The organism is Gracilibacillus sp. YIM 98692, from assembly GCF_010993965.1.
Taxonomy (GTDB): domain Bacteria; phylum Bacillota; class Bacilli; order Bacillales; family Amphibacillaceae; genus Gracilibacillus.
Genome location: NZ_WIXM01000021.1, coordinates 1 through 57,671, shown reverse-complemented (window position 1 = coordinate 57,671; position 57,671 = coordinate 1). Strand labels below are relative to the sequence as shown.

Below are 57,671 nucleotides of genomic sequence, written 5' to 3'. Positions count from 1 at the left end.
CTTGGCCAAGTCTTTATATACCTGGCTTCTTGGCTAATCAATCATGCTCACAGAGGCTTCGTGTCAAGTTGCAACATTCTCGATTTTCGGTTGCAATGTTCTAAGGTTTTACATTGCAAAATACAAACACCTTACATAACTTGTTATTCCGTTTTACTATACTGTGCTTTTACTATCATAAGTGATTGTTCAGAAGTAGATATATATAGTGTGTTATCTTGATTTGAAACTATAATCCCTTTAACAGTTTTAATATTCCCATTCCAAAAATAAGAAATTTCCTGATATTTATCTTCTTTAAAAACGACTGATTGAAAGTAGTCTCCACCTCTTATTAAAACATTTGGCAGAATCATTATAACAATTAATAATATAGACAAGAAAAACATTCCAGCTAACATGGGTTTTTGAATAAATAATGGAGTATAATCATGATTTTTATAATTTTCATCCGTTTTTTTAAATTTTTTTATACAAACCTTTATAAGTTTTTCAATTATATTATTTTCACTAACTACTATTAGTAGTGTCATTATAATTAATGATAATAACAAAATGAAAAATATATTGCTAGTAATCAATTGAATAAGAGCTGGAATTAAAGGTAATGTTGCACTTAAATACATAAAGAATTTAATCGCTATTTTAGTAATCGTATTTTTTACTTTTTTAAACATAATTATTGTTGGTAATCCAAAATATAATATTAATAGAAATAGTTCTGGAAAAAGAAATGGTTTTAACAAATCTAATGGATAATTTATGTAAAGCACATACATATTCATCATAAAAAGAAATATGTAAACTGAAAATTTTCTTGCATCGCCCGGATGTTTAATCCAGACATAAAAATAAGCGATTACTACTACTAACAAAAATGGTAGTTCCCATAACTTTAACATTTTTATAAAAAGAGTAAAACTAGTCTCCCCATAAAAAAATAAGGAAAGTGCCATGTTAGTTAATACAATTGAAAATACCATATAGAATAAGTTTAGAAATGAAAACCCTTCTACAAAAAATGATATTAAAAACAGCCCAATAATGCTGATAGTAATTAAATACATAATACCTATAAAAATAGCTATTGGTTTATTAATAGGGATGTAATTAATTACCATTGAAAATAATGAAAAATCTTCATTACCTCCAAAATAATACCCCCATAAAAATAAATATCCCATCATATATACTAATATTGAAGAAAATAGTAACGAAATTAACCTTTTCACCTTGCTACCTAGCCATTGATTTGGAATGATATTAGTAAGTGTATTTACAATTTTATTGACACTTTTCAGCATTAAACCCCTCCTTTCCATTAACCGAATTTCACCTTGAATAATTAATGTTTCCTCACTAAGAATAGATTCATTGATTATTGGTGGTGATGTATGTAAATTATTCAGAGATTAATTTTTCAATAACACTTTAAAATCTTGAAATCCCCATGGAAATCAATAAATCAGAAAGATAGGACATAAAACAAAACCTGCCACCTCCCAATTCATTCGGCAAAAATCCACTAATATTAAGGAAGTGACAGGCACTGGAAATAAGGAATCCAAACAGTCACAAGTTCAGTAAATTAGTACTATCTTCCATTAAATCCAGCTGGTGGTGTTTTTAATTCCCCATGAGAAATTGGCTTGGATTCTTTCTTGAATATAGTCGGGTCAATATCAAATAAACTAATTGCAATTTGTTGATTTCCATGAACGTGTGCTATAGTCCGCTGATGGTGGTCTCGAAAAGGAGCCTGAACTGATGACCCACCAAACTCTCCTGTATTTGCTAAAATCACTGGTTGATACATATGATAATGTAAATACGCAACCATATTGTCAAAAGTATTAATATCTTTATTCAAAGCCGCTACTACAAAGACATCTGTTATATCTTTTAAGTCAGCTGCAATCGCTAAGTCAGTAGCATCATAACATATGGATCCAGATAACCGAATTGGATCTTTATTTTTTCCCTGTAATTCTACAATAAGCTGGTATGGCCTGTGAGACTGAATCCCCATTGATGCTTCTTCTTTTGTCATATTATATTTTCCTTGTTTCACTTCAATAATATCTGTTCCAGCACTGTCTCTATCTCTTAAAAGCCATAGTGCCTGATTGACAGGTTTTGCAAAAGAAGTAGAATGTTGAAATGTTAATCCAGCAAAGATATGTGCATCCGTTATATTGGATAACCTTCTTAAAAGGAAAACATCATCGGGATGAATAGATAGCTCTGGAAACACAATAATATCCACACCTAATAGCTTATCGATATCCTTATCGTTACCCTTTTCTATAACCTTTCTAGCACTAGCTGTAGCCTGTACGTGTTTATAAATTAGGTGGCACATTGATGCTAAATGATCACGTTGTATTTTTCGATATTCTTCCGTCCAACTCGTTGGATCTTTCATATTAAAATCCTTCATTTGCGGTAGCATTGGTTGTACAATTGCAAATCGCAACTTCGATCTTTCATCTAGAGTATATTGTCTAATTGGTATTGAGTAAGTAGGGAGATCTGACATTTCCCCATACATTTTGGCCTGATGAGATATTCTCTTCTCAATGATATCGTTTAAATCTTCTGGTTTGGAAACCAAATGCCAGTCTTCAATTTCCTTTTCCCATTGATTAATACCGGGCCACTGCAATAAAGTATACAAAAATTCACTAAGCCATGGTGTAATTGGCATAGTTTCTCCTGTTATTCCTTTACCATGATTAATAAGGGAAAAAGACCTTGTATAAGAATTTGATTTAATCCCTTTGTATATTCCCATGTCTCCTCTATATAGGTAAGTGTGCGCAGTGAAATCAAATTCCCCTACAAAAGCTGCTCTTAAAATAGCTCCTAATTTATACATCCATTCATACTCTTCCTCGATCCAAGATGGTATTTCAAATGATTCATTCTTACCATCCATTTGCTTATTCCATTTAACTGTTAAGCCTTTATACGTTGGATTCTGTACCTTTTTCCAATCATTACATTCTATCTTAATATTTTCAATTTTGTATCTATTATCTTGAAGGTAGTTAATATTATCTTTATCTAATAACTTCGTAGCTAATAATAGTAACGCATTCTCCTGTTTAAATGGATTGTTTTTATTTTTTATAATATTTACAAATGAATACTTCATGTTATTAATTAAAGTATGATCCATATTAACTTCACATGATAGAGAGTCTATAAGTGCTCTTGGTACGAATTTGTACCACTTTTTATGTTTCACTCTGTTCATTCTTAAAATTTGCTGAAATAAATCAGGACGATTCATTCTTATTAGATCTATCAATTTTTGTTGTGTCTTATCTTTAACTTGATCTAGCATATCAATAAACCAAGTAGTATATTTTTCTCGATTAGCATTTAGCTGTTGTGCAATAAAAGAAGCAGTTAATCTTTCTGTTACTTTATTATTATATGTATGATACAATGCAGCATCGTACAATAAGCGATATGATTTTAACTCTTTGTCATTGCTTATTGTAAAACCATAATCTTTGTTAGTTAATAAATATAAGATAGATTGCTGTTTTACGTACCAAGGCAAATCACGATAATTATTCATTAGATTTTTTGCAAAAGAACCAAGTTCAGAACGAAAAGTAGAAATATCAACAGATTTAGGGTAATTATCTCTCGATTTAAAACCTATATATATTGCTGCAGATCTTAAAAGATATGATAGTACGAATTCCGCTGTTTTTCTCTGATCATAACTTGGACTTTCTAACTTTGATCTCAATGCTTCCAAAACAGGCCCTAGTAGTTTCTGATCCGGGTATAATTCAAATCCATTTTGTAATAGTAATATGAGTGATGGATCTTTAGACCATGCTGCAATTAATCGCCTTGCCCCAGATTCAAATTCTTGATCAAGAAACTCTTCAGCAGTAATCGATGTTTCAGCAATCTTATCTTCCACTACCTTTTTATCATGTACTAGTAAGCTTTTTCGTGATTGTAGAGTTTTTACTAGCCTTGTTGCGCTAAAACGTTTCATGGTGTCATCCCGAATATCTGTTTCAGGTAATGCAATACGTGAAAGATCTAAATCATTAGATTTTTTGCCATCACTTGTTTCTTCCAATGTATCAGCTAACCTTAATAAACCTGTCAACTCTGTGATAACCTGTTGTAGCTCCTCTTTATCTGGTGTTCCACTTATTCGATGTTGAATCGCTTCCATATTAGATGTAATACTACTATTAGTAGATAACTGGCGATACGGTATTACTTTTGTTTTTTCCTCATTTATTTCTATCTGTTTCGTCTTAGCGTTTATTTTTGTTAAATGTTTCTCTAAAAAATTTTGTATAACAGCAGATACTTCATCTTCAATATCTTCAACTCTCTTTTTACCAGAAACCTTTATCACTAAACGAAGATCATCTACGTACCTACAATAATCAAGAATTTGAATATTCTTTTTTGTTTCTTCCTCTTTAATTTGTTCACCAACTAAACGGTCAAACCTAATTAAATATGCATTTGCTAGAAATCCACTAGCTACAAGTCCTTGTGGTAATCCCAATGAAGTTATTTTATCATTTTGTGCTTGTTTCTTATCTTCCTCCGACCAATCCCAATCAAAAATTTGTTCCACCTTATTCCAAAACTCTTCGTTATCTTGTATATTATCCGATAAGTCAAAATCTCTTACGTATTCTTGGTATAAATGCTTAAGTTCATCTATTAATGCGGGTATTTCAATACTATTAAAGTATTTACTTAAATCTAAACATACGACAAACAATTCTTCACTGGATGAAAGAGTTGGTGCATAATAATCACATACTTTTTTTGGCCTGCTTAAAAAATAGCGGTAATCTTCAAAATATTTTCGATAACATTTGGAACTTCCCCAACTAAACTGAGCTTGCTTTTTCTTATTCTTATGAACAAGCCAATTACATTGCAAACGATTTCCGTAACTATACATTTCGTTTTTTTGTTCTTTTAAAAAGTTATTTTCATCGGGTTTTCCTTGAGCAGATTCTACGGCATTTGCTAAACATAACATTACTGCTGTTGATACAGTTTGATCTTTAATAGATATATGTGCGAGAGAACGTAATTCCTGAATGTTGTCCTTGTTTTTATCATGTTCTTCATTAACCACTGGTTTCCACTGATCTTTACCAACAAACTCCCACCTTTGAGATTTAGGGGCAAGTACCATTTTTATTGGATTGGTCTTATATCCATTACTAATTTCACTAGACCACTCTTTAAGCAGCTCTTTGATGTTAACAGCAGAGCTATCAAGGTCTAACATATCAAAATACCAATTATGACCTCTTATATAGGTATGTGATTTTTTCCATGCTTGTGCCAAGACAATTTGATCGTTTAAATAATCTATAGTTGGAGAGATAGATTGATATTTTTCAATTACAGTTTTCATATTCGTCACCTATTCTTTAGACCTAATTCTAATTTACTACTAAAAATTCAATAGTTATCATTATAATATAATTCGGCATTATTCTACCATATATACGCATTTATGGTTCTCAACTCCAATTATATTTGCCACAAATCTTTGTTCACTATTTCACATAATGTCACAAAAATTCCCCTATTAGAATAATATTTAATACAAAATAGGATGTAAAAAGAAAATCAAATAAAACAAAGAGGTGTGACTAACACCCCTTCTAAAACCTCTCCTGCACTCTCTCATAACTCTCCACCGTCCCAATATCATACCTCTGACCTTCAAACAAATAAGCATACACATCCTTATGCTGAATCAACCATGGAACAAAATGCCCCGGCGCATCCGGATTATTCCCTTCCTCTATGTATCGCTTAATCATCGGTAACGTCTCTTTCTGATAAATATAAAATGGCGGAACAGCTAAATTCGACTTCGGCTCCGCAGGCTTCTCTTCAAAAGAAGTCACAACCCCATCATCATCCACTTCCACAACACCAGTTCGCTTGATCTCCTCCGGATCATTCAATTCATGAACCGTAATACAATCCGCCCCAACCTTTGTAAAAAAGTCCGAGAAATCACTTAGTTCGAAATCAAATAAATTATCGCCAGCAAGTACCATCACATCATCCGTCATACCCGATTCTTCAATCACATACTGAATATCTGCAATAGCCCCTAAACGATTATCATTCGTAGTAGTATGATCGTTCACTACAGACACACTCTTACTTCCTTGATACTGCTCAGACCAGTCTACAAAACTTTGATAAAATTTATCATTCGTCACGATAAAGATTTCATCAATTGCTTTCACTTTCTCTACCTTGGTGACAATATGATCTAAAATGGTACGATCCGCTACTTTCAGTAAAGGTTTGGCTGTATTTTTCGTTAATGGATAAAGACGAGTTGCATAGCCTGCCGCTAAAATAATACATTTCATTGCTCCGATTCCTCCTTTACATTCTCCAAAATGGCCGCACCATCATTCGTCTTACAGAAGTTGATACGATAAGAATCTGCATAATCGGGATGCTGTACCGGATAGACATCTTCAATACGTTGCTGTATCTCCTTCTTAAACTTAGGATCAACTAGTCCAATACAACAGCCTCGATATCCTGCACCACTAAATCTCGCTCCATAAACACCTGGGCATTCCCGTAATATTTCAAAGATCGTAATCAACTCTGGACAACCAGACTCATATTGATGAATCGAGCTTTCCCCTGATTCAAACATCAACTGGCCAAACTGTGCGATATCACCATTCTCCCAAGCTTCCACACCTTGTTGCACTCGTTCTTGTTCTGTAAAGTAGTGATCCAGCCTTCTTTGAAAACGACCTGGCACTTGATCACGATATTCTAGATAACTAGCTCTCGGTATATCTCGTAATTGAACATCTTCCAATGCCGTTGTTTCTTGAGAAGTAAGATCTTGAAGCAGCCATCCTCCTACTTTACATTCATCTACACGATTATTATAATCCGTACCAATCAATGCTTTACTCACTCCAGAATAGACAACCAATACTTCAAAATCCGGCATCTGATCTGACTTTTTCACCAACTGATGCTCATTAGTCTGACAGTCCATCACCAACAGATGATTATCTTCACTCAAAATATTAGCGGATTGATCTAAAATCCCGTTCTTTAATCCGATAAAATCTGTTTCGACCCAATGGCTGTACTGGACAAGATCTTTTTTCGCAATCTCTAATCCATTCACATCACTTAATGCCATCAAATAGGCAGTAGTTACCGCAGCAGAAGAACTTAAACCACCAATCGGCAACTTGCCACTGATCACTGCTTTAAATCCTCGCTTCAGCTTTTGATCTTGCTGTAAAGATAAAACAGCCCCTCGAATATAATTACCCCAGAAACCTGGCAGCATTTCTGGGACGTTATCAATATGAAAATACTCAGTATCCGGAAAATCTAAGCTTTGAATCTGAATATAACCATCATCCGATGGAGCAAAGGCCATTTCCACACAGGAATCTAATGCCATCCCTGTCACCACTCCACCTTGATGATCAACATGAGCACCGAGCGGACAAATTCTTAAAGGAGATTGGACAACACGACAGTTATTCTCTTGATATAACTCATGAAACACTTGTACGATATCTCTCATATCTATTCCGTCCTTATCAAAAATTTGAAAAGCTACTCTTTCACCTTGTAATAATCTACATACCAATTGGCGAACTTCTGCAACCCTTCTTCTATCGATGTCTTCGGTTTAAACCCAACCGCTTCATACAACAAATCTGTTGACGCATAAGTAGCCGGCACATCACCTGGTTTAATCGGCTCAAACTCTTTCTTAAATTCCACTTGTTGGTTCAAAGCATGGCTTAACGCTTTTTCCAGTGCTCCGATAAATGTCATTAGCTTCTCCGGACTGTTGTTGCCAATGTTAAACACTTTGTGTGGTACTTCCCCCTTCGGGGCATGACTAATCAAGCGCTCAATGCCTTCCACAATATCATCAATATAGGTGAAATCACGGTACAAATCATTCTCAAAGTCACCATTGTTAAAAATTTTAATCGGCTCATCATTGAAATATTTGTTGGTAAATCCAAAGTAAGCCATACCTGGTCGCCCCATCGGTCCATACACCGTAAAGAAACGAAGCCCAGTTGCTGGAATCTTATACAAATGGCTATATGTATGTGCCATTAGCTCATTCGACTTTTTAGTCGATGCATATAGCGATACGGGATGATCCACAAAGTCTGTTTCCTCGAACGGTACTTTCTTATTCGCACCATATACAGAGCTGGAAGAGGCATAAATAAGATGATCAACCGGATGATGTCGGCAAGCTTCCAAAATATTAAAGAATCCAACCACATTGCTTTGAATATACGCATCTGGATTCTCAATTGAATAACGTACACCAGCTTGAGCTGCCAAATGAACGACAACATCAGGCTCGTACTGTCCAAAAACATCTTCCATCAGAGCCTTTTCGGAAATGTCACCTTGAACAAACGTAAACTTATCGTACGGTTTTAAAAGATCTAAACGACTGTGCTTAAGATTGACATCATAATAATCATTGATATTATCAATCCCAATAACCTGGCATCCAGCATTTAATAGTTTCTCCGATACATAATACCCGATAAAACCCGCAGCACCTGTAACCAAATACACTTTATTCTTATCAATTGTATAGTTCATGACTCCTTTACTCCCTGTCTTTTACTTGTAAATATTTCGACCATCATACACTAAACCAAACAAAAAAGCACCCATCCCTTCCCTAATCATTTTAAAAAATGCAGGAAGAGATGGGCAAAGCAAAACTAATCTCTATTAAATAAATCCCTTGTATATACTTTATCCTTAACATCTGTTATCTCATCTGTTAAACGATTAGCGACAATAACATTAGATATTTCCTTAAACTCTTCAAGACTATACACCACTCGAGAATTATAAAAACTCTCTTCTTTTAATGTTGGTTCATAGATTACTATTTTAATACCTTCTGCTTTGATTCTCTTCATGACTCCTTGAACAGCCGATTCTCTAAAGTTATCTGAATTAGTTTTCATTGTCAGGCGATAAATCCCAACTACTTTTGGTTCCCCAGCAATTATACTATCAGCTACATGATCTTTTCTCGTATTGTTCGCTTCCACAATAGCACCCACGATATTGTTCGGTACATCCTTATAATTAGCCAATAGTTGCTTAGTATCCTTTGGTAAACAATAGCCTCCATAACCAAATGAAGGGTTGTTATAGTGATTACCAATTCGAGGATCTAACCCAACACCTTCAATGATTTGCTTGGTATTCAGCCCTCGCACTTCTGCATATGTATCTAATTCATTGAAGAAAGCAACACGCATGGCTAAATATGTATTGGCAAATAGTTTAATAGCTTCTGCTTCTGCGGAATCTGTAAATAATACATCGATATCCTCTTTCAAAGCACCTTCCACTAAAAGGTTTGCAAACACCTCTGCACGTTCTGACCTTTCCCCTACTACAATTCGAGATGGGTATAAGTTATCATATAAAGCATGTCCTTCACGTAAAAATTCCGGTGAAAAGATAATATTGTTCGTATGATAATTTTCTCGGAGTTCTGATGTGAAACCTACTGGAACAGTGGATTTAATGATCATGATAGCACTGGAATTGAACTCTAAGACACTCTCTATTACTTCCTCCACGGTGCTCGTATCAAAATAATTTAAATCAGGATCATAATTGGTCGGAGTAGAAACAATAACATACTCTGCATCTCTTAATGCTTCCTCCATATCATTAGTCGCCTGGAGATTTAATGTCTTTTCAGTGAAATATTTTTCCATTTCACTATCCACAATAGGAGATTTTCTTTGATTGACACAACGAACCTTATCCTCAGAGATATCATAAGCTATAACCTCATGATGTTGTGACAATAAAACAGCATTAGATAAACCAACATAACCTGTACCAGCAACAGTTATCTTCAAGGGCCATCCCTCCACCGAACATTTATTAAATCTCTATTCTAAGATTAACCTATACTTCACTTATTAACTATACCTTAAGTTAGATATTTACATAAAATTTATAATTTGTTAAAAAGCAACATCAATTATAACGGTGCCATCCACCAAACCAAAAGCACCCATCCCTCCCCCCTCATTCAATAAATACCGGGAAGCAACAGTAGTCCGTACCCCTTACCATCAATCACTAACATCCAAATCCGATTCCCATTACATTGTCCCTTCTTAAATAATGAGCAACCTTTCATTCCTCATCATGAACATAAGCTCGTTCTAGAACCCCCCTCGAAATTTGTCGACCTAATGCGTGGTACACCACGTGTTAACTGCATTTCTTTTCTATGATAATGAAGTCAAAAGTCTAAAGGAGTAAGCTTTTGGCTCAAAAACGTACTATAGAAGGTATTATTTTAGGTTCATGTATTCGGGAAATTCGTGAACAATTAAAAGAAAAAGATTCTCAATGGACACAAGAATTTGTTGCTAAACAAATTGGAATGGATGAAAAACACTATGGAAAGTTAGAGCGAGGTTATTATCCTAAGCCTCAATTTCAAACCATAGCGAAATTAATGGATATACTAGATGCTTCCATAGATGAGTTTTGGAGAAATTATAAAGAAGAATTAAAGCGACAAAATATATCTTACGACTGTCCTAAAGAGAAATAATAAATATACAATGGATGTGTATGAATTGATAAGCTCCTATCAAATCACCCATCAAACGTTAGCCATATTACCAGCCTATGAGATGGAATTTCAGGCAAAAGTCATCGAATTTGATCAAGAAATACTTATTCAACAAACACCATTAGACATTATTAAACAAAACTGCAAAGATGGCGGGTCTACCTATGAAGGTCGTAAGCAGGCGGTATATCACCATTTGAACTTTAAACAAAAAACACCGATCCCCATCCATCCTATTCATTATATATATGCCTTCCCCACTAAGTCACCTACGGATCATGATTGTGTTTGGTTATTCTTTTACAATATTAAAAAAGTAACACCTGCATCACCAGAATCAAACGAACATGCACAAACTATGATTCTATTCCATAGTGGCCAACAACTAGCTTTAACAGAATCCCCGTACACCATCCAAAAACAATACGACAGAACCGGTATGTGTACTGTTGTATTTGGTTCCATGCACTAGCCGAAGCCTTGTCGATAAGTTTAATATATGGCATTATACGTTGTCTTGCTCAACACTTCACATAAGAAACCAAAAAGAACCCGCCTTCCCTTCATTCGACAAAATGCGGGAAGTGACAGGCACCCGAAACTAATTTTCCAGCCTCTATAGACAAAGAACTCAAAGTGGATTGTAAGCGATTTGACGTATGTTCGAGTTCAACAGAAATGGCATTATATCTGCGTTTTAGTAGATTTATATAACCGTGAAATCATTGCCTACAGCGCTGGACCTCATATGCTGAGTTAGTTAAAGGTGCCTTTGCATCCGTTAAATACAATCTTCATCGTCTTGAATTATTCCACACAGATAGAGGGAGTGAATTTAAGAACCAGCTTATTGACCATGCATTAGAAACCTTTGGCATCGAGCGTTCATTGAGTGAAAAAGGAACCCGTATGACAATGCTGTAGCTAAACGATTAAAACAGAATTCGTTCGTGGTACGGTTTTCACTAACCAACACGAACTTGACCTTGAACTTTTTATGTACACTAACATTTCATAAATTTATCTAGTTGTTGATAGTCTCCAATGAATTCATCAGTATAAATCTTATCCATATCAAAAATCTCTAATATTTCTTTTGCTTTTTTTATTTGATCTTTATTGATATTCTTTTTCCAACTCTGAATATTCGTAATTGAACTATCTTTTCTTACTGTATCTGAGGGAGTTGATAGGATTGAATATACTTTTTGATCATATTTTTTATCAATATATTTAAATAATCTACCCATTTCCTCTTCAGGATTTACAGCTAAATTTTCATAGAAAACCACATGAAACTCTTTATTTAAAGTCATTTGTTTTAAAGGTATATAATTTTCTATGCACCACATCATTACATGTTTTTCAAAAATACTACCATTTTCAAGCGTACCTTCTATATAGGCTTTAAATTCATTTAAGAAATCTTTCATTACTTCCTCTTGTTTTAAGAGATCATCTAGATGATCTCTCCAATTAAGCTTAATCCTTGAATTTGTCACTGCACAAGGATGTCTCATCAAAAATACAATTGGAATCTCTGGAAATTTCCTACTGATATACTTTAAAAATAGATTACCTCTTATAACTTTTATCAACCTTTTATCACTTACAATTCTCTTATTTAGTCCATCAATCCACTTATTTTTTATACTACCTGTAAGGACACTTTCCATCCGTTTTAATAATACATCATCATTTGTATTCTCTCTAATATACTTATGGAATCCAAAATCCTTAAATTCTGCTACTTTATCAGGATGAAATGGCTCAAACATATATCTGTATTCATTATCATAATTAATAATATTTGACACCCAAGTTGTCCCACTTCGCCCCGAACCAGCAAGTAAAACTGAGTTTCTATAATTATTATTTTTATCTATAGTAAAAGTTCGATAAAACTGTCTATTTATTCTAGTACTCACATTTTTTAGTACCTTATTCATTATTAACACCCCTTATAATATAACTAACTATTAAAATTGCTTTTTAATAATACGTCTTTACAGTACTGTCGTTTCTCATTTTCATCACTAGAAATTTTTATAATTTACCTATAATTAAAAATTATTTAGTTCTCAATATTTGTTCATAATTCTCCTCAAATCTCCAAGCATCCCTACACATTGTGGCTATATCTCTTTTAGCTTGCCATCCTAATTCCTTTTTAGCTTTTGAAGCATCAGCATAACATGAAGCAATATCTCCAGGTCTGCGCTCTACTATTTCATAAGGAACTTTAACACCATTAGATTCTTCAAACGCTTTTACTAATTCTAGTACGCTAGTGCCTTGACCGGTTCCTAGGTTATAAACATGGGCTCCTTTTTTGAGTTTATCTAATGCAGCGACATGACCCTCAGCAAGATCGACTACATGAATATAATCTCTTACTCCTGTACCATCTATCGTCGGATAGTCGTTACCAAAGACCCTGAGTTTCTCTAACTTTCCTTTGGCCACCTGAGTAACATAAGGCATAAGGTTATTGGGAGTACCATTAGGTGCTTCACCAATTAAGCCACTCTCATGAGCACCTACTGGATTAAAATAACGAAGTAGAGAGACTGAAAAACATGGGTTTGCTTTTGCAATATCATTTAGAATTCGTTCACTCATGGCTTTCGTTTCACCATAAGGATTGGTAGTTGGTAATAGATCCATTGTCTCAATAAATGGTACTACGTTATCCCCATAAACTGTTGCTGATGAGCTAAAGACGAATTTTTCCACACCATACTTAAGACACGCTTTAGCAAGTATCATTGTACTAACGAGGTTATTATAATAATAAGCTTGGGGTTTCTCTACTGATTCACCCACCGCTTTAAGGCCAGCAAAATGAATAACACCACCTATTTTATGTTTAGAAAAGATGGTGTTTACTGCAGCTTCATCTGTAACATCAGCCTGATAGAACATAATTTCCTTTTTGGTTATTTGCTTTACTTTATCAATATTTTCAGGTTTACTATTTATGAAATTATCCACCATCACTACTTTGTATCCTGCCTCTAACAAAGCTACACATGTATGGGAGCCAATATATCCTGCACCACCAGTTACTAGTATTTCCATAAAATCATCCCCTAGATAAAATCCATTTTATATTTTCCTAACTATCTTTCTTAATATCTTTCTAAAAGGTTTTATTAATAATTCCTTTTCAAAACTATTCATTGCTAAAAACCATGCTATAACAAAGTAAATAATCATAAACAGGGTTATTTTAACACCTAGATTAGAAATATCTGGATAGAAATTAATCTTTTCTATGAAAAAGCCAATAAAAAATACAATTAACAAGGGAAGGGTTATATTTAGAATTTCTTTCCAAAACTTAACTACATCAATTTTTACTTTTTTAAAATAATATATATTCATTATTATTGCATTACCCACAAAATATGAAATCCCAGATGCTATAGCAGCCCCTATTCCTCCAAGAGCAATTGCTAAAGGTACTGTCATTACAATGTTTATAATTGCAATCACCAGAAATACTTTTGCCCTATACGCATACAAGTTTTTCGCTTTTAATATTATTAACCCCATATTCTGAATGAGGTCTATGGTAAAAGGGATCATAATAATTAAGGTTATATAGTATGAGGTATAAAATTCTTCTCCTACCCATAGATTAATAAATTGTTTCCCAAATAATATAAACCCCATTAGTACACATAATAATAAGAGGTACTGCAACCTTCCAATTTTTATAAATAAATTTGTTAACTCATTATCAGATGCATTTCTTTCTACCCTTTTAGTAACATTTGGTAGAAAAATTCCCGACATGGCAGTTGATAAATTAGTATAATTTAATACAATCTGCGAGGCTATAGCATAGATTGCAACTGAGGAAGTTCCAGCAACAATACCTAATATTATCTGGTCGGACCGCCAAAAAATTTGATCAGTAATAGCAGTAATAAATATAAAAAACGAAAACCCAAACATTTCTTTTAAAAGCGGTATATCTAAATAGTGCAATTTAACTTTAATCTTTATTTTTGAAAAACTGTAAAACACCATAATGATTATTATTAATAAGTTAAAAAAAGTTTGAGTCAATACTACATTGAATGCATTAGCTTCGAAGGAAAGTATCGCTATTATTGCAACAGGAGTCACTATACTTTTTACTAAAATTAATGTCCTCATAAATATAAACTTTTCATGTGAATTAATAATTGCTCTAAAGAATTGAGATCCAATAGATAGCCCTATGTTAATAATAACGATTATAAATATTTTTTTTGCAGATATTAACTCGCTAGGTGTTAAAGAATTTTTAAATATTGAATCTAAATACTGATAAATTATTATACTGATAATTATTGAAATTAATGTGATAGAGAAATATAAAACAGCGGCAATACCTAGTATATTCTCTTTATTCTTTTCGTTATCTTTAGCAATATATTTTGAATAATATCTAGTAATAGTACTAGATAATCCAAAATCAATTATTGCCATATAGGCAATAATTGAACCCATAAGTTGGTATAAACCATATTCATCTTGTCCCAAATAATGCAGTAAGATTGGTACAAATAATAATCCAATTATGAACTTTATTCCTACTTCAATGTATGATAATATAACACCCGCTTTTATTTGATTGACTTTCAAAGTACTTAGCCCCTATTCATCTGGTAAATTTATCGGATTATTTTCATAAATTAATACTTTAAAAAATAACCTGATTAAAACTTTACTAAACAACAAAAAGTCTTCTTATTTTTGATGTTAATTATTTAAATCTTTTCATTTTTTTCTTTGTGTATGCTAGTAACATCACAATACCCACCACCCTATATTTAATAAAAATATTTAGTATTTTACCTTGTAAATTACGCGGTTTAAAATTATCATAATATTGATTTCCATTAAGGATGTTCATTATTTTTTTGATTCTATTTTTTATTTCATGATGTTCTAGTTCAAAATTAAAATAATACCATATACATTCCAGCAAATTTTGAATAAATTTATTTTCAATTACTATTAAATTTTGACCTTCATAGCTTTCATTTCTTAAAAGAAATTCTTTCAATTTTTCATATATAAATATTTCATTGTATTCAATATTGTCCTGAAATTTTGAAGTTATAGATTGACTATCTTTTCCATATTGAACATAGTTATACCCTATATTTTTAGATAAATATATTCTTGAACAGCAATCAATATAATCAAGGTTAAATAGCAAATCTTCCCCTCTTCTTATCTCTTCTTTAAATTCAATACCATGTTTATCAATTATTGATTTCAAATATAACTTATTCCAAATTGCATTTATTAGTAGTTCATTATAAAGTAACCCTAATTTTAATAGCAATCTATCTTTATCTACCATTCCTTTAAGAATTGACTCGGGTGATTTTTTTGAAGTAACACTTCCATTAGAATTATCAATATTTTTATAGCCACCTATAACTAAATCACATTTATTTATTTCTATATCCCTAACAAAAGACTCAACCATATTTCTTTCAATATAATCATCAGAATCAACAAACTGAATATATGTTCCTGCAGCTTTTTTCATACCTAAATTGCGTGCTGCAGATACACCCTTATTTTCTTGATAGTGCACCTCTATATTACTGTATTGTTCCGCATATTTATTACATATTTTACGGGAGTTGTCTGTTGATCCATCGTCAACTAATATTATTTGAATATTCTTGTATGTTTGATTTAAAACACTTTCTAAAGTTCTTTCAATATATAACTTAGCATTATATACTGGAATTATTATAGTTACCATTTAACCACCTTATTATTCCATCCTTTTTGTATTTATCAATCTACAAAATGAATTAAGTTCATCTTTTAATATAAAAAATTTAAATTAGAAAAAATTAGAATATGATAGTAAATTCCTGCGCAAGCAAAAAGAAATAACACGTAAAACAATAGAACCCTTAATTTATTTGGAAAATACTTCACTCCAAATAAAAGAGGTAAACTAAAAGCCATAAAAATAAATGATGTATATCTAAAAATAATGTTTATATACATTCCAAAAGTAGCACCAATTATAAAAAAGGAAACTATTTGGAGCATATTCATATATTTATATAACCCATAATTATTCTTTTTAATTTTATTAGATGTTAAGAATGTAAAAATCACAAAAATGATAATAATACCAAGTCTATATATAAGTATATCCCTACTCCAACTTAGGCTCCCTTTAGCCTCAATAGTATAATCAATAATCTTTCCAATTAATATTCCAACTATTTTATAATCAGGTAATAAATATAAGACATTTAAGATTTCATTTAGAAATAATGGCCAAAACAAAACGAATATTGATAATATAAATACTCTCTTTTTTGTTTTTAAAAATATAAGTAATATTCTTAAGAAGATTAAGAGAATAGCTGCTGAATGAATAGAGATTGAGATGAAATAAAAAATATAAGTTATATAATTCTTTTTACCCTGAACAGTATCTCTATATAGAGCAAGTATAAAAACTAAAAAACATAAAGCATTTCGAATTGCAGCTGAAATTTCCAAAAAGGGAATTATGCTAATAGTAAAGAAAGAGATAAATATTAGCAACTTAGTACCAACATTATTTTTATTAGCAAAGTTAAATATAATATAGAATAGTATGAAATAACCTATGAAAGCACTTATTGCAGGTAAAAGATGATTGTTATGAAAAAGAGAAATTATATAAAAATAATAATTAGTAACAAAAAAATCAGTGTACCCTGAAATACTCTGTACAAAATCTAAACCTCTCGTTCTCATCTGATCTAATGTAGTAAAATAGGAAAATAAATCGTCAGTAATCCTTGGTTTAATGCTATAAGCTACAATACTTATAACTAAACATAAAAAGGGAAGTATTTTAAGATAGTGTTTTCTAAATTTAAATAGCATTAGTAATATTATAGGTAGGGTAATTATCGGGATTAATAGAAAAATAACATGATTAATATTAATCATTCATACTTCTCCTGCTCGTTATATTTATCTAAATAAAATTTTTGAAGTTTCTGTGCTTCTTCTTTAATGCTAAAACCACATTTAATAATCCTTTCATAATAATCCTTCCTATAATTAATATGATTGGGCTCATACATTTGACATATTTTTTTTGCCCAATCAATCGGCCTCTCCTTTAAACTAAGAAAATTAATTAAATTTGTTAACTTTATACCCCCATCTATACTATCTGATATAAAACATTGTAATCCAGACGTTTGAGCTTCTATAAGTACTAAAGGATAGCCTTCATATAAAGAAGGAAATATTAATCCATCCATCAAACTCATTAATTCATTAACATCATTTCTTAAACCAAGAAATATTACTTTATCACTTAAGTTCATTTCATTTACCTTATTTATTATTCTATCCTTTAACTTCCCATCACCTATTAACATTAGTACAGAGTGATCTTTAATATTAGTTATTTCCTTAAAGGTATCTATAATGAATTCATGATTTTTAACTTCTAAAAATGTTCCAACATGACCTATAATAAATTTATTTTCTAATTGATACTTTTCCCTCAGTTTCTTTCTATTGTTCATTTCAAATTTAAATTTTTCCGTATCGATTGCGTTACGCATTAAATAATATTCTTCACTTTTTAGAATGTTATCATTAAAAATATGATTTACCATTTTTTCACTACATGAGAAATAATCAGTGGCTAAATAGGAAATAGTAGGCTTTGCATAAAATTGATTATAAATTTTTAAATATTTTAAATGGTTTTTGTTAATTCCATGAGAATGAGCTATTACAACCGGAATATTATATTTCTTAGCTTTCTTTAAAAAGCTTAAATTTAAAACTCCTTGATGAATATGAATTATTTTATAATCATTATGATAATTTTTAAAGAAGTTCTCTATCTCTTGAATATTTTTTACAAGATTATTTTTTCGAGGTGTTATTCTGTGAATTTTACCGCCTAACCTAATTACTTCATCATCATAGAAGGATTCTTTTTGTGATACTAAAAAATCAAACTGTATCTTATCTCTATCTAGATTTCTGTAATAATTCATAATCATAGTAGCCATTCCGCCAGAATTTAGTCCTCCAAGAACATGTAAAATTCTTACCATTTCAATTTTTTCCCCTTATAATAAGTTTATAAATAGATGAAATAACAAATAAAAACAATACAAAAAGAATATTTTTGTCAATATTTTTAGATATCTGTCTTAATGATCTGCCCTTCTTTTTACCTCTATAAATATAAGCTGAAACAATTTTTATTTTTCTGCCCCTTGGAAGATCATTATATTTTAATATTTCTTTTAAAAAAAATGTATAACCTTCAAAATTATCAATATAAAGCTTATCAATATTACGTGTTAAACCATCTTCTAGATAATCACATATATATATTATCTGGTTAAACCATCTTAATTTATAGCCTTTATTGGCTATTCTATACCAGACTAATGACTCAGTAATAAACTTTTCATTTTCAATCTCAGGGAATTTAAATTTTTTCAACAAGCTTGTCTTAAAAATCTCTGCTTTATCACCTAAAATGTTATGTTTTGATCTTTCTAAAGAGGTTGCATCTAGATGTTCTCCGTTAAACGTCTTCCCTACCATTTTATGTTTCGTGTAACCTTTTAATCCAGCAACTCCTGCAAAATCATTTTTATTCTTTACTGAATCATACCACTTAATTATTATATCTATTGCATCGTCAACTAATAAATCGTCAGAATCTACAATAAAAAAAAGTTCACCTTGTGAAAGTTCTAACCCTTTATTAATTGCCCTATGCTTACCACCATTTTTAGTTTCTTCATATTTAATAGGAAATCCATTGGAGATATCAGACCATTGACGAAGTAACATCTCAGTGTTATCAGTAGACCCATCATCAATTACTATCCACTCAAAAGATTTATTGGATTGTGCTTTTAATGAGTCATATAGTTTCATAATCTTATTTTCTCTATTATAAGTTGGCGTAAATACCGTTATTTTATACTTGAACTCATCTGAACCCATAAATACTCCTTTGATTCTAATATAAAAATATTAAAATAATCACAATTAAATTTTTTCACTTAAATTCATATAAAATTCCTCAAGATCTTTAGAGATATTCTTAGTATCAAAACCTGATGCTTGTATTATATCTTTCATATAGTCTCTTTTATAATTCTTTTTGCTTAATACCATATCTGACCATTTACTTGTAGAGTCATTAAGATCTAGAAAATTAACTAGATTGGTAATTTTCACCTCATTACTTACTGTCCTTGAAACCATACAAGGTAAACCAGATGTTTGTGCCTCGATTAGTGTTAAAGGTAATCCTTCATATAGTGATGGATGTATTAGAGCGTCCATAGCTTGCATTAAATCATTAACATCATTTCGATTTCCTAAAAATTTGACTTTTTCTTCTATATTTAATTTACTAATTTTATTCTGTAACATTTTTTTTCTATTACCTGTTCCAATTAAAATTAGCACTGCATTTTTATCTTTTTTTTGTATATCATTAAAAACATCAATCAAAAACGTATGATTTTTTGTTTTGGTAAATTTACCTACACTCCCTATTACAAACTTCCCTTCTAAATTTAATAATTTTCTAGTTTTATTCCTTATGTCTCTATTAAATAAAAATTTATCAACATCAATCCCATTTTTTATTATCTTAGAATTATCTAAACCCGTATATTTACTACCAAACAACCATACTAGTGCCTGTTTTGAACAAGCAAACCTATGAGTACAATGTTTATTAATAGACTGTTTTGAAGCTAATTTATATAATGATTTAACATTTTTAGGTACTCTTGTAGTATGACTATGAGCTATACGAAAGGGCAATCCAGCTTTTTTTGCGGCTTTTAATGGTAATGTACTTAATGAATCAATATGTGAATGTACAATCTTATACTCAGTATGGACATTAAAAAAATGCTTAAGATCCTTTTTGAAATTGAAATATGTTCTAGGATGAATAGGTGCAATCCTATATAGCTTGCCACCTAATTGTTGAATTTCCAAGTCATAATTACCAGGTTCTTCCTTATAAACTAAGAAATCAAACTGAATCTTGCTCCTATCAATATTACGATAAACATTCATAATAAATGTTTCAGCACCTGCACGGTTCATTTGTCCAAAAACTTGTAATACCCTTATAGGCTTCATTGATATCATACTCCCGTATTATTAATTCGTCCGCAACATTTTTTTATATATAAATTCTCTCAATATATTAGGAATAAAGGCCACGAAAATATTTACGCTACTTGCAAATAAATAGTCTGATAGTGAACAAAAACCAGATCTATACATATTTTTTCTAAAGTGTAACGCTGTAATCAACCTTTCTTTATTACCGCGCCTTTGATACATGTCCTTACCAACCCTTACAAAGACCAAACTATCATCTGTGTTACTACATTTTGATTCTAACATTAACATCCTGATCCATAAATCATAATCCTCATATCCCATTCCAGAAACTTTTCTGTAATTTCCTGCTTTTAAGACTGCTTCCTTTTTATACATAACTGTTACATGATTAAACGGATTTCTTTTTTTTGCATATTTATTTATTTCATCAGAAGATAAAGGTACCTTTCTTTTAGCAAGCTTATTGGAAACATGTCCCTCAAATTCAATTATATGGCTTCCTAACAAATCTAGTTCTATATCTGATTTAAAAAACTTAACTTGTTTTTCAAACCTATCTTCTCTAGCAACATCATCTGAGTCCATCCTTGCAATAAGATCATAACTACAATTTTCTACACCAATCGCCAAGGCCTTGCCTAACCCTACATTTTCTTCTAATTCTATTACTTTATACAATTGTAGATTCATTAAAGAGAACTTTTCTAGAACATCTTCTAAATCTTGTGTAAGTGGCCCATCTTTTACAATTACTATTTCATTTGGTAACACTGTCTGGTTCAATATACTAGTTAAACACTCATCCAAATACTCAGGTTCCTCTTTATAGTAAACAGACATTAATAAACTAAATAACATTTTTCACCCTACTCTCTTAATCATATTTAATTTTAACATTTCATTAAAAAACTAATTTTATGTGATTAATTAACATCTCAAAAAGTCTTTCATTAATTCTATTTGAAACGTATGAATTATGTGGTGTTAATAATACTCTCTTAAAATCCCATAGTGGACTACCTTCACTCAGAGGTTCCTCTTCAAAAACATCAAGAGCTACACCACTAAACTTATCTGCACGTAGAGCCTCAATTAGGGCCATTTCATCTATCACTCTACCTCGGGAAACATTAATAAGAACACTATTAGCTCTCATATTTTCAATCCTATCAGCATCAATTAGCTGTCTTGTTTCATCTGTAAGTGGTAGAGTCAAGATTACAATATCACTCTTTTTAAGAACATCATCTATTTGATCTATTAAGTAAAATTCATCAACATATAGAGATTCCTTTTTACTCCTACCAACGCCGACTATGTTTACATCGAATGCCTTAAGTCTTTTAGCAACCTCAGATCCAACATCACCAAATCCAATAATGGCTGCAGTTTTATTTGTTAACTCAAATAAAACCCGTTGTTTTTCCCATTTATGTTCACACTGAGCCTCATAAAACTTCCTACTCTTTTTATAGATTTCTAAAATTTTAAGTACAACCCATTCTGCCATTGGAACACTATACACTCCCTTGGCATTAAAAAGTTTAATACCTTGGTCCTTAATATAGTCGAGTGGTACCCTATCTAGACCTGCACTTGTGAGTTGTATGAATTTCAAGTTCTTAAACTTTTTGATGTCATTATATAGAAATAGACCGTTACAAACTACAGCGTCAATATCTGAAACATCAACTTCCAGAGGAACCCTCTCATCCTGAATAGACAGAATTTTATATCCAAGTGACTTTAATCTATCTATCTGCTCTTCACTATATTTAAATGCCTCAGTAAGTATTAGTTTCATATTTAACATTCCTTTTTTTATCAACTATTTCGTTATAGTGTATACAATTTCCATCACTTTTTCCTTAACAACTTCTATATTTCTTTCAAAGAAACATTTTTCTTTGTTTAACAAACTATTTTCATATTCTCTTATTTCATTTAGACCAAGTTTGAAAAACTCTTTTATTTGGTTCAAATCATTACTCTTATTAGTATTACAAAAGCTTCTAGATAAGATTACCATATTAGAACCTAAACGATAATGTTCCGCAATAATCTTCTCGGCTGGAAGAGCCCCTTGTCCTAGTTGTGCTATTCCTCCAAAACCAAACTGAATTCCTTTTCCGGCTATTTTTTTACAGAGCATTTCAACTGTTCCATTTGCTAGTAGTTCAAACATGAACTTCATATTATAACTAAGATGTAGATCATTTAATCCGATATGAATATAATCAATACCTTTAATTGTTAAAATAGAATCTATATTTTCTACCGCCTCAGAAGTCTCGCATAACAGACAGACCTTGGCCCTACCATTTACATAATTAACAAATAGCTCAACTTCTTCCTTAGTTTTAAAAAATGGGAGCATTACAATATCGGCTCCATCTTTAATTACTCTATCGATCTCATTTTTCGATCCTTGATATATTGGATTTACTCGTACAAGTAATTCAGAATTGGTTAGTACCTGCTTGATTTTTTTCACATCATGTATACTGTGTCTAGATATGACTGTATCCAAATGGCCTTGTCGTGCATCTTTCCCATTAATCTCAAGATCAATAAAGATCCAATCCACTCCACTATTTTCCGCTAACCTAGCGATTTTTTCTTGATTTGTAATGAACATCAACTTTAAAGCCATTTAAGAATTCCTTCTTTCTTCAATGGTTTCTGCTAATTCAGACTCATGATCTTTACCTGCAACCTTCTTACCAGTTTCACTCACATTGACGTTATCCTTCATTGCCAGAACTTTTAATATTGTTTTGAAGAATATCTTTAAATCGAACACGAATGAAAGGTTCTCAACATACGCAACATCATACTCAATCCTTTTATCCCATTGAACTTCCTTCCGCCCGTTTACCTGTGCCCATCCTGTTACACCCGGTCTTACATTGAATCTCTTTTTTTGCTCTTCAGTATATTCGTCAAGTGGCCAAGGGTGGTAAGTTAGGGTTGGTCTTGGCCCTATTATTGACATATCGCCTTTTATGATATTTATAAACTGAGGAAACTCATCAATGCTGGTCTTCCTAATAAATTTTCCAACCTTTGTAACTCTAACATCACCTTTAGTTTCATACACACCACTTTTTTCTGCCCCGACGCACATTGAACGAAATTTATATATCTTGAACACTTTTCCATATAATCCGAAGCGTTCTTGCTGAAAAATTATTGGACCCTTAGACTCCAATTTGATAGCAATAGCTACTATTAACAAAATAGGTGAAACTATTGCTAAGCCAATTAAAGATAAAACAATATCCAATAGCCTCTTAATCTTTTTATAAATCATAATAAGTTCAGACTCCTCTTTTCTTATTTATTTCCACAGAGTGGCATTTATTTTATATGAATTTTAGTAAATTAGGATTTAATTGGAATAATTAAATCTATTACTCCAACCAACTTCTAAACCACTAAAATATAATCCAATTTAGATAGTCAACTCGTATTATCTATTCAATCTACCAAAAAATACGAAATAGATATTCAACTTTTTAACACCCTCAACCGAGTTTCTTACTGTTATATATACCATTCAATCGATTAATCTCACTAAAACCGCATCAAACCCTTTTCCCACAAGTTTCTAGCGTTCAATCTAACTACGATACTCAGTTCCTCATTTCCAGTTAATCAAAAAAGCTTACACACACTAATTAAAGTTAAAATGATAAATTTTTTGTGAACTTTCTAAGTGAAATAATTATGACCTATCATTCTGAAAAGAGAACCTGTTGTTACATTCCTATACATATACCGTTCTCTTCTGTATTCACAAAAACGGCACACTACCTGAATTATCATTATCCTTTTCACTATGCTCACTACAGATCACTTCATCATCTTCATAGGTGAATCCTTTACTAGGACATAAAGGGTCTTTGTTGTATACGTGAGAAAATTGAATAAAATTCTCCTTTGAAACTTGTACAGATTCTAAAGCAACATATTCTTGATACAATCTTTTTAATTGCTTTCGATTAGCTTCACAAACCTCATGTTTTGATGATTCAATTACTGTTCCAAAACTTCATTTTTTATACTTCTCCATCAACATTTAATGTAAATAAAAGAGCTACCAACCAAATCCAGAAAGTAGCTTCTTCTATTTTAATTTCATTTCCTCTTATTAACAGCGCATGGCACCCCCACCTCACGCCACACAACCGAAAACCAGTATCTAAGGTGCCCCACACCCATTGCATGACTGAGTGCCTCCATTGATAAAGGTAAAGGAGACAATACCTATCAAAATTCGATCAAACACCCAAAATCTAGTACTATTGTTTCATATCTACTAACCACTTACAATATGGATTGTCACATTTTTACATAAATAAAATAATAGTACTTTTAAAATTGATGTTTCTCTTTTTACCCTTCCACCATCTTCATCTCTTTCTCTGCATAAACAATCGCCATCAAATGCTCTTTTAACTCTTCCTTCGTACTCTCATGAAAACTATTGATTAAACCCAGTAAACCTTTCTCATCTACCTCTACTGTTCTACCAACATAAATCTTGTCATAAATCGCATCTGGATGAACTTCATCATCGCCAAGCAATTCTTCAAACATCTTTTCGCCAGGTCTTATGCCAGAAAATTTAATCGGAATCTCTTCCTCTATATAGCCTGATAGTTTTATGAGATTTTTCGCTAAGTCCACTATTTTCACAGGCTCACCCATATCAAGGACAAAGATCTCGCCGCCTTTAGCAAGCGTTCCTGCTTGCACAACTAGCCTAGATGCTTCTGGTATGGTCATAAAATACCTTGTCATTTCTGGGTGTGTCACAGTAACTGGGCCGCCTTTTTCAATTTGTTTCTTAAATAATGGAATCACACTGCCACGACTTCCGAGTACATTTCCAAATCGTACGGCAACAAATTTGGTTTTACTTGTTTTAGCTAAGTCTTGCACCACCATTTCTGCCACACGTTTGGTTGCACCCATCACATTTGTAGGGTTGACGGCTTTATCAGTAGAGACTAAAACAAAGGTATGAGTGCCAAATGCATCTGCCGCTTCTGCTACATTTTTCGTGCCAAGCACATTATTTTTCACTGCTTCATGTGGGTTAACTTCCATTAGTGGCACATGCTTATGTGCTGCTGCGTGGTAAATCATTCTTGGTTGGTGTTCTTGTACTACTTCAAAAATACGTTCACGATCTTGTACATCCGCTATAATTGGAATAATTTCTATTTCTTGATCTTTGTATTTATTTCGCAATTCCATATCAATCGAATAAATACTAAATTCTCCATGCCCAACTAGTAATATGCGCTTTGGAGTGAATCGCATTAACTGCCTGCAAATCTCGGAACCAATCGACCCACCTGCTCCGGTTACCATTACTGTATTATCTGTAACGTATTCGGAAATTGAATTAATATCTAACTCAACTGGATCACGGCCTAATACATCTTCCACATCCACATTTTTTAATGCACTAACGGAAACCTTACCTGACACAATATCCTCAATTTTAGGCACCATCTGTACTTTTGCACTTGTTTGATTACAAACAGATACGATCTCGGTTAATGCACCATTCGATAAGGACGGTATGGCAATAACGATATGTTCAATATTTAAGTCCTTCACTAACTGTGGAATATCTTTGGTATTTCCTTCGACCGGAATATTATATAGTTGCATTTTGTGCTTGTTTAGATCATCATCAGCAAACGCAATTGGGCTAAGGTCTGTATTTTGTTGCTCATTTTTCAGCTGGCGAGCAATTAATGCTCCTGCTGCCCCAGCCCCAACAATAAGTGTTCTTTTTTTATTCGTTTTTTCATTAATATAACGATCTCGGAAAATGCGCCATACGAATCGTGAACCACCGATCAAGATAATGTGTAGCAACCATGTTACCAATAAGGCTCTTCGATGTATCACAAAGCCATTTATGATTAGCTGTACCACACCTGTTGCTGCAATAGAAAGCGTGATTGCTTGGACAATGGCTACTAATTCCCCTACACTGGCATACGCCCATACCTTATTATACAGCTTATACACCGCCGCAAAGATATGATGAAAAACGAGCAATGCCAAGGAGCTGTAAATAATGGTTTGCATATCACTTATCGATGTCGGATACACAATCCATGAGGCAACGAATATCGCAGTGCTGACGATCACTGAATCTAATAGAACCAATAACAGTATTCGTGCTCGATAATTCATGGGATCCAACCCTTTCGTTTTCCTAGTTTGTTCTTTATTGTCTTACCTGCTCCGTTAATAAATCCTTCAACATTTCACGTACGTCGTCACCAATCTCTTCGTTTTTTAGTGCAAATTCAATCGTCGTCTTCACAAAACCAAGTTTTTCCCCTACATCATAACGTTTCCCTGCAAAGTCATAGGCGAAAACACTTTGTGTTTCATTTAACTGTTGAATCGCATCAGTCAGTTGGATTTCTCCACCTGCACCAATTTCTTTTTTATCTAAGTATTTAAAGATTTTTGGTGATAATACATAACGTCCCATAATCGCTAAGTTAGAAGGCGCTGTTCCTTTTTCCGGCTTTTCTACAAAGTTACGAACGGCATAACGATTACCGTCTTGTCCTGCTGGATCGACAATCCCATAACGATGAGTTTCTTCTTCATTCACTTGCTGCACCCCGATAATTGAACCACCTGTATTTTCATACTGATCGATTAACTGCTTTAAGCATGGATTGTCTGATTGTACAATGTCATCCCCTAATAATACGGCAAATGGTTCATCGCCAATAAACTTACGTGCACACCATACGGCATGACCTAAACCTTGAGGTTCTTTCTGACGTATGTAATGAATATCCACTTTTGCAGGCTGTTTCGCTTTTTCCAGTAATTCATATTTCCCTTTTTTCAAAAGGTTATCTTCTAACTCAAAGTTATTATCGAAGTGATCTTCGATCGCGCGTTTCCCTTTACCTGTTACGATGATAATATCTTCAATACCGGATGCGATTGCTTCCTCGACAATGTACTGAATCGTTGGCTTATCAACGATTGGCAGCATTTCCTTCGGCATGGCTTTGGTTGCCGGTAGGAATCTCGTACCGAGGCCTGCTGCAGGGATAATCGCTTTTCTTACTTTTTTCATATTTCGTCGCCTCCATTTATTGGTTCTGGTTATAAAGACTCACGATTATAGGTTTATGGCTTCGTCCTACTATTCATTCCTGTTTTATGAAAAGATGCCTAAGATTTTTCTTTTTTTGATTGGCATCGGTTCTTCTCCTACAATCTTTTCTCCATCTAATAAGAGTTGTGCATTATCGATCATCCACTCCGACATCGCTTCTCCCATTTCCTGGCGAATGGTTCGATGTGCTTCTTGCATCATAAATCCTCGATTAGTTACATTATGTGCATCAGATGCGACAAAATGGGTTAAGTTAGCGTTGATCAATTGGTGCGTGAATTTTTTCACTTTTTTACCAAACTGACCTGTAACGCTTGCTGCGGTTACTTGGGTTAACGTCCCCTCTAGCACGATGTCATATAATAAATCAGGATTTTCGATGATTTCCTTATTGCGTTCTGGATGGACAATGATTGGTTTTACTCCAGCTAATTTTAAGTCATGCAATAATCGTTTGGTGTATCTGGGAACATGATTGGATGGCAGCTCCACAAATAAATAACCACTCGTTTCATTTAACGGGAGTAGGTGCCCGTTTTCTAAATCTGTCGTCATTTCGCCATTTATTCGTGTCTCTTGACCAGGGAGTATAGTAATCGGGAGGTTTTCCTCATGCAAACGTTGGTTTAGTGCTTTCACATTTTCGATTATATCTATTTTATAATTTTCATATCTGCCATTTAAATGATGAGGGGTTGCAACAATCGTGGTAATCCCTTGTGAAACAGCAAATTTCGCCATTTGCACACTGCCTTCCATATGTTTGGCCCCATCATCGACATTCGGTAATATATGACAATGGATGTCTATCAATCTCATCCCACCTATCAAACTAATTAACTATCATTTTTAACATGCTTGTTTTTTCTAGTATAACAGGTTTTGTCGAAAAATAAATGGCTATACACTCCCAATTTTTCACACATTTTACACATTTATAATGTAATTTTACCCAATTAATATAACGTTGGACCTATAACAACCCTAATATTTTCCTTTTGCGGATGCGGATGGGTTCCTCCCCAACAACTGGTTGATCTAACAGCATGGCTTGCGAATTGCTTTGCATCGCTTGTTCCATATTTCGATCAAACTGCTTGCGGAGCTTTTCCATCATTTGTTGAAATTTATACTCTTTTGGATTACTTGCTTCTGAACCTATAAAATGTACTAAATGGTGCTCAATTAATTGAGTGGTACATTTTTGAATTTTCTTGCCATGCTTTCCAATTAGACTGCGTCCATCTATTTCTACTAACGCCCCATTTTTGACCCATTCATATAAGAGGTTAGGATCTTCTACAATTGGTTGATGGCGTTCTGGGTGTGTGATAATTGGTTTGATTCCTTTTAGCTGAAGGTCATAGATAAGTTTTTTCATATTGGGTGGGATAGAATGCTCTACTAAGCCGATATAGGCATAGCTTGTGGTTTTATTAAGGAAAAGAAAAGATTTTTCCTCGATGACTTGCATCCAGTCCCCTTCTATCCTAATGGTTTGTCCGACGATGATATCTAAATCGATTGCTTCTTGTTTTAGTCTTTCTTCTAGTTGCTGCGTTTTTGTGATGATATCATCTGCAGTGTTCGTCGTGTGTGACGGGGCAACCACCACTTGCTTGACACCTTGCTTTGTCATTTGACGCACCAATTGCACACTATCCTCCAAATGTCTGACCCCTCGATCTTGATCAGGTAGTATATGGCATCTAACATCTATCATAAGTCCCAACTCCATTTTCTTTTTTCCCTTACAACCATGCCTATTGTACCGTCTTGTCTTAGATTAACACATTTTCCCTGTCTTTTGATTAGAAGTTTTGTCGAATTAGGTTTATCTTTTATGAATTTTTTCTGCGTTTATGTGTATCTATTTAGGACAAAGGTCTTTGGATCGCTCTTTTGTTCTTGGTACCTTTATCATATGTGTTATTATAAACACTTATGCGTTACAACTACGTTACACAGGATCAAAATAAGTAATTTTGTATTTGATACGTATTTGAATCTCTTGCGACGCCGATGGAATATACTCGCTTTCCGCGGGCGAACCACGAGCCTCCTCACTCGTCCCTCGTTGCGGGGTCTCTTAGGCCCGCTTTCCCGCAGGAGTCTCGCATATTCCATCAGCTGTGTCAGTATTAACCTACCTTTTACTCTATCTCTTTAAACACAAAAAGCTACCATATAGATATGGTAGCTTTTTGTTGGTTAATTATTGCTATAGTAATAGTATTGTCCTTTTTTCTGTTCGCGGTCGTTTAGGACGACGCCTAGTAGTTTTGCTTTGGCTGGTTCTAGTAGTTCTTTTGTTTTTTCTGCTGCTTCGTACTCGGTTTGTTTGCTGCGTACTACTAAGATCGTGCCATCACAAGCGTTCGCTAAGATTTGGGCATCTGTTACCGCTAGTACTGGCGGTGTATCAAAGATGACTAAATCATAGTTGTTATAAGCATCTTCTAATAGCTTATTCATCGATTTCGCACCCAGCAGTTCTGAAGGATTTGGCGGTATTGGTCCACAAGGAAGTAAATCCAAGTTTTCGACGTCACTTTCCGTTACAGACTGCTCTAAACTTGCTTCATTCACTAATACACTGCTTAACCCTCTTAAATTATCGATACGAAACGTATAGTGTAATGTAGGTTTACGCATATCAGCATCGATCAATAACACTTTTTTGCCTTGCTGCGCAAACACAATCGCTAAATTGGCGGTAATAAATGACTTCCCTTCTGCCGGTCCTGATGAGGTGACAAGCATAGAGCGTAAATCTCCATCAACATTGGAAAATTGGATATTGGTTCGAATCGTTTTATATTGCTCCGTAACAGGTGATTTTGGGCTAAGCTTTGTAATTAAATGTCGGACGGTTTGCTTAACTTGTTTTCTTTTGCGTACCATGAACCGCTCTCCTTTCCCTTACAGTGCGCGCGTTCGTTTTCGCCACATCTTCATCGGTAATATGGGATACCACCCCAAGGACTGGCAGCTGCAAGCGTTCTTCAATGTCTTGCTCATTTTTATACGTATTGTCTAGATATTCTAATAAGAAAGCTAGACCAACTCCGACCATTGCCCCTAATACAATCGCAATCGCGATGTTTAGTACTGGCTTTGGACTTACTGGTGTTGGATTTGCTGCTAATTCCGCTGGTGTAAGGATACTGACATTGTTGACATTCATCAGTACTGGTAAATCTTCTCGGAATGTTTCCACTGTCGTGTTGGCAATGTCTACCGCTAAAGCTGGATTATAATCTTCTACCGTTAAGGTTACGACTTGTGAGCCATCCGAGCTGGAAACTGTCATCTTTTCTCCTAATGCTCCTGCTGTTAGGTTTAAGTTCAGCTCATCCACGACTTGTTCCAAAATTCGGTTACTTTTGATGATGTCATTATAGGTATTGATGATTTCTACGTTTGTTCTGATTTGGTTGTAATCGAATTGATTGCCTTCATTGGTATCTTGATTGACTATAAATTGGGTGCTAGATTGATAGCTTGGAGTTAGGACAAAAAAGCTGACAACCGCACTGATGCCCGCTGCTCCAACTATTAATAATATGATTAACAGTATACGTTTTTTAATAATATCAAATATCTCTTTTAACGATATCGTCTCTTCCATGTATTTTCGTCCCCTCCGCAAGATGTACTCGAACGATCTATTTTAATTTTCGACGGTTTTTTAGGCATGGTTCTACATATGAGAACAAAATGATCCCATTATGCAGACTATAAACCGCATTATAACATACCTAGGCAGATAGTGGGATCATTTTTTTGTGTTTTTTTATTAAATATGCTTAACGAAATGATTCCCAAAAATAAGTGCTAAGAAATCGCTCCGGCAGAATACTACGCTTTCACCCAAGGGCACAAGTGCAACATCTACTCAAGCAAAGATCGCTTTCGTAGTGTTTTCTATGCCGTCGGGCTCGGCTTCAGCTAACTTGGTAAAGAAAAGCCCTTTACCAAGTGGATCTTCAGCTCTCGCTATCCCACAGGAGTCTCCGTATTCTGCCTGCGCTAGTTGTGGTGATTTAATTATCGAGAGAATGATGCCTATAGAATTAATGCTTAATGGCATATATCTAACTTAAACAGAACACGACACTAAGCAGCGGAAAAATGCGAGACTCCTGTGGGAAAGGAACAGTCTGAAGACCCCGCAACGAGCGGTTTTTGCTCGTGAGGAGGCTGAAGCGTTCCCCACGGAAAGGGAGTGTTTTTCCGCTGCACTGGACTAGCATTCATCTAAGAAAGAAGGAAAGAAAGTCACGTCGTTTATGGATTTTCTGATTTTACGTGAAAACGGAGACAGATCATCATTTTTACGTGATGATTGTCTCCGTTTAGGTTATGAGATAAAAAACCATTCGTTTCTTAGTGCTGTTAGAACGGCATTGGTTCTATCGGGAACGTTTAGTTTCCTTAATATAGAACTGATGTGGTTTTTGACGGTTTTTTCTGTGATGTAGAGATGTTGGCCAATTCGTTCGTTGCTGTAGCCTTGTGTGAGTAATTCCATGACTTCCCATTCACGGTTGGTGAGGACTCCTACTGGTCGTTTTTCCTGAGGATTGCTAGATGCTCGATAATATCCTAGTAACACTGGGGTGAGTTCATGATGGACATAACTTCTGCCAGTCATAATTTTCTGAATGGCACGAATCAGTTCATCCTGTTCCATCCCATTGTAGAAGTAACCATGCAGATTCATTTTAAACAAATCGTCTAAGTTTTCATGTTCCATGTTCTGTGTCCAAATAATTACTTTTTTGTTCTGTGTTGCATAACGGTTCACGATTGGCATCATATTTTCACTGTTGTCGATATCAATAATCAGTATGTCGATGATGTATTGGTTTAATTTATCGTGTTCGTTCGGTTCTATTGTGATGATTTCATATCTCGGAAATCCTTTTGTCAGTACGCCAATCAGGCCTTCCCTGTAAATAGAAGCTTCTTTCATAATGGCTATTCGCATATGAAATAGTACCTCCCCTTTTTGAATTGAATGATTTATTATGAATAAAAGGCTATTTCTAAGTCATCAAAAGTCCATAGAAATAGCCTTTTATTAGTTTCTAATAGGTAGTCAGGCTGTCCTAGATTGTTCCATCCTTAGACCCTCAACTTTGCGTCCTATTCTTTCAAATAGTTTGCCATTTTCTATTTCTAAAATGATGCACTATGTAATTTTGCCTTACTAACTATGATACCGAGTCTGTAACACTTCCGCAACACAATTCGGAAACTCCCGATATTTTGGTTCTTAAGTTATGATTTTTGATCGAATTTTGGCGATTATTAAGGTATTTTGTATGATTATTTATAGGTAATATGATCTATTAGAACATGTTCGCCGGTTCTCATGATAAGGATTTCATAGTTTTCGGATAGGTTTAAAGTAGTTTGTTGTTCGGTTATATAGTCTTGCGTCCGGGATTCTGTTCTATGTCTTTTGGTTTAGGTGCTCTGGCGACGATTATTAGGAGCAGTTGTTGAGTGTTTTTGCTCACTTTTTACTAAAAGATATTAAAAAAGGATCTAGCTTGTGGCTAGATCCTCTTTATTTGCTTCTATCCTTTGACGGAGCCTGCGAGGAGGCCGCGGACGAAGTATTTGCCTAGTAGGATATAGACGAGCAGTGTTGGCATGGCTGCGAGCAGGGCGCCTGCCATTTGGACGTTCCACTGGACGATCTGGCTTCCGGATAGGTTTTGCAGGGCGACCATGACTGGCTGAGATCCGGAGTTGGTGATCGTGACGGCGAATAGGAATTCGTTCCAGATGTTGGTGAATTGCCAGATGGCAACAACGACGAATCCGGTGATCGATAGTGGCAGGATGACTCGTCTGAAGATGCCGAGAAAGCTGGCGCCGTCGACTTGGGCTGCTTCGATCATCGAGTCTGGGATGTTCGCGTAGAAGTTACGGAACATGAGGGTGGTGATCGGCAGGCCGTAGACGACGTGGGTGAAGACGAGTCCTGCTATCGAGTTGTACAGGTTGATTTGGTTTAGAAATTGGATTAATGGGATGAGAATACTTTGGTATGGAATAAACATCCCGAATAGGATCATGGTAAAGATGATTTCAGATCCTTTGAATTTCCATTTGGATAACACGTAGCCGTTCATGGCCCCAAGTATCGCGGACAGCAGTGTTGCTGGGATGACCAGGTACAGGCTGTTCATGAAGTTGGGTGCGAGTTCGCTGAAGGCTTCGGTATAGCTTGAGAAATCGATCGCTGTTGGCAGTGCCCACATTTGCGATAAGGATACTTCGTCCAATGGTTTTAAGCTTGTGATGACGATGACATAGATGGGCAGTAAGAAAAAGATGGCGACTGCGATGGCGATCGTATATTTGATGATGGATCTTGCTATCATGAGGAAGCCCCCCTTCTGCTGTTAATTAAGTATGGCACGATGAATACGGCTACGAGTAGTAGCATGATAATCGCGATGGCTGCTCCGTTGGCGTAATAGTTGCCGCGGAAGGTGGTTTCGAACATATAGACACCTGGTACGTCGGTGACATAGTTGGCGCCTGATCCTGTCATCGCGTAGATTAGGTCAAATATTTTGAGTGAGATGTGTGCCATGATGATCACAACGCTGACGGTGATTGGTGTGAGCATTGGCAGAATCACTTTTCGATAAATCTGCAGTTCACTTGCGCCGTCAATGCGTGCTGCTTCTCTCAGCTCTTCTGGGATGCCGGTTAGGCCTGCGATATACATAGCGAGTGAGAAGCCGGTCATTTGCCAGACGGCTGCGATCACGACGGCGATCATGGCAACGGGCAGGCCGAATTCGATGCTGCCCCATTGGAATCCGAATAGGATGTTGGTGTCGGTGTACCATTTGGGTTCCCAGCCGAATATTTTTAAGAATTCGTTGAATCCGGTCGATGGGTTGAGCAGCCATTGCCATACGACCCCTGTAACGACGAATGAGAGCGCCATTGGGAATAGGAAGATGTTTCGGAATATCGATTTTCCGAGTACTTTTTGGTCGAGTAAGATGGCGAGGCTGAGCCCCATGATGATCACAAAGCCGATGAATAGGATCGTGAAAAAGACGGTGTTTCGTAGGTCGGCTTGGAATCGGTAATCGGCGAATAAATAGAGATAGTTTTTGAGTCCTGCGAATGACATGTCTGGCACGAGGGAGTTCCAGTTACTAAGAGACACCCATCCTGTCCAGCCGATGAATCCGTAGACGAATATGCAAATAAGGATGAATGATGGCGTTAAAAACAGGAGTGCCATGAGTTGGTCTTTGGTGATTCGCATGAGATTGTCCTCCCTTCAAGAGATACGGTTATGTTTGTGTTTGTACGTGTGCTTTTGCCACCGTTCGGGTTCGCTTTAGGCGGACGCTTTCCACGGGCATGGCCTCAGTCTCCTCGAGCTCATATCGCTCTGCGGGGTCTTCGGACTCATGCTTTTCCCGCAGGAGTCGCCGCCTGCCGCTCTCCCGAACTAATGAATGTTTTTACCGAAATGTTTTAGAAAACAACCTTCGACAAAGTTCGCTTTGTGATTGTGATAATCGGCAGGAATGAGTTTGGCTCGCAGGGTTTGCGAGCCAAAGTCTCTTTATTAAAGTTCTCCTGCTGCTTGTTGTAGTTTTTGGATAAATTGATCGATATTTTGTTGTGTGACGAAGATGTTTACTTCTTGGTTTGCTTTGGTGACGAAGCCTTCCGCTGCTGCTGAACCGTGTGCTAAGCTTGGTGCTAGGTTAGCAGATTGGAAGTCTTCCATTGTATCTGTTCCGTACTCGTCATATTTGGATGGGTCTGCATCCACTCGTGCTGGGATCGAACCTTTTAATGGGTTGAATGTATCTTGGCCTTCTTTTGATCCAAGTACGTTTAAAAATTCTTTGACCGCGTCTGGGTTCTCTACTCCTTTAGGCAAGCCGAATGTATCGGTGATCACCATGAAGTCTTCTGTTGTCCCTGGGAATGGGAAGTAACCGAAGTCTTCATTTGTTTCAAGATCTAAATCGTTAGAGAAGTAGCCTTTTGCCCAGTCGCCCATGTTAGTCATCGCTGCTTCACCTTCTCCGACTAGTTGGGATGCATCTTGCCAGTTACGGGATGCGTGATCTTCGTTGACATAGCCTAGGATTTGCTGGAAGTATTCTGCCGCTTCACGAACACGCTCATCGTCAAAGCCTACTTCGCCTGCCCATAGTGCTTTGTAATCGTCTGAGCCAAGGGTTGCGAGTAATAAGTTTTCAAAGATTTGTGTTGCGGTCCATGCTTCTTTGTCCCCTAAGGCTAATGGGGTAACGCCTGCTGCTTGTAGTTCGTCTAATACTTGGACGAATTCGTCTAATGTGGTTGGCTCTTCGATGTTATGTTCTTCGAAAACCGCTTTGTTGTAGAACATCACGTTTCCTCTATGGATGTTGACTGGGACAGAATAAATGTTGCCGTCTTTGCTGACTAGGTCGATGAGTTCTTCTGGGAATTTGTCGGTTAAGTCGTACTCTTCATAAAAGTCGTTGAGTGGTTCCATCATGTCTGCTGCTACCCAGCTTTCGTTAAGTTCCGCGCCGCCGTGTACTTGGAAAGTGGATGGCGGGTCATTCCCTTGCATTCTTGCTGCCAGTACGGCTTTGGCGTTGGTACCGGCACCGCCTGATACAGCTGCATTTTCTACTTCAATATCTGGGTGTTTTTCTTGGAATAAGTCAATGAGTGCGAGTAGTCCGTCTTCTTCTCCTGCACCTGTCCACCAACTGAAGATTTCGACTTTGCCGCCGCTTCCTTCTGATGCTTCTTCCCCTTCGTTTTCTGTGTTTTCTTCTTCTGTATTTTCTGTTTCGTTATCTGTTTCTGTTTCGCCTGAAGTATCGTCGTCCGATCCACATGCTGCGAGTGCAAATAGCAGGACTAACATCAGTAATGTGAGTGCTTTTTTCCACATATATATAAACCCCCTATAAATGATTACGCTTACCAGAAGCGCTTACATATATAGTAATCGCTTTCTTGTGATTTTTGGGCGGTGATTTTCTGTACAATCTTCAGATTATCTTCATTTTTTTAAGGTTGGGGTTTGTAAACAAGATTGTGATAAGAAGGTGATGGTTTTTACTTAGAGTAAGGAGAGTGCTATCATGCCAAAACATGATGACACAAACAAAGAAGAAGATATCTTAGAAGAAACAGCGCAGTATATAGATAAGGAATCAAAATGACATTTATGCTTACCCTCATGAGTTTGAAAAGGAAATAGAGGAAACACGTTGAGCAATGAAAGAGTTTATCAAGAAGCATATACAAAAATAGTCTCCTTTTTTCTGAAGGAGGCTTTTTTATTTTGAAACATTTTATGGATAGGTTACAGATAAATATTTTCTTTACGTACAAAGATAAGTAAAGGCCACCCTATCTAAGCAGATGCTTTATTAGGGTGGCCGAACCAAAAACTACTTATGAAGGATTCCCACTTTATGGGCAATCTACTTGTGACCGTTAAGGTGTGACCATCACCTTGGCGGTCATTTATACTTTATGAATTTTTTGCTTTTATTATACTCCAATATGCTAAAAAAATTTTTTCTTTCACATCGGTTGTATATTGCTAACTTACCACCATTTCCAACCAAGCATAAAGAACATAGTTACCCTATTTTATTAATTTGATATTAACTGACCAAGCTGTTGATCATATCACAAGGTTAAGTACCAAAATAAAAAAGCACTTTGTCAAAATAGTACTTAAACCACCATTAAGTACCGAAATTAATAACCACACGACCAAAAATGACACTTATAACGGTGATAAGTGCCAAAATCAAGACTAGATCTAATAAACTTGGTACTTAACAGCCGAATAAAAACGAAATCAATAAGAAATACAATGAAAATGACACTAACCGGGAGGTGACAGAGACCTTAACTAAGTCATGGGAGCAGGTATAGGATTTTATTTAAGAGTTCTTTTGGCAAAATCCATTCTGGATGGAATGTATATGTCTATTTATGGTTAAATTAAATGGCATAAAATCTTTGTTCGGAGGTTATTCGAGTGAAAGAAAAACAATTAAACCTATTGAATGAACTAACATCAAAACAGGAAGAAGCAACTCAAGCCCTTACAGAATACTGGACAGCCTATTCTAATATGGGAACATGGCAATTTTGGGCGATTCTTATAATGTTTCTTGTCATTCCCTTAATTGCACTATATTTCACGATTGATAGGAGCAAAATATTTCTCATCGGGTTTTATGGATTTAGCGTTCATCTTTGCTTTACCTATATCGACCTTATTGGCGCCAGGTTAGGAATGTGGAGCTATCCTTATATGGTCATTCCTTATACACCAGGTAATTTCTCATTTAATTCTGCATTAATTCCTGTTGTCTTTATGTTGGTTTATCAATGGACCATCAATCAAAATAAAAATTTCTATCTGTATTCCTTGCTGACATCTGCCATTCTCTCATTCGCATTGAATCCATTATTAGTTAGCCTTAATTTATTAGAATTGAATAAAGGAATTAATTATTTTCACTGGTTCTTGATCTTTATAGGAACATTTTCTCTCTCAAAATTAGTGACAAGTGTTTTTTTACTTATGAGAAAAAAGCAAAGTGAACATTCATCTAAATAATGGAAGATGGAGCTATAAATATTTTCAACTAATAACGAGGTGAGCATATGAATAATCAACACTCTTCCTGGAAGGAAACATTAAATATTCGCGAAACATTCCGTGAAGAATACTTGTCCTATTGGATAAACGATAATTTTCTTTCTTTAGGTTGGTGGATTATATTATTGTTTAATGTTGTGTTAATCTACGCAGCTTGGAAATTATTAGACAGAACACGTTTGTTTGAAATTTTGACTATAGGCGGTTTAACCATCACTTTTAGTACATTTATAGACACAGTTACGGTTCAATATGGTTTAACTGCGTATCCAATCAGTTTAACGCCACTTTCACCATCTTTCTTTACATCAACATATACGACACTTCCCATTATTTATATGTTGGTCTATCAATATTTCACAACTTGGAAGTCATATATTGTTGCAAATGTTGTAGTCGCGGTAGTCTTAGCTTTTGTGATTGAAAATTTACTGCATTGGTTAAACATTTATGAATATATTCAATGGAACTCCTTTTATTCTTTCATTATTTATATAGCGCTTGGAGTAATGATGAAGGGGATATTGGGTATGCTTCTTAAGGCTGATAAACACTGAAGTTCATTTTTTCTTAATTTTTTTCTAACATAAAGCTCCCGTATAAAATCACCAAGGGTTACATATTCAAATACAGAAAATATATGGAACATAATGGAAGAAGCAACCAATCAATAAAGAAGGGTACTTATCATTCTTATTGAAGAAAAGGACTTAAATTCCCTGTTCATGTGTTTTCAATTAACTGATCAAGCTTTTGATCATATCACAAGGTTAAGTGCCATAAAGAAAAACTTGGCTTATCGCCAAGTCTGAATGGCGAAAGCCTTAGTTTTACTTATACTATCAACCTTAAAACATTTATAAATTCTGATAGTGTAAAGAAAACTCGTCAATTGACGAGCCTTTGGTGAAGTCAGAGACGTAGTTGCCCTTATCTATATTCCTAAAATTGTCCACTACGTCGAAATTGCTTCCTTGCTAACAATTTATGCTTTCCTATACGGAAATAAAAAAGTACTTGGTCCAAATAGTACTTAAACCACCATTAAGTACCGAAATTAATAACCACACGACCAAAAATGACACTTATAACGGTGATAAGTGCCAAAATCAAGACTAGATCTAATAAACTGGGTACTTAACAGCTGAATAAAAACGAAATCAATAAGAAATACAATGAAAATGACACTTATCACCAGTTACCCCTAAAAAGTTATCTATTAAGTTAAGAAAATACAAACCATTTATGTTACAAAGTTCTAAAAATCGATTTATAAATCACGTCTTCTGCATTCCTGCCAAATAGTGAAAAAGTGTATTTACTCATTTAACCGGGAAGTGACAGGGACTTTAATTCAAGTTGGAATCTATCAAAACGAATTCCCTTCATTTCGCGCTACAAAACGCTTATAAAAGAACTTGTCGAACGGCACGAATTATTTCATATAATGACTTGTTAGGACGGAAAAGACCTAAAAAATAGAAGTTCCCTCTAGATGGTCCTGTCCATTTGTAAATGCAATAAATCTATTGTAAATCCTGCTCTCATTAGCAAACCTAATCCAAGCAATCCGTTAATGTCGTCATAACCAAAATCATTAAAATCTATCTCAATTTCATCAACAGTAAAACCGCTGATTTGAATTTGATCCACTTGTTTTCTAAAGGCATGTTCTTTGCCACCAACACCAAAATAGGTGACAATTCTATCATGTAAATCAACCTGTAGACCAATATCTTCAACAACATTTTGACTTATAAGAGTTCTAGCAGCTCCTGTATCTAGCACCATATTCTCAATCACTTTACTTTTTCCGTTAAATACCAAGGTTATATCTACTAAAAGCAATCCTTATCTATGCCTGATTTTCATTATAGTCGAATCTCCTTAAACCTACATCTTGGCGAACTTCAAGCACAATATTTTCATGAACCGTATGATACACCAACTCATCACCTTTTGATCTTAACAATTCCTTTGTTGCTAGTTTATCAGATATAGGTTTTATAACCGCAATATCTTCAATAAATTCTTGATCATTTTCAATATGAGACGATAACACTTTTAATTTGACAAATTGACTTGGGTACAATTGTCTAACCTCAGACCACTTCATACCTTTCACCGCCCCTTCTTTTATATCCTTATTATATCATTGTTCTTTACTTCTACCATATAATTACGCACAAATATAAGTAAAGGCCACCCTATCTAATTAGGGTGACCGTACCAAAAACTACTTATGAAGGATTCCCACTTTATGGGCAATCTACTTGTGACCGTTAAGATGTGACCATCACCTTAGCGGTCATTTATATTTTATGAATTTTTTGCTTTTATTATACTCCAATTTGCTGAAAAAATAATTTGTTTTATTCTCTTTCACATCGTATGTAAATTGCTAATCTGTTTCTGACACTGCATATAACTTGGAAGGGTGCGTATTTCTGTGTATGGCATGATTGCGCTTCTTTTCTTTATGGGATTTTTGCAATTTTAGTTAATTACATCAAAAATTTGCAATTTCTCCAGTTTCCTGCTATGATTAAGAAGAATTATTTTTGTTCGGTGGAAAGAATAGTATGAATATGTACTTTTCGTCTTGATGATACTTTGGGCAAGGATAGTAATACAATGTGTGGTAACGCACAAGGAGGCAACAAAAATGGAAAATGGTACAGTTAAATGGTTTAACGCAGACAAAGGTTTTGGATTTATCGAAGTAGAAGGGCAAGACGATGTATTCGTACACTTCTCTGCTATTCAAGGCGAAGGATTTAAAACACTTGAAGAAGGTCAAGGCGTTTCTTTCGATATCGAAGAAGGTAACCGTGGACCACAAGCAGCTAACGTTCAAAAAGCTGTTTAATCTTAAATCGTTTATACAAACAGGCTCTTTATATGGGGCCTGTTTTTTTATGCTCTCTGTATTTACAATTAAGAGGAAGGTTTTTTGGCACAAGCAAAAAACCTCACCATATTATTCTTTCAAGTTTGCTGTTGATAATATCACAAGGTTAAGTACCAAAGTAAAAATGTACTTTGTCAAAATAGTACTTAAACCACCATTAAGTACCAAAATGAATAACCATACGACCAAAAATGGCACTTATAACGGTGATAAGTGCCAAAATCAAGACTAGAACTAATAAGCTTGGTACTTAACAGCTGAATAAATACCAAATCAATAAGAAATACAATGAAAATGACACTTATCGTTTTATCCAGTTACTCTTTATCTATTGAGTTATGCGAATACAAACCATTTATGTTACAAAGTTCTAAAAATCGATTTATAAATCCAGTCTTCTACTATCCTGTCAGTTACTTTAAGTTCATTAATTTACAATCTTACATACATTTTACAGAGATTCCTCTGTAAGACTTCCGCATTTAAGTATACCTAAAAACGGGAAGTGACAGGGACCTTAACTATAGGTTAATTTATGTCATTTGAAATTTCGGTGAAAATCGGAAACGTATTTTGCTAAATCTCCTATATATAATATAGGAAACCTTCTATGATGAATCAAATATCTATAGACAGGTTTCCTGTTTAAATTTTAGGTACTCACTAGGTGAGGTGTATCTTTATTGTGGTAAAAATGATTCGCTTTAGGATTTTCAAGACAGTAGCCTACAAGGATCAGCAATCACCCTCACTATAAATTTACATTCAGCTGTATTACCCGAAGCATCTGTTGCAGTACACGTAACAAGTGTCTCTCCTATAGGAAAAAAAGAACCGGAGGCTGGTGTACAAGAGAAGGTAACTCCAGGACAGTTGTCGGTTACCGTAGGACTCGCATAATTGACAATGGCACCATTTCTTCTTGGATCACTTCTAACCGTAATGTTGTCAGGACAGGTAATCGTGGGCGGTTCATTATCAAGGACGGTAATAAAGAAAGAACAAGATTGATTTCCTTCTGTACAAATCACTTCAGTGGTTCCTACTTGAAAAAATGCCCCAGAAGCCGGCGTACAAATAGCACCAAGTGGAGAAGAAAAGCTGACTATCGCTCCACATTGACCATCATCATTGTTCACCGTGATATCATCTGGACAAATGAGACCGATTTTTGTGACAAAGGCATCCCCGCCACCTCCTCCAAATGTGGATTGAAAAGCATTCACAGTGGGAAAAGGAACACCTACCGAGAAATTGTTCGCAGTCTGGAAGGAGCCATCCCCATTCCCTTGCAAGATCGAAACACTACTTGAACCTAGATTGACTACTGCGAGATCAAGGTTCAAGTCACTGTTGAAATCCTCTGTCGTGATGGCAACCGGGATATCTCCAACCCCAAAGTTCATGGCAGCCTGGAAGGTGCCGTCTCCGTTCCCCAACAAGACTGATACATTCTCGGTAAATTGATTGGTTACCGCTAGATCAAGGTTTCCGTTACCATTAAAGTCCCCTGTCGTAATGCCTCTTGGACCACTCCCTACTCCGAAGTTCATAGGGGCCTGGAAGGTGCCGTCCCCGTTCCCTAGCAAGATCGAGACATTATTGGAGCTTTGATTAGTTACTGCGAGGTCGAGGACCCCGTTACCGTTAAAGTCCCCTGTCGTAATGCCTCTTGGACCACTCCCTACTCCGAAGTTCATAGGGGCCTGGAAGGTGCCGTCCCCGTTCCCTAGCAAGATCGAGACATTATTGGAGCTTTGATTGGCCACCGCGAGATCAAGGACCCCGTTACCGTTGAAGTCCCCTGTCGTAATGCCTCTTGGACCACTCCCTACTCCGAAGTTCATAGGGGCCTGGAAGGTGCCGTCTCCATTTCCCAACAAGATCGAGACATCATCAGAACCTTGATTAGCCACCGCGAGATCAAGGTTTCCGTTACCGTTAAAGTCCTCTGCCGTGATACCTGTTGGTGAACTGCCCACTCCAAAATTCATGGCAGCCTGGAAGGTACCGTCCCCGTTCCCTAACAAGATCGACACATTATCAGAAAATTGATTGGTCACCGCAAGATCAAGGTTTCCGTTACCGTTAAAGTCCCCCGTTGTGATACCTGTTGGCTCATTCCCTACCCCGAAATTCATGGCAGCCTGGAAGGTGCCGTCCCCATTTCCCAACAAGATCGAGACATCATCCGTTTCTTGATTAACTACCGCAAGATCGAGAATCTCATCATTGTTAAAGTCCCCTATCGTGAGGTCAATTGGTCGAGCTCTCGGCGAGTCAGTACCACCAGTAACATAGGCGTTTCCAAGGGCATCCACTACAATACCTCTACCATTATCTAACCCTCCGCCTCCTAGGTAGGAGGAGTAGATGAGAGAAGATCCATCCGGACTCAGCTTCGTCACAAATGCATCATTAAGTCCTGCAAGTGCTGGTTGGAAAGGATTCTCCGTCGGAAAATCGGTTGAGCTGGTTAACCCCGTTACGTAGGTATTTCCCTCAGCATCCACCGCAATAGAATTTCCTCTTTCACCACCGGATCCCCCTAGATAAGTGGAATATATAAGCGCAGAGCCTGCAGAGTTAAGCTTCGTGACAAAGGCGTCACTACCACTAAGAGAAGTATCAAAGGCGCCAGGAGTCGTGGGGAAATTTGGAGAGTTAGTAAACCCTGTGACATAGGCGTTACCGTCACTATCTAAAGCAATACCATTACCTTCATCTAATTCAGTTCCCCCTAAGAACGTGGAATAGACTAGCGCAGAGCCTGCAGGGTTAAGCTTCGTGACAAAGGCATCGAAACTCCCATTAAATGTGGTATCAAAGGCACCCGGAGTCGTGGGGAAATTTGGAGAGGTAGTTTCACCAGTGACATAAGCATTTCCTGCCGCATCAACAGCAATACCATTACCTTCATCACCTCCCGTTCCACCTAAGTACGTGGAGTAAACGAGGGCTGAGCCTGTTGGATTAAACTTTGTGACAAAGGCGTCAAAAACAGAACCCCCATAAACGGTCTGAAAAGCGCCAAGAGTCGTGGGGAACATATTTGAGGGTGTAACTCCTGCAACATAGGCATTACCTATGGGATCTACATCTATAGAAGTGCCCCTTTCAGCAAGTCCAAAACTTCCTCCTCCCCCTAGATAAGTAGAATAAACAAGCATGGATCCTGTAGAATTAAGCTTCGTAACAAAAGCGTTACTACTCCCGCTAAGCGAAGTATCAAATGCTCCGGGTGTCGTGGGGAAATTCGATGAAGTAGTACCTCCTGTGACATAGGCGTTCCCCAGGGTATCTACCGCAATACCTGCGCCAGAGTCACTATTGGTCCCACCAAGATAGGTGGAATAGATAAGAGTGGTTCCATCTTGACTAAATTTTGTGACAAATGCATCAGAACTTCCATTGAGTGAAATATCAAAGGAGCCGGGGGTTGTGGGGAAATTCAACGAGCTGGTACTCCCTGTGACATAGGCGTTCCCCAGGGCATCTACTGCAATACTTGCGCCAGAGTCTCCACTGGTTCCGCCAAGATAGGTGGAATAAATAAGACCGGGGTCAATGATGAGTGGATAGCGAGAATCATAATCATTCGCTATCTTAAAATGAATCACATCTTCCCCTTTACCATTCTGCAACAGTTGAAAGGAACTCTCCAAATATACCTGTTGCCCATCCTTTTCCTGATAACTAACCGGCCGTTCATCACGCATCTGCCCGAGGAGAGTATCAATCAACAAATTTCCTTCCTCGTCTAAATCTATATTTTTTGCCCCGTCATAAGTAAATTGAATATCTTCCACTTTCGCACCAGAATGCACCACAAACTCATACTTGATTTGGCCATTTTCCCCTCGAAATACGAGATCAATCCCCGGCCACAGGTCAGGATAGACTACTTTATCAAAGACAGAAATATTCGTATGCCATTTTGAAGGATCATTTCCTTTGAAATAGTTAACTTTACCAGACATTTCTCCCCTTCCTTCAGGTTTGACTCCTTTATTTGCATGAAGGAAGCGAAAATCTATACGAAATACTTGAACTTCTTTGGCTGGCTCTTCCAAATTACATTTATCTTCACGACTCTGACCTTCTTCTCTAGTACGTGGGGGAGTCTCCAAAAACAAAAAGCGGATCTCTTCAGTTGTGAAATAGACCGCACATCCAGATCCTTGCATATAATAATAAATAAACTCATCTTCCATCCGGCCAATATTCGGCACAAAATAAGTGGGTATCCGTTCAAATGTATCTACGGTCAACTTTTGGCTTTCATCTGTATTCGACATACATCCATATCCCTTTCTTACAGTATTTACTTTAAGATATGTATTGCTCCTTCAATCAGGTAGGGCTGCTAGTCTATAAGAGAATAGTTCCAAACCTTTCATTTGCTTAGAAAAAGCAATAGCCCCAATGATATATCTAATCATAACGGGTTAAACGGCAAAGCCTTAGCATTTAGAAATGATAGTTGTTTTAAGTTCAGCAATTCCTAATCTTTTTAGGTGATTATCATAACCAATACATAGACAACAGCATAAAATAAGGGAGAGAGAAAAAATTCAAAGGATGTCTTTTGTATGCATTTCTATGATATGAAAGGAAAACAGGAAACAATTTGTATCAAGGTTCCAAAAGTCTATGATTGGGTGGTTCAATCAGTTGAAATTCCAGATCAAAGTTTTGTTGGATTTTCTGGTTTAGAAACGCTCGATCTTAATTGTGATCAAGTAAATGAGCAAGTTCCAGGTGGTCAAGTAACGGCGGAATGTTTCCTAACAGATGAAACTGGTAACCATATTGATCAATTACCCTCAGAATCGATCGTATGTTCAGAAATGACATCATTTGATGGACGTGAAGATATAAATGTGAGGCTTTCGACAGGAGAAACGATTACACTGCAAAAAGTCAGCGTATTAAAAAAGGGATTTTTTGTCGTTCGAATTACAAACGCTCGAGGGGAATCTTGCACATCAGTACCACAACCATTTACCGTTGCAGAAACGTTTTTCCTTTGTGCTCCGGCAGGCACTTTTATACAATGTGAAATCACCGACTTTGAGTGTAACGCAGATATTACATGCACCTTAGATAATGAAGGAGAGCAAACATTCCAACAAGTTGATGTTTCCATTAACATCTGTCAAAGTGTCCAAGTCAAAAGCATCGTAACAATAGAGATACCAGCAGACATGTGTCAACCACGTTCAGACTTAATCACCGATAATCGTTGTCCACAGGATAATTTACCACCTCAATGTCCGGTCATATTCCCAGGTTAAAAATTATGCGTTTTGTAATCAATATTCTAAAAAATTTAAAGGAAACCATCTGTGATGGATTAAAAATATCATCTATAGACAGGTTTCCTGTTTTAATTTTTATTTCAAGACAGCAACCGACAAGGATCAGCAACCACCCTCACTATAAATGTACATTCCGCTGTAAAACCCCCAACATTCGTAGCAGTACATGTGACCGTTGTTTCCCCTATCGGAAAAAAAGAGCCTGATGCCGGTTCACAGGAAAAGGTCACTCCCGGAAAGTCGTCCGATACTATAGGGTCCGGATAGTGGACAATCGCACCATTTTTTCGAGGATCATTTCTAACAGTGATATTGTCAGGACAAGTGATGGAAGGATTCGGGTTCTCCCGGCAACACGGATGGTTGGAAGGAACTAGTGAAGTTTCAATCGTTGAAGTTAGATTATATTCATTCGAAAACGGTCCACCAGCGCCTGGAGATAAATCAGCAAAACCATGAGCCCTTACGTCAAAATTAATTGGCTCAATGCCATTGCCAGTAGATTCATCTGCTACTAACTGAACCTGTACTAAACAACACTTAGATTCTACAAGATCTTCATCACCGGACCCGAAGCACTCAACAAAAAAATCACTAAATGAAAGAAAAATTAGTTTTCCATCTGGTGAAATAGCACCATTGACTGAGCCGCTTGGGCATCCAGTTTGGCAATCAGGGGTTCCAGTAGCCTCAAAACCTGTTATCCTTGCTGGACCATTGACCTCCCCTGTTAAATCATCTACAGTTATTAATCCAAAGCTCCCTGGTGAACAGCATACTTGGATCTTGATAAATATATCTAAAGTGAACGTTTCACCCGGACAAATAATTTTTGGGACCGTGAGAACGTTCTCGACTTTTGTACAGTTGTTTTCGAAGATTAATGCTTCACGATTCTGCACTTCTTCAGAACAAATGGAGGATTGGCTCAAAAAAACACATCCTTTTATAAAATGAATATTTTGTAAGAGTTAGGTACATGTGTTGAATGATCAAGTCTACTGTTCGATTTTTATATTGCCTATCTCATTATTTGGAATGAAAACTTTTCTTTATTTTATTCAATGAAATGTTATTCGGTATAGACTAATGCTAAATAGCTCGTCAGAATCAATCGTGAAAATAATATTATCAAGCTAATGAAGGGACCATTTATTAACCTAAGATCAAATAGCTCATTTTACATGGTATCTATAAGTTGGAATGGAACTTTATTAAACAACTTATAATGAAAAATTAAGCCTTCAACTCTTCTTTCACTTTAGCACAAAAAGCGACTGTTCCAACTGAACAATCGCCCCCTTTTACTGGTTAAGTACCAAAATAAAAAAGTACTTTGTCAAGATAGTACTTAAACCACCATTAAGTACCAAAATGAATAACCATACGACCAAAAATGGCACTTATAACGGTGATAAGTGCCAAAATCAAGACTAGATCTCATAAACTTGGTACTTAACAGCTGAATAAATACCAAATCAATAAGAAATACAATAAAAATGACACTTATCGTTTTATCCAGTTACTCCTAGTGATCTATTTAGTTAAGCGAATAACTATCATCCTCAGATATAGCTGCAATCGGTTCGTTTTTCACATCATCGTATCCTATCATGCGTAGCTATTGATAGAGATTGGGAAGAAAAGTATATATAAAGCAATTCTTTATACGAAATGACGCCAATATAGAAAAAGTGGTTGTCCCAACACCTGCGCTTGGGGCACCCACTTTTTTCTCAGATTTATACAGTTATGTTTTAAAAAATAATCTTCTTTATTCCGGTTCGCTTGCATCATACTCATCATAAACGAGTCGCGTGACTTTTGTAGATTCGCCTTTACGAACCTCATCATTTGTTGCATCTTCTCCATAGGAATCTTCTTCATTAACCGTCGGGGCCACATTCTTTTCTGTTAAAGCTCGCCTTTTTTTATCCATCTACATTAGCTCCCTCCAAGATGTATTGATGTGGTAGAAGGTATTAAAAGAGCAGTTGTCATTTGTATCTAAGCTTGTATACTCATAACCGCATCTTTCTTCTTCAACCATGTTATTAGCCTTTTCAGCAGAAAAAACCATTTTTTAATATATACATTTCCAGTTCTTTTACTCATTCTTTAAGGAATTTGTGTTTTTAACAGCAAGTGGTTTTAAAGAAGTGCATCAAGGTAAGATAAGTGAAAGGAATTGCCACATCAACAACACCTTGTTCAACCAACACTAACAGATGTTTGAGCAGAAACAGCAAATACAGTATAAGAAAGACCTGAGCTGACTTGAGATATGTTTATAAAAAAGAAACCTGGTGATCAATGTAACATGTATATTTAGTTTTCACCTGGTAAAAGAACAGCTAAAATAAAAACATCATTTTCATTTAACTTCTTTTTTGAAAGTGATTTTAATAAACCCGTGGTAGATATTCCATGTCCATGTTCATACTGTTCCTGACTTTCTTTTAACATCCGTTTAAGTTCAGGATTCTCTTCAGCTTCAAATTTTATTGATTGATCATCTTCTTCTTGAAGAACTAGTGTAAACTTCCCTTTTCCTGGTATTGAAAACTGAAATACGGGAATTGTCACTATTCATATTCGAAATATATTTCATAAGCTCTTCGGAAGTAAATTTATTTCGGTTAGTATAAAAAACAACACCTATACTTGTAGGAAATTCCACAATCGTATTAGATACACAAATAAAAATAGCATATATAATTTATTTACCTATCGGAACACTGAAATATAAAACGAAAAATAAAATGATAGGAATAGAGGTGAGTAAAGCTATGATCGGTTTTTTGTAATGCAGCCTAAGCATTGGAAACATTATGGAATTAAATAATATGGACCATCCCATTGACCAACCATTGTGATGAGAAACTAAGTCTAAATATTGTACATTTATATATTCAATTACTGAATATATAGTAACCCAAAATATAACCCAAATAAAACTGTTAAAATGTTTCTTCGGGAATTTTCCCAGGTAAATCAAAACAGTTGCTGGGTAGGTAACAAACATGATTAATAACGAAATAACCGTATGGTTGGACAAAAGACTTTCTGCAAATATACTCTCTTTATACTTCCACATTTTCAAGTCATAACAAAGAAAGTTATAAAGCAAGTCTCCAAACCATAAAAATAAAATGGTCGAATGGTACTTCCACCAGTTCTTCCAGTCACCCCATATTATTCCCGCACCTAGAAACAAACTATTTAGAATGAAATGCATGAAATCAACTCCGTGTTTATCTGATTCCTATTTTATACAAATATCGGAAATACATTTATCCGTTTTTCATTCTCTTAGTAAATTATAGTAGGGAAAATGAATATATTTTTGTGCACATTTTGACAGAGGAGCCAAAAACCCTGACACATCAGCGTGTCAGGGTTTTATTATCAATCAACCGAACTTTTAACCTATGCTTTATACTTGTAAGATAAGTTATGACTTTTTAACGTTTCGTCTTTGCCGAATAAGAAGTGTTTTTCCATGTCAGGTGAATACTTAGAGTTGATGGTTTCACGTCCAACTGTTTCGGCTACTTCCCGTAACATGCTTGGTGATGCTCCACAGCATAAGCCGAAATAATTAACTCCACTATCAAATGCTTTTTTCGCCCAGTTTGCTATTTCATAACGATTGCAATATAGCGGGTCTAATGAAGTAGGGAATGTTGTTTCAGTTGGTAAGTGACAAGAGCAACCGCCATCAGGTAAATTGAAAAACGTTGGGTGATCATCCGTTGTACGGTATGGAACAGGAAGTGCTGCCACATATCCTTTACATGCTTCTCGAATGTTGTCAACATATGGTTGCATAGTATCAGGACCGCGGAAGCAGTTCATCCCTACTACTAGGGCACCATGTTCTTCAAGTAAGCGACAAGATTCTTCTACTGAATAACCGTCACGTAATTCGTTTTCTCCCATAACCCCTAATGTGATAACTGCAGGCAAGTCTTGCTTTGAAATTTCTTCTAACGCAATTTTAGCTTCTTCATAATAATAAAATGTTTCTCCATTAACAAAATCTACGCCTTCTTCTTTACACCATTTAATCATTTCAGCAAACATATTGCGAACAGTCTCTTTGGATTCATCATCCTCTGGGTCAAATAAATTGGTGTTGGAGATATTTCCTGCAACAAGTGCTTCCTCAGTTGGGTGTTCTACCGCTACTTCTTTAGCCAACCGAATAGCTTGGCGGTTTAAAGGTTCAAGAAGATCCTCTTTCCCTATGATACGCATTTTTTCACGATGAGCATTATAAGTGAAGGCTAGCACAACATCTGATCCCGCATTCATATAGTCACGGTATGTCTGCTTCAAAGCTTGAGGATTTTCAAGTGCTACTTCCGGTACAAAAGATCCTGCTTGTAAGTACCCTCTTCGTTCCAATTCAAATAAATAACCTTCTCCACATATTACTGGTCCATCTTGTAAACGTTCTTCTAATGTTCGTTTCACTAACGTTCATCCTTCCTAATATATTTTCTTATTATTTTTCAAGAGGATCAAAAAACAAAAAAACCCTCTTCACTAAGAAGAGGGTTTATATACCGAACTAAATCCTCCTCTTATCTTTCAGACAATAACTGTCTGTAGGATGTAGCACCTTTTCAAACCACTGTTTGAAAGGTTGCCGGGCTTCACAGGGCCTAGTCCCTCAGCCACTCATGATAAGAGTTATGAAATTTAATAAAAATTATAAGATACAATATAGCAATGGTCAATTGTTTTTTTTACTTTTTTGAAAATTTTATTGCTGAAGATGTTATGAAATAACCAGCAGGGGAATGACTCTTGCATAAAATCTATTAGTTTCGCAGTTTATAAATTTACCAGTTGTTCACGGGTTGCAATAGCCATTTATTGTCTCCAACTGAACCAGTTGTTGCTGAAGTAATCACACCAATAATGCTAAGTTTAGATATGATTGTCATAAAACCTCCAAAGGTCTGAGTTACTCCATTTTTTCATCATCTTTTTTTGAATTGTAGTACTCATCCATTATTCTCTTTCCGATATTATGATGCGGAGCTCCTGTCTTTAATCCGTTTTTTGGTACAACTACAGCAAAGGCAATTTCAGGGTTGTTGTAAGGCGAATATCCGACTAGTATTAAATTTTCTGTTTCAGCTTCTAACTGTCCATCTTTATAAATATTGTTCTGTGCTGTACCAGTTTTCCCAGCCATTTTATATTCACTTGCTTTTGCTCCCCATTGATAAGATGCTGTGCCTTTACTATAAACATCTATAAATCCTTGCTGTACTCGCTCAATAAATTTGTCATTCATTGATATCTTATTCATGACATTAGCATTGAAACTTTTTATTACAGCTCCTAAATGTTTTTGTTCGGGTTTGCGACTTTCCTTTACTAAACGAGGGCGAATACGATATCCATCGTTCGCAATGGTTGATACATATTGCGCCAACTGTAATGTTGTATAGGTGTCGTACTGACCTATTGCAAAGTCCAATAAATTACCAGGTTGTGGATTTCGACCTACTACACCAGTACTTTCGTATGGTAAATCAATTCCCGTTTCAATGCCTAAACCAAATTGATTAAAATAATTTCGCATCGTTTGAAAACCTTCATAATTGAAATTAGCTAATGGTTCACCGTACTGGTACGTAGCTCCAGCTATATCGAGTGCAATATGAAACATATAAACGTTAGATGATTTTTCTAACGCTTGACGATCATTTATAATACCAATATCGTTCGTATGTGAACTTTTTTCTGGTGTGCTTGCAATCTTAACTGGAGTATCATGTATTGTAGTACCAATATTAATCACTCCAGAATCTAATCCCGCTAACACAGTTGCTCCCTTAATAGCTGAACCAGGTTGATACTGATCGTATATAACTCTAAATGATTCGTCTGAATATTCATTGCTTTCATGATCATAATGCACACCTGACATGGCTAAAATTTCACCTGTTTTAGGTTTTAACATGATCACAAGTGCATCCTCTAAATATTTATTTTTAACTGGGTAAGCTTCAATTGCCGACTTTAACTCTTCTTGAACAATTTGATCAACCTGTTTCTGTAATTCCAAATCTATTGTTAACACAAGATCATTTCCACGTTTTCCTTCAACAATAGTTTCCATTCCGATAACTGAACCAGATTGGTCAACCGTATATTTTACTTTTTCTTTTCTTCCTCGAAGTTCTTCTTCATATTCTTCCTCTAAGCCACTTATTCCCACACGATCGTTAAGATTATACCCATGTGTTAAGTAATAGTCTCTATTTTCATCTGGAATACTATCAATTCTACCTATAAAGTTTTGAAAAGTACCATCGTTAACAGCTTTTCTCTTCCAATCCATGGCAGCATCAATGCCTGGAAGCTCACTCATATGACTAGCTACTTTAGCATACTCCTCAACCGTTACATTTTCATTTTTTATAATATGTGGTGACAATTCATGTGCCTGATCTAATTCTTTTTTAATTGCTACAATATTTAATAATTTCTTATCGCTCCAGTCGAATTCATTGTAATCATCTGGTTTTATTCTATCTAACATGGTTTGATATTGCTCAGCATTATCCAAGTCCTCTTTCTCTTTATCAGAAAGTCGTTTAGCTGCTTCTTCTGAATGAAATAAATACCAATACTCTTTCTTGTCTCTTTCATTTATTATCCTCTTTAGTTCCTCTGAATTTTCTTCCATTTCAATAAAATTTGCGAGTTTTTCGGCAATCTCTAATCGTTTTTTTGCCGAATCTCCATATTTAGGTGGCGTATAAGTTATGGAACGAACTGCTTGATTTTCAAGAATAACTCTACCAAATCGATCATACATAGTGCCTCTGGGAACAGACAACTCCGTATTAGTATCAATTGTTTCATCTATTTCTTTTTGTGCTTCTTCTCCGTTTAATATTTGTATAACACCTAATTGTAAAATTAAGAATGAAAATAAAATAAAAATCAAAACAAATAATATATTTAATCGAAAAGAGATTTGTGATTTTCTTTTTTTGTATTTTTTCATTACTTGTTTTTTATATCTCATTTTTATTCCCCCTTATTACTTGGACCTATTCGAACAAAATCAATACCCTATTTCAATATATGCTGTTATTGTATAATCCTGCCTCTAAGCACATTTTTTCTGATTTTTTTATAAAGAAAATCTGGCTATCCGCGCTGACCATTTATACTGTAAAAAAAAGACGATCAATTTAATGATCGCCTTGTTTAACTCTTGCCACCTATTACTTTAACAATGGCAATTGTTTTATTTACTTTGGAAAATTCGATTCTTTTGATACTTTCTTGTACATTCTTAGAAGCACAAACGTTCCAGGAAGATTTAATAGTAAGGCTATAAGAGATAAATACCACCAAATATCCATAGGTCTAAACACATTTAGTATAAGAATAAAATTCACACTAATATTCATTATGAAATAAGGATAAAGTTGTTTTTCACTCATTGCCCCCCCCTATTCTACTTAAAACGTTTTACCAACCTAATATATAACAGGACTTGTCGCGCCCACCCATTAGTTTATCGAAGAATAGCAACCGTTAATGCAACAACTCAAGCTAAGCTGTTAGCCTATAATTTAATCTCAGAAACAAATAACTAATTGGAATAAATAAAATTGAACCAATGAATGAAAATGATAAAAACCATTTAAAACCTTCTAAAGAGGATACAGTCCAGTACATTTGTTCATTGAAAATATCATCTAAAAATATAGATAAAAGCAGGGATGAAAAAGAAACAAAAAAACCTAACAAAATACTATATATCACAATTATAAAACTACCTTTTTTGGAATTTAATTTCCTCAAAATAATAAATGCAATAATAGAAGGTACAAAAGAAATAATGAGAAAAAAGGTAAATGAAATCCAATTGGAAAACATTAAGTTACCTACAAAAGATATAACCAAAGATATGGAAACAGAATAAAACGCTCCTAATAATATTGATTTTGTATTATTGCTCAATTGCTCTCCCTCCTCACCGCTTAAAATTTCACCATAAAAATACAGTTGCTTGTTGCACATTACTGCCCTTTAGCATAATTACATTTATTCAATAAAGAAGGGGACTTATCCCTCGTGTTGAAGAAAGGGACTTAAATTCCCTGTCAATGTGCTTTCTATTAACTGACCAGGCTGTTGATCATATCACAAGGTTAAGTGACAAAATAAAAAAGTATTTTGTCAAAATAGTACTTAAACCACCATTAAGTACCAAAATGAATCACCACACGACCAAAAATGACACTTATAACGGTGATAAGTGCCAAAATCAAGACTAGATCTAATAAACTTGGTACTTAACAGCTGAATAAATACCAAATCAATAAGACATACAATGAAAATGACACTTATAGTTTTTATCCAGTTACCTTTAAAAAAGTTATCTATTTAGTTAAGCGAATAAAAACCATTTACTTAGTGTTTTCACCTTCAATGGTGTAGCTAACAACAAAGTAGTTTTCTTCGCTCTCCATTTCGTCAATAAATTCTATTGTAAAAGATTTGTTCCCTACTTTTTCTTCAATCACATCATAAACAGCATTTTCCAATTTGTCTTCTTTCAAATATAGAAAAACCGATGCTATTAAAACAATAAAACATAGTGTTATTCCTATCCAATCTATTACTCTTGTTTTCATATTCTTGTTATACCACATTATTTTAATTATAGATGTTATCAATGAAAATATTAAAACAGGTATAAATATAACAAATAGTGAAATTCGAAAGACGGTTGATACATATGTAACTACAAACCCAAAGAGTAGCATAAGAACAAACTTTTCAAGTCTATATTTATTTTCGTTAAATAGGAACTCTATTATATTAGTCTTAAACAAAATCCCACTCCCTCCCTTTATTTTATTAAACTGCTTCTTTAGCCAAATAAAAGCTGCCACATCGACAACTCCTTTTTCAACACTTGCCACCATTAATATAAGTACAATGGTTTATAATATTAGGCATACCTTAATCCTCTTTGTTATTTAATAACTCTTCCATCTTCTTTTCTAATTCTTCAATTCTGGATTCTTGCTTTATAAAAACTGTTATAAACACTGCTAATACGAATGAAATAAAAATAATTAAAGCCCAAATATTTTCTGTAATAAGACCGAGGAAGAAGAATGCACATTACTGCCCAATAGCCAAATAGCGACTGCTGCTTGTTCAGCAATCGCACCCTATAGCACAATAAGAAAATACCTTAATTACTATCTATATCTTTTTCTATTCTGGTTTATGTAGCCCAATACATTGGGTACGATAAAATTATTATTACTACCGACAATGCTAATTCATGAGCACATAGTGTTACTAATTTAACTTTATTAGATAAAGTAAAGCTCTTAACAGTAGTTAAAAAATCATACAAATAAAATCCTACGGCTAATATAAGAATTATATAGATGTAAGAAAATCCACTTAGTACAAACCAATCTAGCCGTGTGTTAAAGTCTTTTTGATAAAAAATCCAACCAATTAATTCTACTAAAAAGGAACATAATGTGAAAATTATAGCTCTTGCAATAATCAATCTTTTAATACTTCCAAACATAATTGAATTCTGAAACAAAAATTTCTTTGTAAAAAGATAGATTAATCCAAAATACATTGTATAAATTAAGAGGTGAGTTACTGTGAAAATCCCAAACCATATAGAACCAAGTATAATTAATAATAACGTCCATTCCCCAATCATAACTCTTACTCCTTTATATGTTATATCATTTTCCCTGTATTAGAATTTCTTACTTCATGGAACCAGACCCTTTACAAAAAAGATCAGTAGCAATTGATTTGCACCAATTTATCTCTCGCTCGGTTATTTCTTCTTATGTATCTAAATCACTCCAAGTCCAATTTGACCAATGAGTATTAGGCTTATTCAGCTTTATGTAAGAGATATCATTATTTTCAATAGCATTGGATAATTGTTGAAAGAAAGGGGAATCACTTGGCACCTGACCTTGGCTAATGTCTGGATGTTCCCACTCTTTTATTTGAAAAAACATTGGCATTTTGTTTTGTATCCCTACTTCCATTAACAGTTCCTGAGTGGACAGCCATAATTTTTCACTGTATTGTGAACTTAGGAAGCGAATTAGTTTTGTTAAACTGAATGGCTCCATTTCAATACCATATTTTTTATAATCCTCTTTTGTGGGGGAAATCTCTATTTGTTCTTGTTGAATATTTAACTTTAAACGCAATGGATTTAACACCAATTTTCCATCATCATCGTACCACCACTCATCATTATCTAAAGAAACCAAATTATCTACACTTATAATAATGCCGTTTTGTTTTATACAGTTACCATAGGCATAAATGACATTCTCTATGGCATCATTTCTAGCCCCTACCATTTCTATGATAATTAACCATTCTGCTTGTTTCTTGAATACAGTAAGTCTGCATTGTGCCAAATCGAAGTTATAATTATCTAATACAGGAAACTCAAACTCTGACGCATAATTGTCTAACATTTGTAAAATTTTTTTAGACTCCATATAATCATCCCTTTAATTTTTAAATCGTTTATTGCTTTTATGATAGTTCTATTTTTCACCTACCCTTCTTGAAGAAAACTGCTTCGTTAGTACAATAACTTTTATCTCAATAATATTTTAACATAAAATTCCAACAGACCTTTTAAATTT

48 protein-coding genes, 1 pseudogene and 2 riboswitches are annotated in these 57,671 nt (G+C 35.1%); of the genes and pseudogenes, 8 read left to right on the top strand and 41 right to left on the bottom strand.

What is annotated here, in order from left to right; all coding sequences use genetic code 11:
• Positions 1–143: 143 nt before the first annotated feature.
• The 6 genes from GHD00_RS15165 to GHD00_RS15140 form a co-directional block, all read right to left on the bottom strand.
• Complete coding sequence (locus GHD00_RS15165) at positions 144–1,304, bottom strand: hypothetical protein (RefSeq protein ID WP_163539005.1); 1,161 nt, start codon at positions 1,302–1,304, stop codon at positions 144–146.
• A 290-nt stretch (positions 1,305–1,594) separates the two neighbouring features.
• On the bottom strand, positions 1,595–5,428 hold the full coding sequence (locus tag GHD00_RS15160; protein WP_163539004.1) for an RNA-directed DNA polymerase: 3,834 nt from the start codon (positions 5,426–5,428) through the stop codon (positions 1,595–1,597).
• Positions 5,429–5,681: 253 nt separating this feature from the next.
• Positions 5,682–6,410 (bottom strand): nucleotidyltransferase family protein, encoded by a 729-nt coding sequence (locus GHD00_RS15155; protein ID WP_163539003.1) that lies wholly within the window; start codon positions 6,408–6,410, stop codon positions 5,682–5,684.
• Entirely contained in the window at positions 6,407–7,678 is a 1,272-nt protein-coding gene (locus GHD00_RS15150; protein WP_163539002.1) for a GHMP family kinase ATP-binding protein, read from the bottom strand. Before GHD00_RS15150 ends, GHD00_RS15155 begins: the two co-directional genes overlap by 4 nt.
• Positions 7,645–8,670 carry an SDR family NAD(P)-dependent oxidoreductase gene (locus GHD00_RS15145; protein ID WP_163539001.1) on the bottom strand — a complete coding sequence of 342 codons (1,026 nt, stop codon included), beginning with the start codon at positions 8,668–8,670 and terminating at the stop codon, positions 7,645–7,647. Before GHD00_RS15145 ends, GHD00_RS15150 begins: the two co-directional genes overlap by 34 nt.
• 125 nt (positions 8,671–8,795) lie before the next feature.
• The gene (locus GHD00_RS15140) at positions 8,796–9,962 is read right to left on the bottom strand and encodes a nucleotide sugar dehydrogenase (RefSeq protein WP_163539000.1); all 1,167 of its coding nucleotides are present in this window, start codon (positions 9,960–9,962) and stop codon (positions 8,796–8,798) included.
• A 416-nt stretch (positions 9,963–10,378) separates the two neighbouring features.
• Between GHD00_RS15140 and GHD00_RS15135 the strand changes: the two genes are divergently transcribed.
• The 3 genes and pseudogenes from GHD00_RS15135 to GHD00_RS15125 all read left to right on the top strand — a co-directional run.
• The gene (locus tag GHD00_RS15135; protein WP_163538999.1) at positions 10,379–10,672 is read left to right on the top strand and encodes a helix-turn-helix domain-containing protein; all 294 of its coding nucleotides are present in this window, start codon (positions 10,379–10,381) and stop codon (positions 10,670–10,672) included.
• A 25-nt stretch (positions 10,673–10,697) separates the two neighbouring features.
• The gene (locus GHD00_RS15130; protein ID WP_163538998.1) at positions 10,698–11,165 is read left to right on the top strand and encodes a competence protein ComK; all 468 of its coding nucleotides are present in this window, start codon (positions 10,698–10,700) and stop codon (positions 11,163–11,165) included.
• A 168-nt stretch (positions 11,166–11,333) separates the two neighbouring features.
• Positions 11,334–11,702 (top strand): annotated as a pseudogene (locus tag GHD00_RS15125) (DDE-type integrase/transposase/recombinase); the annotation flags it as partial.
• Here the strand turns inward: GHD00_RS15125 and GHD00_RS15120 are convergent.
• The 23 genes from GHD00_RS15120 to GHD00_RS15010 form a co-directional block, all read right to left on the bottom strand.
• A complete protein-coding gene (locus GHD00_RS15120) occupies positions 11,698–12,642 on the bottom strand; it encodes a sulfotransferase (RefSeq protein WP_163538997.1) in 945 nt (314 codons plus the stop codon). The pseudogene GHD00_RS15125 and the gene GHD00_RS15120 sit on opposite strands and share 5 nt — an antisense overlap.
• 121 nt (positions 12,643–12,763) lie before the next feature.
• Complete coding sequence (gene galE, locus GHD00_RS15115) at positions 12,764–13,774, bottom strand: UDP-glucose 4-epimerase GalE (RefSeq protein WP_163538996.1); 1,011 nt, start codon at positions 13,772–13,774, stop codon at positions 12,764–12,766.
• 27 nt (positions 13,775–13,801) lie between these two features.
• On the bottom strand, positions 13,802–15,331 hold the full coding sequence (locus GHD00_RS15110) for an oligosaccharide flippase family protein (RefSeq protein WP_163538995.1): 1,530 nt from the start codon (positions 15,329–15,331) through the stop codon (positions 13,802–13,804).
• 121 nt (positions 15,332–15,452) lie between these two features.
• Positions 15,453–16,472 carry a glycosyltransferase family 2 protein gene (locus GHD00_RS15105; protein ID WP_163538994.1) on the bottom strand — a complete coding sequence of 340 codons (1,020 nt, stop codon included), beginning with the start codon at positions 16,470–16,472 and terminating at the stop codon, positions 15,453–15,455.
• Between the two features lie 65 nt (positions 16,473–16,537).
• Positions 16,538–17,671 (bottom strand): EpsG family protein, encoded by a 1,134-nt coding sequence (locus GHD00_RS15100; RefSeq protein ID WP_163538993.1) that lies wholly within the window; start codon positions 17,669–17,671, stop codon positions 16,538–16,540.
• Positions 17,668–18,804, bottom strand: coding sequence for a glycosyltransferase (locus GHD00_RS15095; protein ID WP_163538992.1), 1,137 nt, complete (start codon positions 18,802–18,804; stop codon positions 17,668–17,670). The genes GHD00_RS15100 and GHD00_RS15095 overlap by 4 nt, the downstream gene beginning before the upstream one ends.
• 1 nt (position 18,805) lies before the next feature.
• A complete protein-coding gene (locus GHD00_RS15090; protein ID WP_163538991.1) occupies positions 18,806–19,714 on the bottom strand; it encodes a glycosyltransferase family 2 protein in 909 nt (302 codons plus the stop codon).
• 45 nt (positions 19,715–19,759) lie between these two features.
• Positions 19,760–20,875, bottom strand: a complete 1,116-nt coding sequence (locus tag GHD00_RS15085) for a glycosyltransferase family 1 protein (RefSeq protein ID WP_163538990.1) — start codon at positions 20,873–20,875, stop codon at positions 19,760–19,762.
• 21 nt (positions 20,876–20,896) lie between these two features.
• On the bottom strand, positions 20,897–21,721 hold the full coding sequence (locus GHD00_RS15080; protein WP_163538989.1) for a glycosyltransferase: 825 nt from the start codon (positions 21,719–21,721) through the stop codon (positions 20,897–20,899).
• Positions 21,722–21,764: 43 nt separating this feature from the next.
• The gene (locus GHD00_RS15075) at positions 21,765–22,667 is read right to left on the bottom strand and encodes an NAD(P)-dependent oxidoreductase (protein WP_163538988.1); all 903 of its coding nucleotides are present in this window, start codon (positions 22,665–22,667) and stop codon (positions 21,765–21,767) included.
• A 24-nt stretch (positions 22,668–22,691) separates the two neighbouring features.
• Positions 22,692–23,516 carry an aldolase/citrate lyase family protein gene (locus GHD00_RS15070; RefSeq protein ID WP_163538987.1) on the bottom strand — a complete coding sequence of 275 codons (825 nt, stop codon included), beginning with the start codon at positions 23,514–23,516 and terminating at the stop codon, positions 22,692–22,694.
• Positions 23,517–24,176 carry a sugar transferase gene (locus GHD00_RS15065; RefSeq protein ID WP_163538986.1) on the bottom strand — a complete coding sequence of 220 codons (660 nt, stop codon included), beginning with the start codon at positions 24,174–24,176 and terminating at the stop codon, positions 23,517–23,519.
• Between the two features lie 748 nt (positions 24,177–24,924).
• Positions 24,925–25,092 (bottom strand): hypothetical protein, encoded by a 168-nt coding sequence (locus tag GHD00_RS15060; protein WP_163538985.1) that lies wholly within the window; start codon positions 25,090–25,092, stop codon positions 24,925–24,927.
• A 169-nt stretch (positions 25,093–25,261) separates the two neighbouring features.
• Complete coding sequence (locus GHD00_RS15055; protein ID WP_163538984.1) at positions 25,262–27,085, bottom strand: polysaccharide biosynthesis protein; 1,824 nt, start codon at positions 27,083–27,085, stop codon at positions 25,262–25,264.
• Positions 27,086–27,119: 34 nt separating this feature from the next.
• The gene (galU, locus tag GHD00_RS15050; RefSeq protein ID WP_163538983.1) at positions 27,120–27,998 is read right to left on the bottom strand and encodes a UTP--glucose-1-phosphate uridylyltransferase GalU; all 879 of its coding nucleotides are present in this window, start codon (positions 27,996–27,998) and stop codon (positions 27,120–27,122) included.
• Between the two features lie 84 nt (positions 27,999–28,082).
• Positions 28,083–28,853, bottom strand: a complete 771-nt coding sequence (locus GHD00_RS15045) for a tyrosine-protein phosphatase (protein ID WP_205600777.1) — start codon at positions 28,851–28,853, stop codon at positions 28,083–28,085.
• Positions 28,854–29,013: 160 nt separating this feature from the next.
• Positions 29,014–29,763, bottom strand: coding sequence for a tyrosine-protein phosphatase (locus GHD00_RS15040; protein WP_163538981.1), 750 nt, complete (start codon positions 29,761–29,763; stop codon positions 29,014–29,016).
• A gap of 488 nt (positions 29,764–30,251) precedes the next feature.
• Positions 30,252–30,944: a CpsD/CapB family tyrosine-protein kinase gene (locus tag GHD00_RS15035; protein WP_163538980.1), complete on the bottom strand. Its 693-nt coding sequence runs from the start codon at positions 30,942–30,944 to the stop codon at positions 30,252–30,254.
• Entirely contained in the window at positions 30,919–31,671 is a 753-nt protein-coding gene (locus tag GHD00_RS15030) for a YveK family protein (RefSeq protein WP_163538979.1), read from the bottom strand. Before GHD00_RS15030 ends, GHD00_RS15035 begins: the two co-directional genes overlap by 26 nt.
• Positions 31,672–32,403: 732 nt before the next feature.
• Positions 32,404–33,033 carry a response regulator transcription factor gene (locus tag GHD00_RS15025; RefSeq protein ID WP_163538978.1) on the bottom strand — a complete coding sequence of 210 codons (630 nt, stop codon included), beginning with the start codon at positions 33,031–33,033 and terminating at the stop codon, positions 32,404–32,406.
• Between the two features lie 103 nt (positions 33,034–33,136).
• A riboswitch (cyclic di-GMP riboswitch) is annotated at positions 33,137–33,223 on the bottom strand.
• 405 nt (positions 33,224–33,628) lie between these two features.
• Positions 33,629–34,441 (bottom strand): carbohydrate ABC transporter permease, encoded by an 813-nt coding sequence (locus GHD00_RS15020; protein ID WP_163538977.1) that lies wholly within the window; start codon positions 34,439–34,441, stop codon positions 33,629–33,631.
• The gene (locus GHD00_RS15015; RefSeq protein ID WP_163538976.1) at positions 34,438–35,349 is read right to left on the bottom strand and encodes a carbohydrate ABC transporter permease; all 912 of its coding nucleotides are present in this window, start codon (positions 35,347–35,349) and stop codon (positions 34,438–34,440) included. The genes GHD00_RS15020 and GHD00_RS15015 overlap by 4 nt, the downstream gene beginning before the upstream one ends.
• A 309-nt stretch (positions 35,350–35,658) precedes the next feature.
• Positions 35,659–36,996, bottom strand: coding sequence for an ABC transporter substrate-binding protein (locus GHD00_RS15010; protein WP_163538975.1), 1,338 nt, complete (start codon positions 36,994–36,996; stop codon positions 35,659–35,661).
• Between the two features lie 1,107 nt (positions 36,997–38,103).
• Between GHD00_RS15010 and GHD00_RS15005 the strand changes: the two genes are divergently transcribed.
• Together GHD00_RS15005 and GHD00_RS15000 are read left to right on the top strand one after the other, a co-directional pair.
• Positions 38,104–38,691 (top strand): CBO0543 family protein, encoded by a 588-nt coding sequence (locus GHD00_RS15005; protein WP_163538974.1) that lies wholly within the window; start codon positions 38,104–38,106, stop codon positions 38,689–38,691.
• Positions 38,692–38,738: 47 nt separating this feature from the next.
• Positions 38,739–39,290, top strand: a complete 552-nt coding sequence (locus GHD00_RS15000) for a CBO0543 family protein (RefSeq protein WP_163538973.1) — start codon at positions 38,739–38,741, stop codon at positions 39,288–39,290.
• 934 nt (positions 39,291–40,224) lie between these two features.
• Here GHD00_RS15000 and GHD00_RS14995 read toward each other — a convergent pair.
• Positions 40,225–40,560 carry a retropepsin-like aspartic protease gene (locus tag GHD00_RS14995; protein WP_346427657.1) on the bottom strand — a complete coding sequence of 112 codons (336 nt, stop codon included), beginning with the start codon at positions 40,558–40,560 and terminating at the stop codon, positions 40,225–40,227.
• Positions 40,561–40,588: 28 nt separating this feature from the next.
• Complete coding sequence (locus GHD00_RS14990) at positions 40,589–40,849, bottom strand: hypothetical protein (RefSeq protein WP_163538972.1); 261 nt, start codon at positions 40,847–40,849, stop codon at positions 40,589–40,591.
• Between the two features lie 549 nt (positions 40,850–41,398).
• Between GHD00_RS14990 and GHD00_RS14985 the strand changes: the two genes are divergently transcribed.
• Entirely contained in the window at positions 41,399–41,602 is a 204-nt protein-coding gene (locus GHD00_RS14985) for a cold-shock protein (protein WP_163538971.1), read from the top strand.
• Positions 41,603–42,357: 755 nt separating this feature from the next.
• Here GHD00_RS14985 and GHD00_RS14980 read toward each other — a convergent pair.
• A complete protein-coding gene (locus GHD00_RS14980; protein ID WP_163538970.1) occupies positions 42,358–45,942 on the bottom strand; it encodes a DUF7948 domain-containing protein in 3,585 nt (1,194 codons plus the stop codon).
• Positions 45,943–46,236: 294 nt separating this feature from the next.
• Here GHD00_RS14980 and GHD00_RS14975 point away from each other — a divergent pair, with 294 nt between their 5' ends.
• Positions 46,237–46,941 carry a BMQ_0737 family morphogenetic spore coat protein gene (locus GHD00_RS14975; protein WP_163538969.1) on the top strand — a complete coding sequence of 235 codons (705 nt, stop codon included), beginning with the start codon at positions 46,237–46,239 and terminating at the stop codon, positions 46,939–46,941.
• 104 nt (positions 46,942–47,045) lie between these two features.
• Here GHD00_RS14975 and GHD00_RS20955 read toward each other — a convergent pair whose 3' ends face one another.
• The 6 genes from GHD00_RS20955 to GHD00_RS14945 form a co-directional block, all read right to left on the bottom strand.
• Positions 47,046–47,897 (bottom strand): HYR domain-containing protein, encoded by an 852-nt coding sequence (locus GHD00_RS20955; protein WP_205600776.1) that lies wholly within the window; start codon positions 47,895–47,897, stop codon positions 47,046–47,048.
• An 842-nt stretch (positions 47,898–48,739) separates the two neighbouring features.
• On the bottom strand, positions 48,740–48,904 hold the full coding sequence (locus GHD00_RS14965) for a hypothetical protein (RefSeq protein WP_163538968.1): 165 nt from the start codon (positions 48,902–48,904) through the stop codon (positions 48,740–48,742).
• A 389-nt stretch (positions 48,905–49,293) separates the two neighbouring features.
• The gene (locus GHD00_RS14960) at positions 49,294–49,551 is read right to left on the bottom strand and encodes a hypothetical protein (RefSeq protein WP_346427656.1); all 258 of its coding nucleotides are present in this window, start codon (positions 49,549–49,551) and stop codon (positions 49,294–49,296) included.
• A gap of 133 nt (positions 49,552–49,684) precedes the next feature.
• A complete protein-coding gene (locus GHD00_RS20950) occupies positions 49,685–50,203 on the bottom strand; it encodes a CBO0543 family protein (RefSeq protein ID WP_205600775.1) in 519 nt (172 codons plus the stop codon).
• Positions 50,204–50,394: 191 nt separating this feature from the next.
• Entirely contained in the window at positions 50,395–51,444 is a 1,050-nt protein-coding gene (locus tag GHD00_RS14955) for a homocysteine S-methyltransferase family protein (RefSeq protein WP_163538967.1), read from the bottom strand.
• A 107-nt stretch (positions 51,445–51,551) separates the two neighbouring features.
• Positions 51,552–51,663: riboswitch (SAM riboswitch) on the bottom strand.
• Between the two features lie 277 nt (positions 51,664–51,940).
• On the bottom strand, positions 51,941–54,022 hold the full coding sequence (locus GHD00_RS14945) for a peptidoglycan D,D-transpeptidase FtsI family protein (RefSeq protein ID WP_240468720.1): 2,082 nt from the start codon (positions 54,020–54,022) through the stop codon (positions 51,941–51,943).
• A 603-nt stretch (positions 54,023–54,625) separates the two neighbouring features.
• Here GHD00_RS14945 and GHD00_RS14940 point away from each other — a divergent pair.
• Entirely contained in the window at positions 54,626–54,931 is a 306-nt protein-coding gene (locus GHD00_RS14940; RefSeq protein WP_163538966.1) for a hypothetical protein, read from the top strand.
• Between the two features lie 487 nt (positions 54,932–55,418).
• Here GHD00_RS14940 and GHD00_RS14935 read toward each other — a convergent pair whose 3' ends face one another.
• The 3 genes from GHD00_RS14935 to GHD00_RS14925 form a co-directional block, all read right to left on the bottom strand.
• Positions 55,419–55,907, bottom strand: a complete 489-nt coding sequence (locus GHD00_RS14935; protein ID WP_163538965.1) for a hypothetical protein — start codon at positions 55,905–55,907, stop codon at positions 55,419–55,421.
• Between the two features lie 341 nt (positions 55,908–56,248).
• On the bottom strand, positions 56,249–56,710 hold the full coding sequence (locus GHD00_RS14930) for a hypothetical protein (RefSeq protein WP_163538964.1): 462 nt from the start codon (positions 56,708–56,710) through the stop codon (positions 56,249–56,251).
• 133 nt (positions 56,711–56,843) lie between these two features.
• Positions 56,844–57,521: a DUF7003 family protein gene (locus GHD00_RS14925; RefSeq protein WP_163538963.1), complete on the bottom strand. Its 678-nt coding sequence runs from the start codon at positions 57,519–57,521 to the stop codon at positions 56,844–56,846.
• Between the last annotated feature and the right edge of the window lie 150 nt (positions 57,522–57,671).

Bases quoted from the DNA above. Each gene is read 5' to 3' on its own strand.
- GHD00_RS15160 (WP_163539004.1), bottom strand. From the start codon at position 5,428: ATGAAAACTGTAATTGAAAAATATCAATCTATCTCTCCAACTATAGAT.
- GHD00_RS14925 (WP_163538963.1), bottom strand. From the start codon at position 57,521: ATGGAGTCTAAAAAAATTTTACAAATGTTAGACAATTATGCGTCAGAG.
- GHD00_RS14965 (WP_163538968.1), bottom strand. From the start codon at position 48,904: ATGGATAAAAAAAGGCGAGCTTTAACAGAAAAGAATGTGGCCCCGACG.
- GHD00_RS15145 (WP_163539001.1), bottom strand. From the start codon at position 8,670: ATGAACTATACAATTGATAAGAATAAAGTGTATTTGGTTACAGGTGCT.
- GHD00_RS15105 (WP_163538994.1), bottom strand. From the start codon at position 16,472: ATGGTAACTATAATAATTCCAGTATATAATGCTAAGTTATATATTGAA.
- GHD00_RS14975 (WP_163538969.1), top strand. From the start codon at position 46,237: ATGCATTTCTATGATATGAAAGGAAAACAGGAAACAATTTGTATCAAG.
- GHD00_RS14980 (WP_163538970.1), bottom strand. From the start codon at position 45,942: ATGTCGAATACAGATGAAAGCCAAAAGTTGACCGTAGATACATTTGAA.
- GHD00_RS15095 (WP_163538992.1), bottom strand. From the start codon at position 18,804: ATGGTAAGAATTTTACATGTTCTTGGAGGACTAAATTCTGGCGGAATG.
- galE (WP_163538996.1), bottom strand. From the start codon at position 13,774: ATGGAAATACTAGTAACTGGTGGTGCAGGATATATTGGCTCCCATACA.
- GHD00_RS15020 (WP_163538977.1), bottom strand. From the start codon at position 34,441: ATGATAGCAAGATCCATCATCAAATATACGATCGCCATCGCAGTCGCC.
- GHD00_RS15035 (WP_163538980.1), bottom strand. From the start codon at position 30,944: ATGGTACGCAAAAGAAAACAAGTTAAGCAAACCGTCCGACATTTAATT.
- GHD00_RS15075 (WP_163538988.1), bottom strand. From the start codon at position 22,667: ATGAAACTAATACTTACTGAGGCATTTAAATATAGTGAAGAGCAGATA.
- GHD00_RS15055 (WP_163538984.1), bottom strand. From the start codon at position 27,085: ATGAATTATCGAGCACGAATACTGTTATTGGTTCTATTAGATTCAGTG.
- GHD00_RS15010 (WP_163538975.1), bottom strand. From the start codon at position 36,996: ATGTGGAAAAAAGCACTCACATTACTGATGTTAGTCCTGCTATTTGCA.
- GHD00_RS20950 (WP_205600775.1), bottom strand. From the start codon at position 50,203: ATGCATTTCATTCTAAATAGTTTGTTTCTAGGTGCGGGAATAATATGG.
- GHD00_RS15060 (WP_163538985.1), bottom strand. From the start codon at position 25,092: ATGCAATGGGTGTGGGGCACCTTAGATACTGGTTTTCGGTTGTGTGGC.
- GHD00_RS15155 (WP_163539003.1), bottom strand. From the start codon at position 6,410: ATGAAATGTATTATTTTAGCGGCAGGCTATGCAACTCGTCTTTATCCA.
- GHD00_RS15090 (WP_163538991.1), bottom strand. From the start codon at position 19,714: ATGGGTTCAGATGAGTTCAAGTATAAAATAACGGTATTTACGCCAACT.
- GHD00_RS15080 (WP_163538989.1), bottom strand. From the start codon at position 21,721: ATGTTATTTAGTTTATTAATGTCTGTTTACTATAAAGAGGAACCTGAG.
- GHD00_RS14930 (WP_163538964.1), bottom strand. From the start codon at position 56,710: ATGATTGGGGAATGGACGTTATTATTAATTATACTTGGTTCTATATGG.
- GHD00_RS14945 (WP_240468720.1), bottom strand. From the start codon at position 54,022: ATGAGATATAAAAAACAAGTAATGAAAAAATACAAAAAAAGAAAATCA.
- GHD00_RS14990 (WP_163538972.1), bottom strand. From the start codon at position 40,849: ATGAAGTGGTCTGAGGTTAGACAATTGTACCCAAGTCAATTTGTCAAA.
- GHD00_RS15040 (WP_163538981.1), bottom strand. From the start codon at position 29,763: ATGATAGATGTTAGATGCCATATACTACCTGATCAAGATCGAGGGGTC.
- GHD00_RS15015 (WP_163538976.1), bottom strand. From the start codon at position 35,349: ATGCGAATCACCAAAGACCAACTCATGGCACTCCTGTTTTTAACGCCA.
- GHD00_RS15030 (WP_163538979.1), bottom strand. From the start codon at position 31,671: ATGGAAGAGACGATATCGTTAAAAGAGATATTTGATATTATTAAAAAA.
- galU (WP_163538983.1), bottom strand. From the start codon at position 27,998: ATGAAAAAAGTAAGAAAAGCGATTATCCCTGCAGCAGGCCTCGGTACG.
- GHD00_RS15085 (WP_163538990.1), bottom strand. From the start codon at position 20,875: ATGAAGCCTATAAGGGTATTACAAGTTTTTGGACAAATGAACCGTGCA.
- GHD00_RS14985 (WP_163538971.1), top strand. From the start codon at position 41,399: ATGGAAAATGGTACAGTTAAATGGTTTAACGCAGACAAAGGTTTTGGA.
- GHD00_RS15065 (WP_163538986.1), bottom strand. From the start codon at position 24,176: ATGATTTATAAAAAGATTAAGAGGCTATTGGATATTGTTTTATCTTTA.
- GHD00_RS15165 (WP_163539005.1), bottom strand. From the start codon at position 1,304: ATGCTGAAAAGTGTCAATAAAATTGTAAATACACTTACTAATATCATT.
- GHD00_RS15120 (WP_163538997.1), bottom strand. From the start codon at position 12,642: ATGAATAAGGTACTAAAAAATGTGAGTACTAGAATAAATAGACAGTTT.
- GHD00_RS15100 (WP_163538993.1), bottom strand. From the start codon at position 17,671: ATGATTAATATTAATCATGTTATTTTTCTATTAATCCCGATAATTACC.
- GHD00_RS14940 (WP_163538966.1), top strand. From the start codon at position 54,626: ATGAATGAAAATGATAAAAACCATTTAAAACCTTCTAAAGAGGATACA.
- GHD00_RS15000 (WP_163538973.1), top strand. From the start codon at position 38,739: ATGAATAATCAACACTCTTCCTGGAAGGAAACATTAAATATTCGCGAA.
- GHD00_RS15025 (WP_163538978.1), bottom strand. From the start codon at position 33,033: ATGCGAATAGCCATTATGAAAGAAGCTTCTATTTACAGGGAAGGCCTG.
- GHD00_RS15070 (WP_163538987.1), bottom strand. From the start codon at position 23,516: ATGGCTTTAAAGTTGATGTTCATTACAAATCAAGAAAAAATCGCTAGG.